This window comes from Leclercia sp. 29361 (assembly GCF_011290365.1).
Classification (GTDB): Bacteria; Pseudomonadota; Gammaproteobacteria; order Enterobacterales; family Enterobacteriaceae; genus Enterobacter; species Enterobacter tamurae.
This window is the reverse complement of sequence record NZ_CP049786.1, coordinates 3,091,772-3,149,442: the sequence shown is the minus strand read 5'-3', so window position 1 is coordinate 3,149,442 and position 57,671 is coordinate 3,091,772. Positions and strand designations below refer to the sequence as shown.

Genomic DNA, 57,671 nt, shown 5'->3' with positions numbered 1-57,671 from the left:
CGCCGCCAGCGGCTTTTCACCTTTTTCGATATAGCGGGAGATGTTCTCGATCACCACGATGGCGTCATCCACCACGAAGCCGGTGGCGATAGTCAGAGCCATCAGGGTCAGGTTGTTAATCGAGAAGTCGAGGAACACCATCACCGCGAAGGTGCCCACCAGCGACAGTGGCACCGCCACGGCGGGAATAATGGTCGCCGGAACGTTGCGCAGGAACAGGTAGATGATCATTACCACCAGCGCAATCGCCAGCATCAGCTCAAACTGGGTGTCGCTGACCGAGGCGCGGATGTTGGTGGTGCGGTCCGACAGCACCTTGACGCTGACGGATTTCGGCAGGCTGTCGATAAGCGTTGGCAGCATGGCGCGGATGCTGTCGGCGGTATCGATGATATTCGCCCCCGGCTGGCGCTGGACGTTCATCACGATCGCCTGCTGCTTGTTGGCCCACGCCCCGAGCCAGCTGTTTTCTGCCCCTTGCTCAACGGTGGCGACATCCCCTAAGCGGATCGCGGCCCCGTTCTGGTACGCGACAATCAGCTGACGATACTCATCCGCGGACTGCATCTGATCGTTGGCGGAGAGCGTCACCGCCCGGGTCGGGCCATCGAGGGAGCCTTTCGCCGAGTTGACGTTGGCGTTGCTGATGGCGGTGCGGATCGTTTCGCTGGTCAGGCCGAGAGAGGCGATCGCCTGGGCGTTCAGCTTCACGCGAACCGCCGGGCGCTGGCCGCCGGAGAGGGTCACCAGCCCGACGCCGGAGACCTGGGAGATCTTCTGCGCCACCCGGGTTTCCACCATGTCTTCGACCTGGGTCATCGGCATGGCGGAGGAGGTGACGGCGAGGGTCATGATCGGCGGATCCGCCGGATTGACCTTGCTGTAGACCGGCGGGTTAGGCAGGTCGGAGGGCAGCAGGTTGGTGGCGGCGTTGATCGCGGCCTGCACCTCCTGCTCGGCAACGTCCAGCGACAGGCTGAGCTGGAACTGTAACGTCACCACTGACGCGCCGCCGGAACTCTGGGAGGACATCTGCTTCAGGCCCGACATCTGGCCAAACTGGCGCTCCAGCGGGGCGGTAATGGCCGAGGTCACTACGTCCGGGCTGGCGCCAGGATAAAGCGTCACCACCTGAATGGTGGGGTAATCCACTTCCGGCAGGGCAGAGACCGGCAGGAAGCGGTAGCCGATGATCCCCGCCAGCAGGATCGCCACCATCAGCAGCGTAGTGGCAACAGGGCGCAGGATAAACAGACGTGACGGCCCGCCTGTGGCGCTCGGGGGCATCACCTGCATCAGGCGTTCTCTCCCTGTTTTTTATGGTCGCGTTTAGCAGGTGCGGCAGGGGTGTCGCTGTGGGCTTCCACCACTTCCACTTTTGCCCCTTCGGTCAGACGGTCGATGCCGTCGGTCACCACGCGGTCGCCTGCCGACAGCCCGGCGGCAATCACCACGCTCTGGCTGTCCTGAATGCCCGGTTTCACCAGGTGTTTGCTGACTTTGTTGTCGCTGTTCAGCACCCAGACGAAGTTGCCTTCATTGCCCATCTGCAGCGCCGCGGTGGGGATCACCACCGCATTCTCTTCGGTGGCCACCAGCATCCGGGCGTTAACAAACTGGTTTGGGAACAGGGCGTCGTCCTGATTGTTGAAGCGTGCTTTCAGCTTGATGGTGCCGGTGGTGGTGTCGATCTGGTTGTCGAGGCTCAGCAGGGTGCCGTCGCTCAGCTTCTGCTTGTTGGCGCGATCCCAGGCTTCCACGGTTAAGCTCTGCCCGGCTTTTTGCGCCTGGATCACGGTAGCGATATCGCTCTCCGGCAGGGTAAACACCAGGTCGATAGGGTGTGTCTGAGTGAGCACCACGATCCCGGTGGTATCGCCGCTGGAGATCTGGTTACCGATATCCACCTGTTTTAAACCCACGCGCCCGTCGATAGGGGCGGTGATGCGGCTCCAGTCGAGCTGGAGCTGCGCGCTGGCCACGGCGGCTTGATCCGCTTTGATGGTGCCGAGGCTTTCGCTCACCAGCGCCTGCTGGGCATCAAGCTCCTGGCGGGAGACGAGGTTGGTTTTCACCAGCTGTTGATAGCGGGCCAGATCGCGGCGGGCATTGGCGAGGGTGGCGGTGTCTTTCGCCAGCTGTCCCTGGGCCTGAGCCAGCGCAACCTTGAACTGGCTGGGATCGACTTCCGCCAGCAGATCGCCCGCTTTCACCTGCTGCCCTTCCTGGAAGTGGAGGGCGATCAGCTGTCCGTCAACGCGGCTGCGCACGGTAACGGTGTTGGCAGCGGTGATGGTGCCGAGCCCGGAGAGATAGCGCGGCACGGATTTACTGACCGCGGTCGCGGCCTGCACCGGCGCCAGAGGGCCGCTGCGCATCCCGTGGCGTCCACCGCCTGCCGGGCGCTGCGCCTGGCTTGACGCACCAGCAGGGGCCGAAGAGTGTTGATGCCAGTACCACGCGGCGGCAAGGGCCACCACAATGATGCCAGCGGCGATTACCCAGCGGGATTTATTGCGGCCTTTCATCGTTATACGTACTCATCCTGAAACTGTGCGGAAAATAATACTAGTTTAGTGAGGCAATGGAGCAGAAAAATGGAGGAAATATGGAAGACTGTCTGGAATTGTCTGGATTAGGGGCGACATTGCCGGGTGGCGGCTGCGCCTTACCCGGCCTACGGTTCGAGGGTTTTGCCGTTGTAGGCCGGGCAAGCGCAGCGCCGCCCGGCATTTCCACCTTAGCTGAAAACGACCTGCGCCCAACGGGCCAGACCGGCGGTGACGGAGCCAAAATCATCGCCCCCGGCAATCGGGATACCCGGCAACTGCTGCGCCAGCGCTTTTTTGATCAGCGGTGAACGGGCGCTACCGCCGGTGAGATAGATCACGTCCGGCTTTTCGTTGCCGTTATCCAGCGCCAGCTGCACCTGTTCCAGAATGCGCTGTAACGGTTGCGCCAGCGCCGCTTCCAGCCCCTGCTGGCTGATGGCTGTCGCCAGCTCATCGCTGATGAACGGCAGCGTTACGTCGTGCTCTGCGGCCTCCGAGAGCGCAATTTTGCTCTCTTCCGCGCTGCGCACGACGCGATAGCTCAGACGCTGACGCCACACTTTATGCAGCAGCGCCACTTTGTCGCCGTCCTGGGCGTCGCGCACCAGATCGTTAAGAAAACGTCCATTGGCGACGCTGTAGAAATCACTCTGGGCAGGCACATCGTTGATCGCCACGGCGTTCCACCACGGCAGGATCGGCAGGGCGGTGCCTTTTTCGGTCTGGCCGCCCATACCGAGCAGCGGCATCAGGCTCCGGAAGGCGAGGGCGATATCCAGGTCGTTACCGCCGATACGGCAGCCGCTGTGTCCCAGCAGGCTGGTTTCGCGATCCCGGCGCTGTTGCCATTGTGGGCCCATCAGCAGCAGCGAGCAGTCGGTGGTCCCGCCGCCGATATCGACGACCAGCACCCGTTTTTCACCGCTCAGGGTCGCTTCAAAATCGAGACCAGCAGCAACCGGCTCGTACTGGAACACCACGTCGCGGAACCCGGCACGCTGGGCGGCACGCTCGAGGATCCCCTGCGCCTGCTGGTTAGCCTCATCACCCCCCAGCCCCTGGAAGTTGATCGGACGGCCAATCACCGCCTGGGTGATCTCCTCCGTCAGCTGGGACTGCGCCTGCTGGCGAATATGCAGCATCATGGCGCAGACCAGATCTTCAAACAGCGCCACCTGCTGCGGCTTCAGGCCGCTGGCACCGAGGAAGGATTTCGGTGACTTAACGAAGTACACCTCCTCCGGGTCCTCAATATAGTGACCCAGCGACGACAGACCAAACTGCACGCTACCCGGGGTGACATCGATATCTTCGTCGCGGTTAAAGTTGACCGCGCGGCGCAGCAGCGCCTGCGTTTCCGTGCCGGTGGCCGGAACCTGGTGATGGCGGTACAGCCACTCACTCACCGCCTCGCGGGTCGGTGCGCAGAGCATCGACGGCAGCAGCGTGCTGTTATTTTCCATTTTCAGCAGCTGCGGCTGCCCGTTTTGCATTACTGCTACAGAGCAGTTGGCGGTGCCATAGTCAAATCCGATAAACACGTCAGCGTCCCCATGCCATTGAGAAGGGGCGAGACTTTAGCGAAATGTCAGGCTGGCGACAACAGGAATATGAAAGCAAGGCGCAACCCGCCATCTCCGTTTATGCTGAGACAGGACAACAAAAGGAGCGACGATGTTTACCCTCACCTGGCAGCCGCCCTATGACTGGCAATGGATGTTGAAATTTCTTGGCGATCGTGCGGTCGCCGGGATTGAAACCGTGACCGCCACCGACTACACCCGCAGCTTTGCCTGCCGGGGCTATCGGGGGCTGATCGAGGTTACGCCGCAGCCGCAGGCGGGCACGCTGGAGGTGGTGCTCAGCGACGGGCTGTTGCCGATTGCCGATCTCTGTCTGGAACGCATCACCCGCCTGTTCGATCTGCACTGCGATCCGCAGCAGATCGCCGCTACCCTCGGCACCCTCGGGGCCGCACGCCCCGGCCTGCGCCTGCCGGGTTCGATGGATACCTGGGAGCAGGGGGGGCGCGCCATCCTCGGGCAGCTGGTCAGCGTGGCGATGGCGGCGAAGCTGACCGCGAAGCTGGTGGCGCTGACGGGCGACCTCCTGCCGGAAGCGCCTGGCTATCGCTGCTTCCCGGAACCTGCCGCGGTGGCAGGGGCCGATCCGCTGGCGCTGAAGGCGCTGGGGATGCCGCTGAAGCGCGCGGAAGCGCTGATCCATCTGGCGCAGTCGGTGGTAGCAGGGGATTTCCCGGCGGAGGCACCGGAGGATATCGCCAGCGCGATAAAAGCGCTGCAGACCCGGCCGGGGATTGGCCGCTGGACGGCGAACTACTTTGCCCTGCGCGGCTGGCAGGCAAAAGATGTCTTTCTGGCGGATGACTATCTGATTAAGCAGCGTTTTGCCGGGATGACCCCGGCGCAAATCCGCCGCTATGCCGAACGCTGGCAGCCGTGGCGCTCGTACGCCCTGCTGCACATCTGGTACACCGACGGCTGGACGCCGTCAGTTGATGCCGAAATAACTGGTATTTAGCAGCAGTTCCAGCGGCTGCGGCTCACCGATGGTGTTGCCGAAGATATAGTCGATACCAATGCCGGAGAGGGTGTCCATCATGATCGGCTGGTTGCTCGGCCCGGCAATGGTCTTGATGCCCAGACGCTGGGCATGGCCCTGAATAATGGTCACCAGCATCTCATCCATCAGATTACCGTGGACGTTAATCACCAGCTCCGGATCGAGGAGCAGGTAATCGGCCATTTGCGCGCTCAGGTGGTTGAACACCTCCATATCGCGACCAACATGGCTCAGGATAATGCGGCATCCGGCCTGGCGCAGTTTATCCAGATTGTTGCGGGAGTGCTCATCCTCCAGCGTCAGCACGCTGACGTGCACCACCAGATGCAGCAGACGCGGCTGCAGCGGACTGGCGCTCAGCATCTCCAGCAGCTCATCCACCAGCGTGGCGCTGGCAAGACCGGCCATCGACAGCGGCAGGGCGACCCCGGTGCCTTTGCTGGTCAGTGGCGTGGCGAAATTGCGGAAAAACTCCTGCAGGATCCGTCTGTCGAGGGCGTGAATTAACTCAGGCTCCGCCAGTCCGGCCCGGAAGGCTTGCTCTTCCAGCATCTCGCCGTCGTTGGTCCACAGACGCAGGGCCAGCATCCAGAAGGTGCTGCTCTCGGGAACCCGCGGTGAGGCGACGCTGCGGGCGATCATCAGCAGATGATTGTCTTTGATCATATGCCACTGCTCGTCGAGGGAGATGGTGCCCGGCGCGTTGTGCATCCGTTCCTGCTGCGGCTCATACACCGTCACCACGCCGCGACCGTTATTTTTCGAGGAGTAGCAGGCGATATCGGCCTGCGACATCACCTCAGAGGCCTGATTGTTGCGCTCGTCGATCTGGGTGATCCCGGCGCTGGCACCGATCCGGTGCAGGCGGCCCTCCCACATAAAGTGATACTCGTTGATGGCGTCAATGATGCGACCCGCTATGTAGCGCGCGCTTTCGGTATTGCAGTCCGGCAGCAGCAGGCCGAACTCATCCCCGCCGAGGCGCGCCAGCATGTCGGTGGAGCGCAGCATGCTGAGCATCAGCGACGACAGCTCCCGCAGCAGGGCATCCCCCGCCGCGTGGCCGGCCGTGTCGTTGACCGCCTTAAAGCGGTCCAGATCGATAAACACCAGCGCGTGACGCTGACGGGTCTCCTGCACGGTATGTAACATCCGCTTGAGATAGGATTCGAAGCTGACGCGGTTCGCCAGGTGGGTGAGGGCATCGTGCGAGGCGTTGTAGCTCAGCTCGCGCAGCATTTTGCGCGACTCGGTGACGTCCTGAATGACCAGCACCGAGCCGATATTCTGTCCGTCGAGGGTGCTGAGCGGGGTAATGCTGTAGTGGATATCGTAGCTGCCGCCGTTGCGGCTGTGCAGCACCACGTCCTGTTCGATGTCGGTCCGGGACATATCCCCGCTGTGAATGTTCTCCATCAGCGGGCCGTTATCCCCGAAGGTAATATGCAGCACCGAGAGGATCGGTTGCCCCAGCGCATCCTGCTGCAGCCAGCCGCTCATCTTCTCCGCCACCGGGTTCATAAAGGTGACATTCATATTCACGTCGGTACAGAGCACCGCTTCACCGATGGAGTCGAGGGTAATATGCAGACGCTCTTTTTCCTGGAACAGCGCCTCATTCAGCTCCTTGACCTCGGTCATGTCCATATTGATGCCGAGCAGACGTTCCACTTCACCCTGTTTATTCAGCACCCGGTTCGCCAGGGCGCGGATATGGCGAATACCGTCTTTCACCCGGATACGGAACTCCAGCTTGAACGGAATGCGTGCTGCCAGCGAATCGCGCACCACCTGTTCTGCCAGGGCGCGATCTTCCGGCAGCATGCACTCGTGCCACAGCTGCCAGGTGGGTTTTACGTGGGCCGGGACTTCGTACATCTCGAACATACGCTTGTCCCAGCTGATGACGTTAGGTTTGACGTCCCACTCCCAGATGCCGATCCCGCCCGCTTCGTTGGCCAGGGTAATACGCTCCATCAGGCGCTTATTGACCCATTCGGTATGCTTGAGATCGTTAATGTCTTCGATCTGGGCGATAAAGTAGAGCGGCGTGCCGTCGGCGTGACGCACCAGCGACACCGCCAGCAGCGCCCAGACCACCTCTCCATTACGGGTGTAGTAACGTTTCTCCAGCGAGTAGCTGTTGATTTCGCCCTTTAACAGCTGGTCCAACTGCTCCAGGTCGCTTTCCAGATCTTCCGGCCAGGTTAACTGCTGGAAGTTAAGGGCGCGCAGCTCTGACTGGCTGTAGCCGAGGAACTGACACAGGGCTTTATTGGCCTGCAGCCACTGGCCGTCGGTGCTGACCAGCGCCATGCCGATGACGGAATACTCCATCGCATTGCGGAAGCGCTCTTCGCTCTCGGTAATGTGCTTGCGCTCTGCGCGGAACGCGTACATCACCATGGTCATGACGTTGGCGGGCAGCAGCATCATCAGGAACGGCAGCCAGGGGGCGTTGATCATCACGCTGGCATTTTGCGTCACCAGCGAGGTGGGATTTTTGGCGATCATTAACGACACCATCATCACCGTGACGAGGAAGACCAGGAAGGCTTCCAGGCGCGGGAGACGCACGGCGCTCCACATCAGCAGAACAATAATGGCCGTAAACGGCCACGGCAGAAACTGCAGGGCGATCCAGCTCAGGATCAGCGTTACCACCATGGTCAGCAGCGTTTCGAACAGCAGGCGCGGATTGCGGTGACGCAGAAGATAGTGCGGTTTGAACAGCAGGCCTAACGGCACCAGCGCCAGCGAGCCGATGGACTCCGACAGCACCCAGACCAGAAAACTGCGCACGGGCTCGTCGTTTGGCACCAGCAGATAAATCAGCACTCCGCCCAGCAGGGGAGGGATCACGGCGCTCCCGATGGCCAGACGGATCCAGTCTCCGAGGTTCTGCAGAGGATTGTAGCTGGGGAGCAGTTTACGCAGCAGCAGGGCCCCGACGAAGGCCTCTGCGATGTTGATGCCGGCGAACCACAGGTTGAGCGACTCCCAGGAGAAGATCAGCCCGGAGGCACAGATGTTACCGAGGGTGCAGGCGAGGGCGATCCCGGGCCACATCTTCCCGGCGTGACGATAAAACGCCACCATCATAATGGCGGTCGGGAACCATAAAGGTGCCAGAAATGTTCCGAAACGTGTTAGTTCAAGCGAGAAAAGAGTGAAGATGAAGGTAACCAGACCAAGACTGACAAGCCGTAGTAAAGGATGTGGCGTAGTTACCAAAACGCGCTGGTATTTTTTATTCATTACCGCTTTATCCGAAGACGCCATGCCGCCAGGAGCCAACTCCGGACGAATTCATTTCTAATTTGAATCATGCTAGTACAAACAATTTACAATTAATATGGTAGGCGCTCATAATTTGACATCACAGAGTTATTAAATACTTATCCTGCAAAGATTTCATCCTGGGTGCTGAAAAAGTGAGCGGGAAAATTTATGGCAGGGACGATCCGCCTGGACTTTGAACCCGTCTCGCATAACATTTCTATTCGACTGGTATCAGGCCCGTGAAATCCCTATAATTGCCGCGTTTGACGCTCAGGCGTCGTCCTTCCTTACATCCAGGTTACTCAATTTATGACTGATAAGTCTCATCAGTGCGTCATTATAGGCATCGCCGGCGCATCGGCTTCAGGTAAAAGTCTCATTGCCAGTACGCTTTACCGTGAATTACGTGAACAGGTCGGTGATGAGCACATCGGTGTCATTCCAGAAGACAGCTACTACAAAGATCAAAGCCATCTGTCGATGGAAGAGCGTGTTAAGACCAACTATGACCATCCCAGCGCGATGGATCACAGCCTGTTATTCCAGCACCTTCAGGCCCTGAAGAACGGCACCGCCATTGAGCTGCCGGTGTATAGCTATGTTGAACACACCCGTCTGCAGGAAACCGTTCGCATTGCCCCGAAAAAGGTCATCATCCTCGAAGGGATCCTGCTGCTGACCGACGCCCGTCTGCGCGAGTCGATGAACTTCTCGATTTTTGTCGATACCCCGCTGGATATCTGCCTGATGCGCCGCATCAAACGTGACGTGAACGAACGCGGCCGCTCCATGGATTCGGTCATGGCGCAGTACCAGAAAACGGTACGCCCAATGTTCCTGCAGTTCATTGAGCCTTCCAAACAGTATGCCGATATCATCGTGCCGCGCGGGGGTAAAAACCGCATTGCCATTGATATTCTGAAAGCGAAAATCAGCCAGTTTTTTGAATAACACGCGCGAATTGTGTACCGTTCAAAGATAATCGGGTTCGCCCTCCGGCTTTGTTGGCCAGAGGGCGCGATGCACCAAAGGAGAAAGTGGCATGCGTCTTTGTGACCGAGATATTGAAGCCTGGCTGGACGAAGGCCGTCTGACCATCACCCCGCGCCCGCCGGTCGAGCGGATTAACGGCGTCACCGTCGATGTGCGTCTGGGGAATAAGTTTCGTACCTTCAGCGGTCATACCGCGCCCTTTATCGACCTGAGCGGGCCGAAAGATGAAGTCAGCGCGGCACTTGATCGGGTGATGAGCGATGAAATCGTGCTGGCCGATGGCGATGCGTTTTACCTGCACCCGGGTGAACTGGCGCTGGCGGTCACCTTTGAGTCGATCACCCTGCCGGCAGATCTGGTGGGCTGGCTCGACGGGCGCTCCTCTCTGGCGCGTCTGGGGCTGATGGTGCACGTCACCGCGCACCGTATCGATCCCGGCTGGTCCGGGCGGATCGTGCTGGAATTCTTCAACGCGGGTAAACTGCCGCTGGCGCTGCGCCCGGGCATGATGATCGGCGCGTTGAGCTTTGAGCCGTTAACCGGTCCGGCGGCCCGTCCGTATAACGCCCGCCAGGATGCAAAATATCGCGACCAGCAGGGTGCGGTCGCCAGTCGTATTGATAAAGACTGAGCTTAAATCCGGTCCATTGAGGAAGCCATGAGAAGAGTTCTGACAACGCTGATGATTTTGCTGGTGGTGCTGGTTGCTGGCCTGTCAGCGTTGGTTCTGCTGGTCAACCCCAATGACTTCCGCGCCTACATGGTGCGTCAGGTCGAGGTCCGCAGCGGGTATGCGTTGAAGCTGGAGGGGCCGCTGCGCTGGCACGTCTGGCCACAGCTGAGCATCCTCTCCGGGCGCATGTCCCTTACCGCGCCGGGAGCGTCGGTGCCGCTGGTGGCTGCCGACAATATGCGCCTCGACGTGGCGTTGATGCCGCTGTTTTCGCATCAGCTGCAGGTCAATGAGGTGATGCTCAAAGGGGCGGTGATCCAGCTGACCCCGCAGTCTGAGGCGGTGCGTAACGCCGATGCGCCGGTGGCCCCGCGTGAGAACACCCTCCCGGATAAAGCGGAAGATGCCGGCTGGTCATTCGATATTGGCCGCCTGAAGGTGGCGGACAGCCTGCTGGTGTTCCAGCACGAAGGTGCCGAGCAGGTCACGGTGCGCAATATCAACCTGCAGATGGAGCAGGATGAACACCACAAAGGCAAGATCGACTTCAGCGGCCGCATTAACCGCAATCAGCGCGATTTGAAGCTTTCCCTCGCCGCCAATGTGAACGCCTCTGACTATCCGCACCTGCTGAGCGCTGAGATCCAGCAGCTGAGCTGGCAACTGACCGGCGTGGATCTGCCTGCACAGGGCATCAGCGGCCAGGGTACTTTGCAGGCGCAGTGGCGTGAAGAGCAGAAGCAGCTTGAACTCAATCAACTCAATTTACAGGCCAATGACAGCGCGATGACCGGCCAGGCCAGCGTGATCCTTGGCAGCGAACCGCAATGGAACATGAACCTGCAGTTCGACAATCTTAATCTGGAAAACCTGCTCCCGGCCCAGGCCGCCGCGGCCGCCGACGGCGAGGCGGTGCAGCAGGGGCAAACGCAGGCCAAACCTCAGCGCCCGGTGATCTCCTCCAACCTGGAGCAGCCCGATTACAACGGCCTGCGCGGCTTTAGCGCCGATATCCTGCTGAAAGCCAACAGCGTGCACTGGCGGGGTATGGACTTCAGCCAGGTCAGCAGCCAGATGACCAACAAGAACGGCCTTCTGACCATTGCTGAGCTGAGCGGTAAAATGGGAGAAGGGCATATCTCTTTACCCGGCACGCTCGACGTGCGTAAAGCGGTCGCCCGGTCCTCTTTCCAGCCGCGTCTGGATAATATTGAGATCGGCACCATTCTGAAGGCCTTTAACTACCCGATTTCGCTCACCGGTAGCCTGACCATGGCCGGTGATTTTTCGGGCAGCAAGATTGACGCCGACGCCTTCCGTCACCACTGGCAGGGCCAGGCCCATCTGGAAATGCAGAACACCCGCATGGAAGGGCTTAACTTCCAGCAGCTGGTGCAGCAGGCGGTGGAGCGTAGCAGCAACGTGAAGGTAAAAGAGAACGTCGATAACGCGACCCGTCTGGACAGCTTTGTCACCGACCTGAGCCTCAACGAAGGGCAGGTGACGCTGAATGGTATGCAGGGTGAATCGCCCATGCTGACGCTCGAAGGTAACGGGAGTCTGGATCTGATCAAAGAGACGGCCGACACCCGCTTCAAAATCCGCGTGCTGGAGGGTTGGCTGGGTGAAAGCAGGCTAATCGATTTCCTGAAAACCACGCCGATCCCGCTGAACGTCTACGGCAACTGGCAGGCGCTCAACTACAGCCTGCAGGTGGATCAGCTGCTGCGTAAACATCTTCAGGATGAGGCGAAACGTCGTCTTAGTGGTTGGGCGGAGAAGAACAAAGATTCGCAGAACGGCAAAGATGTGAAGAAGTTACTGGATAAGCTTCAGTAAGCGCTTTTTCCCCTCACCCTAACCCTCTCCCCAGAGGGGAGAGGGAACAGTCTGGTGCGGTCTTATAGACTGAACTCGATCGTGTTTTCTCCCTCTCCCCAGAGGGGAGAGGGAACAGTCTGGTGTGGTCTTATAGACTGAACTCGATCGTGTTTTCTCCCTCGCCCCTACGGGGACATCATGAACACTTGTTCGGGGACATGGTAGACACTTACAACTGAGGCATAAGAACCCGTTTATGGAGTCGCTTATGCCGTGGGATGCGAGAGATACCATGTCATTACGTACCGAGTTTGTATTGTTTGCCTCGCAGGACGGGGCGAACATCCGCGCGCTGTGCCGTCACTACGGCATCTCACCTGCCACCGGCTACAAGTGGCTTCGACGCTGGGCTGAGGACGGTTTATCCGGCCTTCAGGATCGTCCCCGCACGCCCCGTCATTCCCCGAACCGTTCATCAGACGACATTGCTGACCTGCTGCGCATGGCCCATGCCCGTCATGAACGCTGGGGCGCCCGCAAGATCAAGCGCTGGCTGGAAGACTAGGGGCACCGTATGCCCACCTTCAGCACCGTCCATAACCTGATGGCCCGCCACGGCCTGCTGCCGGGTGCGGCGCCGGGCGTTCCGGCCACAGGCCGGTTCGAACATGACGCCCCGAACCGGCTCTGGCAGATGGATTTCAAGGGCCACTTTCCCTTCGGCGGCGGGCGCTGCCATCCGCTCACCCTGCTGGATGACCACTCCCGTTTTTCCCTGTGCCTGATGCACTGCCCCGATGAACGGCGTGAGACCGTGCAGCAGCAGCTGGTCAGGGTGTTCGAACGCTACGGCCTGCCGGACCGGATGACGATGGACAACGGCGCCCCCTGGGGCGACACCACCGGCACCTGGACGGCGCTCGAACTGTGGCTGATGCGCCAGGGGATCCGGGTGGGCCACTCGCGGCCTTACCACCCGCAGACCCAGGGCAAGCTGGAGCGTTTTCACCGCAGCCTGAAGGCGGAAGTCCTGCAGGGTAAGTGGTTCGCGGACAGCAGCGAGCTGCAGCGCGCCTTCGACCACTGGCGGACGGTCTATAACCTCGAACGGCCCCATGATGCGCTGGATATGGCGGTTCCGGCCTCGCGCTACCAGCCGTCCGCGCGGCAGTACCGCAGCCACACCACACCGCCGGAATACGACGGGGGCGTGATGGTCAGGAAGGTGGATATCAGCGGGAAGCTGAGCGTGAAGGGTATCAGTCTGAGCGCAGGCAAGGCGTTCAGGGGCGAGCAGGTCGGGCTGAGGGAGATGCAGGAGGACGGTTGTTACGAGGTGTGGTGGTACAGCACGAAAGTGGGGGTGATCGACCTGAAGAAAAAGTCGATCACCATGGGTAAAGGATGTTAAAAAGTGTTCACCATGTCCCCGAACACCTGTCTACCATGTCCCCGGACCGTACACCCCGGAGGGGAGAGGGAACAGTCTGGTGCGGTCTTATAGACTGAACTCGATCGTGTTTTCTCCCTCGCCCCTATGGGGAGAGGGCGGGGTGAGGGGAACGCATCACAACTCGTAATCCACATCATCCTGCGTCATCAGCGGGATCAGCTGTACCTTCTGCACCCGGTGGTTTTCCACCTCCAGGGTTTTCAGCGCATAATCTCCCACCTGAACCTCTTCCCCCGGCTGCGGGATCCGTTGCAGATACTCCATCAACAGACCGGCAATGGTATGGTATTCGCGCTTATCGTCCAGCGGCAGCGGTACGTACTGCACCAGATCCTCCAGCGGCATATGGCCGTTGGCGGTCCAGCTGCCGTCAGCATTCTTCTGAATATCGTGCCGGGCGTCGATCTCCTCCACTTCGTTCGGCAGATTACCGGCGATGGTCTCCATCACGTCGCTGAGCGTCACGATCCCCTCTACAGAACCAAACTCATCCACCACGAAGGCGAAATGGGTCCGCGCGTTGCGGAACTGCTCCAGGGCCTGCAGCAGCGGCAGCACTTCCGGGAACACCAGCGGCTGGCGGATCAGCACCCGCAGGTTAAGCGGCTCGCCGCGCAGCTGCTGATTGAGCAGATCGATAACGTGCACCACGCCCAGCAGCTCCTCCTCCTGCTCCCCGCCGGTGACCACAATGCGGGTGTGCTGGTTTTTATCCAGCAGCGCACGAATGGTGCTCTCGGGCGTGTTCAGGTCGATATGTTCAATATCGTGGCGCGAAGTCATGATGCTGCTCACCGAGCGCTGGTTAAGATGCAGCACCCGCTCAATCATCCTGCGCTCCTGCGGGGCAAAGATCGGGCTGTTGTCATGGTCGGCCAGCAGCGAAGCCGTCTGCGCATCCAGCTCGGCATCCTCCTTTTTACCGCTCAGCAGGCGAATAACCGTGTCGGCGGTGCGCTGGCGCAGGGTCTGATTGGCAGAGAGGAAGCGGCGGCGGTTGAAGATGGCTAGCTGGTTCAGCGCCTCAATAATTACCGAGAAGCCAATCGCGGCGTACAGATAGCCTTTCGGAATGTGGAAGCCAAAACCGTCTGCCACCAGGCTAAAGCCGATCATCAGCAGGAAGCTCAGGCATAAAATTACAATCGTTGGGTGATCGTTGACGAAGCGGGTGAGCGCCTTGCTGGCCATTACCATCAGGGCAATGGCGATAATCACCGCGGCCATCATCACCCCAAGGTGATCGACCATCCCCACGGCGGTGATCATTGAATCCAGGGAGAAGACGGCGTCCAGCACCACGATTTGTGCCACCACAGCCCAGAATTTGGCCCCGCGCCGCTGGGTGGGGTTCTCGCTGTCCTTGCCTTCCAGCCTTTCGTTAAGCTCCATGGTGGCTTTGAAGATCAGGAAAAAGCCCCCAAAGAGCATGATCAGATCGCGGGCGCTAAAGCCAAATCCGTGGACGGTAAACAGCGGGCGGGTGAGCGTCACCAGCCAGGAGATAGAGGCCAACAGCAGCAGGCGCATCACCATCGCCATTAACAGGCCGGTGATGCGGGCGCGGTCGCGCTGAGCAGGGGGCAGTTTTTCGGCGAGAATAGCGATAAAGACCAGGTTATCGATACCGAGCACAAGTTCCAGCACCACCAGGGTGACCAGCCCGGCCCATATTGATGGATCTGCTATCCATTCCATAGTGTGAGTAATACCTTTTGTTATATGACAATTGTCACATTTCGATCATGGATACTGCACCTGAAAAATGCAATGCCAGCCGGGCATTTATCTGTACAGATTTTACTGAATCATGGTGGAAATAAACCCTGCGCTCTGTGGGTTAATATTGTGAATAGTCTGTATTATCGCAAAATAAGAAATATCGCAGGTCAAAGTGCTTCCTTCAATAAAGTCAATATCAAGCTATTCCTAAAAATGCAGAAGTGTGGCCGTTAATATTAATCTTAAAAGCCACGCCTTCGTTGATGTTTCCTTGCCTGCTATTCCGTTAGCTGCAACAATTCTTTCAGCATCAAATTGCGCTGTGTTTTGCTGCTATTTCTGTATCGGTTTAATGACATGAAAAACTTATATCGGGTTCGGAATTATCCGGCCTTTTATATTTTTCGTTATGCCGTGCCAAAGAGGGTGTTTACTCATAACGTACTGTTTAAACAGTAGATTGGTAACTGAAAGCCAAGGGCGGTAGCGTGCCTGAAAGCGTGTTAATCAGCCTCGATTATTCTGTCAATAGTCTGAATGCAAATAAGCCTCTTTTAGGACTGATGCCAGTTATATTTCACTTTTATTGACTGCATGCTAAAAGTAATACGCCTACGCGCTTATTTAAATGCACAGGATAATTACTCTTCCATAGTGATAAATAATCAATGATGAAATCCAAAATGAAATTGATGCCATTATTGGTGTCTGTGACCTTGATGAGTGGTTGTACGGTCTTTCCCGGCAGCAATATGTCAACATCGGGCAAGGATGTGATTAAACAGCAGGATGCTGATTTTGATATCAACCGCATGGTGAATGTTTATCCAATGACCCCGCAGCTGGTTGAACAATTACGCCCCCGCCCGGTTGTCGCACGGCCGAATGTCGACCTCGAGCAGGAGATCGCCAGCTACCAGTACCGCGTGGGGCCTGGAGATGTCATCAACGTTACCGTCTGGGATCACCCGGAGCTAACCACCCCGGCGGGGCAGTATCGTAGCTCCAGCGATGCCGGTAACTGGGTTCAGTCGGATGGCACCATGTTCTATCCCTATGTCGGCAAAATACGTGTTGCCGGCAAAACGCTCTCCCAGATTCGTAGTGATATTACCGGCCGTTTAGCGCAGTACATCGCCGATCCGCAGGTGGACGTTAATATCGCCGCATTCCGTTCACAGAAAGTCTATGTCTCCGGCCAGGTGAATAAATCTGGCCAGCAGCCGATCACCAACGTGCCGCTGACGGTGCTCGACGCCATCAACGCCGCGGGCGGGCTCACCGATGGCGCCGACTGGCGCAATGCGGTGCTGACCCATAAAGGTAAAGAGGAGCGTATCTCCCTGCAGGCGCTGATGCAGAACGGCGACCTGAGCCAGAACCGTCTGCTCTATCCAAGTGACATCCTGTTTGTGCCGCGCAATGACGACCTGAAAGTGTTCGTGATGGGCGAAGTGAAGAAACAGAGCACCCTCAAGATGGACTTCAGCGGTATGACCCTGACCGAAGCGCTGGGCAACGCGGAAGGGCTGGATATGAGCACCTCCGACGCCAGCGGCATCTTCGTGATCCGTCCGATCACCGGAAATGGTGGGAAGGGCAAGATTGCCAACGTCTACCAGCTGGATATGTCTGATGCGACCTCGCTGGTGATGGCAACCGGGTTCCGCCTCCAGCCATATGACGTGGTCTACGTCACCACCGCGCCGATTACGCGCTGGAACCGTGTGATGAACCAGCTGATGCCGACCATCAACAATATCCATACCATGACCGACACGGTACATCAGTACCACAACTGGTGATAACGATGTTTAACAAAATTCTGGTGGTTTGTGTGGGGAACATCTGCCGTTCCCCCACCGCTGAGCGGCTTTTAAAACAGTACCAGCCACAGCTGACCGTCGCGTCAGCCGGGCTGGGCGCGCTGGTCGGCAAAGGGGCCGATGAGCGCGCAAGTCAGGTCGCGGCAGAGCATCAGCTTTCGCTCGACGGGCATTGCGCCCGTCAGGTGACAGCCAGCCTGTGCCGGGACTACGACCTGATCCTCGCTATGGAAAAACGCCACATCCACGCCCTGTGCGATATCGCACCGGAGATGCGCGGCAAGGTGATGCTCTTTGGTCACTGGGACAATGAGCGTGAGATCCCCGATCCGTATCGCAAAAGCCATGAAGCGTTTGAGGCGGTTTACACCTTACTCGACCAGTCTGCCCGCCAGTGGGCACAGGCACTGAACGTTCAGCAGGGATAATAATGACAGCAAACGTAAAACCTTCTTCCTCCCCGAGTGCGGGCGGTGATGAGATTGATATTGGTCGCCTGATCGGCACCGTGGTCGAGGCGCGCTGGTGGGTGATAGGCATCACCGCGGTATTTGCCGTTGCGGCGGTGATTTACACCCTCTTCGCCACGCCGATCTACAGCGCCGATGCGCTGGTACAAATCGAGCAGAACAGCGGCAGCTCGCTGGTGCAGGACATTGGTTCAGCGCTGGCGAATAAGCCGCCCGCCTCGCAGGCGGAAATTGAGCTGATCCAGTCCCGCCTGGTATTGGGTAAAACCGTGGACGATCTGGATCTCGACATCGGCGTCAGCAAAAACACCTTCCCGGTGTTTGGCGCGGGCTGGGACCGGTTGATGGGCCGTCAGAACGACACCGTCAAAGTCACCACCTTTACCCTGCCTGCCGGGGGAGCAAGTCAGGTCTTCACCCTCGAGGTGCTGGGCAAAGATCAGTATGAACTCACCAGCGACGCCGGGTTTAGCGCCCGCGGCAAGGTGGGGGAGATACTGACTAAAGACGGCGTGAGCATGATGGTTAGCGCCATTCATGCCCAGAGCGGCAGCGAGTTCACCGTCAGCAAATTCTCGATGCTGGGAATGATCAATAACCTGCAGGGCAACCTGACGGTCACCGAAACCGGGAAAGATACCGGGGTGCTGAGTCTGACCTTTACCGGGGAAGACAAAGACAAAATCCGCGACATTCTCAACAGCATCACCCGCAACTACCAGGCGCAGAACGTAAAGCGCAAGTCGGAAGAGGCGTCAAAAAGTCTCGACTTCCTTGCCAAACAGCTCCCGGAAGTGCGCGGTCATCTGGATGAAGCCGAGAACAAGCTCAACGCCTTCCGCCAGGATAAAGATTCCGTTGACCTGCCGCTGGAAGCGAAGTCGGTGCTGGATTCGATGGTCAACATCGACGCCCAGCTCAACGAGCTGACCTTTAAAGAGGCGGAAATTTCCAAGCTCTACACCAAACGTCACCCTGCCTACCGCACGCTGCTGGAGAAACGCCAGACCCTGGAAGAGGAAAAAGCGAAGCTCAATGGCCGCGTCACCGCGATGCCAAAAACCCAGCAGGAGATCCTGCGTCTGACCCGCGACGTGGAGTCCGGTCAGCAGGTCTATATGCAGCTACTGAACAAACAGCAGGAGCTGAAGATCACCGAAGCGAGCACCGTGGGCGACGTGCGAATTGTCGATCCGGCCATCACCCAGCCCGGCGTGCTGAAGCCGAAGAAGGCGCTGATTATTCTCGGCAGCATTATTCTCGGCCTGATGCTCTCCATCGTTGGCGTGCTGCTGCGCTCCCTGTTTAACCGTGGGATCGAAAGCCCGCAGGTGCTGGAAGAGCACGGTATCAACGTCTACGCCAGCATCCCGCTCTCCGAGTGGCAGAAGTCCCGTGACAGCGTCAAAACCACTAACGGGGTTAAACGCTACAAACAGAGCCAGCTGCTGGCAGTCGGTAACCCAACGGATCTGGCCATCGAAGCCATTCGTAGCCTGCGCACCAGCCTGCACTTCGCCATGATGCAGGCCAGCAACAACGTGCTGATGCTCTCCGGGGTCAGCCCGTCCATCGGGAAAACCTTCGTCTGCGCCAACCTCGCGGCGGTGGTCAGCCAGACCAACAAGCGCGTGCTGCTGATCGACTGCGATATGCGTAAGGGCTACACCCACGAACTGCTGGGCACCAATAACGTTAACGGTCTGTCGGAGATCCTGCTCGGCAAGGGCGATATCACCCAGTGCGCGAAACCGACCTCCGTGCCTAACTTCGACCTGGTCTCCCGCGGGCAGGTGCCGCCGAACCCGTCGGAACTGCTGATGAGCGAGCGCTTCACCCAACTGGTGAAGTGGGCCAGCGAGAATTATGACCTGGTAATCATCGATACCCCACCAATCCTGGCGGTCACCGATGCGGCAATCGTGGGTCGCCACGCGGGCACCACGCTGATGGTGGCACGTTATGCGGTTAACACCCTGAAAGAGGTCGAAACCAGCCTCAGCCGCTTCGAGCAGAACGGCATTCCGGTGAAAGGGGTGATCCTCAACTCCATCTTCCGCCGTGCCGCTGGTTATCAGGATTACGGGTATTACGAGTACGAATATAAGTCGGACAGCAAGTAATGAGCCATTCGGGGAATACCATGACAACACGCCCTTTGATTTCTATCTATATGCCGACATGGAACCGTCAGCAGCTGGCGATCCGTGCGATAAAGTCGGTATTGCGCCAGGATTACGACCACTGGGAGCTGATCATCGTCGATGATTGCTCCTCCTCCTGGGAACAGCTGCAGCAGTTTGTCACTGACCTGAACGATCCGCGGGTGGTCTACACCCACAACGCCATCAACTCCGGTGCCTGCGCGGTACGCAATCAGGCGATCCTGCAGGCCAACGGTCAGTACCTGACCGGTATTGATGACGACGATGAGTGGACGCCGAACCGGCTCTCGACCTTCCTGGCTCATCAGCATCATCTGGTGACCCATGCGTTCCTGTATGCCAACGACTATGTCTGCGAGGGGGAGGTTTACTCCCAACCCGCCAGTCTGCCGCTGTACCCGAAATCACCTTACTCGCGCCGCCTGTTCTACAAGCGCAACATCATCGGCAATCAGGTCTTTACCTGGGCATGGCGCTTCAAGGAGTGCCTGTTCGATACCGAACTGAAGGCCGCCCAGGACTACGACATCTTCCTGCGGATGGTGGTGGAGTATGGCGAGCCGTGGAAGGTGGACGAGGCGACGCAGATCCTGCACATCAACCATGGCGAGATGCAGATCACCTCCTCACCGAAAAAGTTCTCAGGCTACTTCCACTTCTACCGCAAGCATCGGGACAAGTTCGATCGCGCCAGCCGCAAGTATCAGCTGTTTACCCTGTATCAGATCCGCAATAAGCGCATGAACTGGCGCACGCTGCTGACGCTGATCTCGGTGCGCAACGGTAAGCGTCTGGCTGACGGACTGCGGGGGAAATAATGGTGCTGGAAGATTGTCGCGCAAACAGCTGGAGCCTGCGCCCCTGCTGCATGGTGCTGGCCTACCGGGTGGCCCATTTCTGCTCCGTCTGGCGCAAAAAGAACGTCCTCAATAACCTGTGGGCGGCCCCGGTGCTGGTGCTGTACCGCATCATCACCGAGTGCTTCTTCGGCTATGAAATCCAGGCCGCGGCCACCATCGGACGGCGCTTTACCATTCACCACGGCTATGCCGTGGTGATCAATAAATTCGTGGTTGCCGGGGATGATTTTACCATCCGCCACGGCGTGACCCTTGGCAACCGCGGTCCGGACAGCCTTGCCTGCCCGGTGATTGGCAATAACGTTGAGCTGGGCGCCAACGTGGTGATGATTGGTGATATCACCGTAGGCAATAACGTCACCATCGGAGCCGGGAGCGTAGTGCTCGACAGCATCCCGGACAACGCGCTGGTGGTGGGCGAGAAGGCCCGGGTGAAGGTGATCAAATGAATATTCTGCAATTTAACGTGCGTCTCGCCGAGGGCGGGGCGGCAGGGGTGGCGCTGGATCTGCACCAGCGCGCGCTGCAAAAAGGGCTTCAGTCGCGCTTTATCTACGGCTACGGCAAGGGCGGCAAGAAGAGCGTCAGCCACGACCGCTATCCGCAGGTGGTGAAACATACCCCGCGTCTGACCTCGGTGGCGAATATTGCCCTGTTCCGTCTCTTTAACCGCGATCTGTTCGGCAACCTTAACAGCCTGTATCGCACCGTGACCCGCACCGCGGGCCCGGTAGTGCTGCATTTTCACGTCCTGCACAGCTACTGGCTGAAGCTGGAGGAGGTCGTGGCCTTCTGCGAGAAAGTGCAGGCGCACAAACCCGATACCACGTTCGTCTGGACCCTGCACGATCACTGGAGCGTCACCGGCCGCTGCGCCTTTACCGACGGCTGCGAAGGCTGGAAAGAGAATTGCCAGAAGTGCCCGACGCTCGGCAACTATCCTCCGGTGAAGGTGGATCGCGCTCATCAGCTGGTGGCCGGTAAACGTCAGCTGTTCCGCGACATGCTGGCGCTCGGCTGCCAGTTCATCTCCCCCAGCCAGCACGTGGCCGATGCGTTTAACTGCCTGTACGGGGCAGGGCGCTGCCGAATCATCAACAACGGCATCGACGTGGCCACTGAAGAGATTCTGGCCGAGCTGACCCCGGTCGCCGTGACGCCGGGCAAACCGAAAATCGCGGTAGTGGCCCACGACCTGCGCTACGACGGCAAAACCAACCAGCAGCTGGTGCGCCAGATCATGGCCCTCGGGGACAAAATCGAACTGCACACCTTCGGGAAGTTTTCGCCCTTTGACGGTGCCAACGTGATCAATCACGGCTTCGAAACCGACAAGCGCAAGCTGATGAGCGCCCTGAACGGCATGGATGCGCTGGTGTTCAGCTCCCGGGTGGATAACTACCCGCTGATCCTGTGCGAAGCGCTCTCCATCGGCGTGCCGGTGATCGCTACCCACAGCGACGCGGCGCGGGAAGTGCTGGAGAAATCAGGGGGGAAAACCTTCACGGAAAACGAGGTACTGCCGCTGGTGCAGCTGTCGAAAGCGGAGATCGCTCAGGCCGTTTTTGGCACTGACCTGGAATCGTTCCGCACCCGCAGCCGTCAGGCCTACAGTGGACAACAGATGCTGGAGGAGTATGTCTCGTTCTATCAGAATCTGTAGCTATCTGCTGCTGCCGCTGGTCTACCTGCTGGTCAACGTCAAAATTGCCCAGCTGGGTGAGAGCTTCCCCATCACCATCGTGACCTTCTTACCGCTGCTGCTGTTGCTGTTTGTCGACAAGATCAGCGTGAAAAAGCTGATGATTGCCCTGGGGTTGGGGGTGGGGCTGACGGCCTTTAACTACATCTTTGGTCAGTCGCTGGACGCCAGCAAATATGTCACCTCCACGATGCTGTTCGTCTATATCGTGATCATTATCGGGATGGTGTGGAGTATTCGCTTTAAAACCATCTCGCCGCACAATTATCGGAAGATCCTCAGGTTCTTTTATCTGGTCATCGGCATCATTGTGACGATAGCGGCGCTGGAGATGGCGCAAATTATTTTGACAGGCGGCAGTAGCCTGATGGAAATAATTTCGAAATATCTTATTTACAGTAATAGCTATGTACTGAATTTCATTAAATTTGGCGGCAAGCGTACGACGGCACTCTATTTCGAACCGGCATTCTTTGCTCTGGCGTTAATCTCAATTTGGCTCAGCATCAAACAGTTTGGTATCAAAACGCCCAAGAGCGATGCTATGATTCTTGCAGGAATAGTCCTGTCAGGATCGTTCTCCGGGGTAATGACCTTTATCCTGTTTTACCTTCTTGAGTGGGCGTTTCAGTATCTGAATAAAGAGGCGATCAAGAAAAAGTTACCTTTAGCGATCATTTCATTGTCGGTGTTCCTTGTCGGGGTGGTATTTGCCTTCCCGTATATTTCCGAACGCCTGGGTGATTTGGGGACCGAAGGATCGTCATCTTATTATCGTATTATCGGTCCGCTGGTGATGGTGGGTTACTCTTTAACCCATATTGATGGCGTAGTCAGATTCGGCTCACTTTACGAATATGTCGCATCATTCGGAATCTTTAACGGTGCGGACGTCGGAAAAACCATAGACAATGGCCTGTATCTGCTGATTATTTATTTTTCGTGGTTCGCAGTGTTATTAACGGCGTGGTATCTGTTCAAAGTTTTCAAAATGACGATCAGCGCTTTCGGTGATAATCAGAATTTTCGCGTACAGCTTTATCTTTTTACGCCGGTGTCGCTGTTTTTTACCGGGTCAATATTTAGCCCGGAATACGCATTCTTAATTGTTTGCCCGTTTATTTTGCGCAAGGCGCTTAATATTACGCATTCATAACGAGGTGGTTTATGTTACTCAGCGTTATTACTGTTGCCTTCCGTAATCTTGACGGCGTGGTAAAAACCTGGCGTTCGCTGCGCAACCTGGCCCGCGATCCCAGCCTCAGTTTTGAATGGATTGTGGTGGATGGCGGTTCCAACGACGGCACGGCAGAATTTCTCGAAAAACTGAACGGTGAGTTCAACTTACGTTACGTCAGCGAGAAAGACCGCGGTATCTACGATGCCATGAATAAAGGCATCGACATGGCGCAGGGTCGCTACGCGATCTTCCTCAACTCTGGCGACATTTTTCATGACGATGTGGCGCAGTTTGTACGCCAGCTCGGCGACGTGCAGGGTAACGCCATGATCCTCGGCGATGCGTTACTCGATTTTGGTGACGGAAATAAAGTGCGCCGGGCGGCGAAACCGGGCTGGTATATTTACCACAGCCTGCCGGCCAGCCATCAGGCGATTTTCTTTCCCGTCAGCGGATTAAAAACGTACCCGTACGATCTGCAGTACCGCGTCTCGTCGGATTACGCCCTGACCGCCAGAATGTATAAAGCCGGTTATCCGTTTAAACGTCTCCCGGGGCTGGTATCTGAATTCTCGATGGGCGGCGTGTCAACCTCGAATAATCTTGAATTATGCCAGGATGCCAAAAAAGTGCAGCGCGAAATATTGCGCATGCCGGGTGTGCTCGCGGAATTGTCTTATTTATTGCGTCTAAAAACGACCGGTAAAACAAAAGCCTTATATAACAAAGCCTGAATATAAGGAAACACGATGCAGGAATTAAGTGGCTTCTCTGTGCCAAAAGGATTTCGTGGCGCAGGCGGTATTAAGGTGCAGTTATGGTGGGCAGTTCAGGCGACGTTATTTGCCTGGTCGCCGCAAATAATGTACCGCTGGCGCGCCTTTTTATTACGTCTGTTTGGCGCAAAAATCGGAAAAAACGTAGTGATTCGCCCGTCGGTAAAAATTACTTACCCGTGGAAATTAACCTTAGGGGATAACGCCTGGGTGGGTGACGAGGCGGTGTTATATACGCTGGGTGATATTTCGATTGGCGCCAATTCGGTGGTGTCGCAGAAGTGTTATCTCTGCACCGGCAGTCACGATTATATGAGTCAACATTTTGATATTAATGCGCAGCCCATCACCCTGGGTGAGAAATGCTGGCTGGCGACCGATGTCTTTGTCGCGCCCGGTGTTTCCATTGGCGATGGCACCGTTGTTGGTGCGCGCAGCAGTGTTTTTAAATCGCTTCCGGCAAATAAGCTTTGCCGTGGCAATCCCGCAGTGGTGATACGCGAACGCGTTGAAACTGAATAACTTCTGATAAGTCTGGAGAAAATAAACATGTCTAAAGTCGCTCTCATCACCGGCGTTACCGGACAGGATGGTTCTTATCTGGCGGAACTCCTGCTGGAAAAAGGCTACGAAGTGCACGGAATCAAACGTCGTGCCTCCTCGTTTAACACCGAGCGCGTGGATCATATCTACCAGGATCCACATGCAGCAAACCCGAAATTCCACCTGCACTACGGTGACCTGACCGACAGCTCCAACCTGACCCGTATTCTGCAGGAAGTGCAGCCGGATGAGGTTTACAACCTGGGCGCGATGAGCCACGTAGCGGTCTCCTTCGAATCCCCGGAATACACCGCCGACGTGGATGCCATGGGTACCCTGCGTCTGCTGGAAGCCATTCGCTTCCTCGGTCTGGAGAAGAAGACCCGTTTCTATCAGGCGTCTACCTCCGAGCTGTATGGCCTGGTGCAGGAGATCCCGCAGAAAGAGACCACGCCGTTCTACCCGCGCTCTCCGTATGCTGTGGCTAAAATGTACGCCTACTGGATCACCGTGAACTACCGCGAGTCCTACGGCATCTACGCCTGTAACGGTATTCTGTTCAACCACGAATCCCCGCGCCGCGGCGAAACCTTCGTGACCCGTAAAATCACCCGCGCCATCGCCAACATTGCTCAGGGTCTGGAATCCTGCCTGCACCTCGGCAACATGGACTCCCTGCGTGACTGGGGCCACGCCAAAGACTATGTGAAAATGCAGTGGATGATGCTGCAGCAGGAAAAACCAGAAGACTTCGTCATCGCCACCGGCGTGCAGTACTCCGTGCGTCAGTTCGTTGAGATGGCGGCAGCCCAGCTGGGTATCAAACTGCGCTTCGAAGGTACCGGCGTGGAAGAGAAGGGTATCGTGGTCTCCGTGACCGGCCATGACGCACCGGGCGTGAAGCCGGGCGATGTGATTGTCCAGGTTGACCCGCGCTACTTCCGTCCTGCTGAGGTGGAAACCCTGCTCGGCGACCCAAGCAAAGCGCACGAAAAACTGGGCTGGAAGCCGGAAATCACCCTCCAGGAGATGGTGTCAGAGATGGTTGCCCACGATCTTGAAGCGGCGAAGAAACACTCCCTGCTCAAGTCCCATGGCTACGAGGTTGCCATCGCGCTGGAGTCCTGAGTATGAGCAAACAACGAATTTTTGTTGCCGGTCATCGCGGAATGGTGGGTTCCGCGATTGTTCGCCAGCTGGAACAGCGCGGTAACGTCGAACTGGTCGTTCGCAACCGTGATGAACTGAATCTGCTCGATGCGGGCGCGGTACAGGCATTTTTTGCCGAGCAGCGCATCGACCAGGTCTATCTGGCGGCGGCAAAAGTGGGCGGCATTGTCGCCAACAACACTTATCCGGCAGATTTCATCTACGAAAACATGATGATTGAGAGCAACATCATTCACGCTGCGCATCTGCATAACGTGAACAAGCTGCTGTTCCTCGGCTCATCCTGTATCTACCCGAAGATGGCCAAACAGCCCATCGCCGAGAGCGAGCTGCTGCAGGGCACGCTGGAAGCGACCAACGAGCCCTACGCCATCGCCAAGATTGCCGGGATCAAGCTGTGCGAATCCTATAACCGCCAGTACGGTCGCGACTATCGCTCGGTGATGCCGACCAACCTGTACGGCCCGAACGATAACTTCCACCCGAGCAACTCGCACGTGATCCCGGCGCTGCTGCGTCGTTTTCACGAGGCGACCGTCAGCAACGCACCGGAAGTGGTGGTGTGGGGCAGCGGTACGCCGATGCGCGAGTTCCTGCATGTGGATGACATGGCCGCCGCCAGCATTCACGTGATGGAGCTGGCACGCGAGGTGTGGCAGGAGAACACCGAGCCGATGCTGTCGCACATCAACGTTGGCACCGGGGTGGACTGCACTATCCGTGAGCTGGCTGAGACTATCGCTCAGGTGGTGGGATACAAGGGCCGCGTGGCCTTCGATGCCAGCAAACCCGACGGCACGCCGCGCAAGCTGCTGGATGTGACCCGTCTGCATCAGCTGGGCTGGTTCCACGAGGTGACGCTGGCGCAGGGGCTGGCCAGTACTTACCAGTGGTTCCTGGAAAACCAGCAGCGGTTCCGGGGGTAGATATGTTTTTAAGTCAGGAAGATTTTGCCACTGTGGTGCGTTCCACTCCGCTTATCTCCATCGATCTGGTGGTGGAGAACGAGCGGGGCGAGTTCCTGCTCGGGCAACGCACCAACCGTCCGGCGCAGGGCTACTGGTTCGTGCCGGGTGGGCGGGTGCAGAAAGACGAGACGCTGGAAAATGCCTTTGCCCGTCTGACACAGGCGGAGCTGGGGCTGCGCCTGCCGATGACGGCGGGGCAGTTCTACGGGGTCTGGCAGCACTTCTATGACGACAACTTTTCCGGCACCGGTTTCACCACCCACTACGTGGTGCTGGGCTATCGCCTGAAGGTGAATCAGGCAGACCTGCGTCTGCCTGATTCTCAGCACGATGATTATCGTTGGCTGACGCCTGAACAGCTTCTGGCCAGCGATAACGTGCATGACAACAGCCGGGCCTACTTCCTGGAACAGTCAGGGGTGCCGGGTTTATGAAAATTTTGGTGTACGGCATTAACTACTCCCCGGAGCTCACCGGTATCGGCAAATACACCGGCGAGATGGTGGAGTGGATGGCCAGCCAGGGGCACGAGGTGCGGGTCATTACGGCCCCGCCTTATTACCCTGAGTGGCAGGTGGGCGAAAATTATTCAAACTGGCGCTATCGTCGCGAAGAGGGGGCTGCCACCGTCTGGCGCTGCCCGCTGTATGTGCCGAAACAGCCATCGACTTTAAAGCGTTTGATTCATCTGGGCAGCTTTGCCCTGAGCAGTTTCTTCCCGCTGATGGCGCAACGTCGCTGGAAGCCGGATCGCATTATTGGCGTGGTGCCGACCCTGTTTTGCACCCCAGGCATGCGCCTGCTGGGCAAGCTCTCCGGGGCCCGCACCCTGCTGCACATTCAGGATTATGAAGTGGACGCCATGCTCGGCCTGGGTATGGCGGGCAAAGGCAAGGGCGGCAAAGTCGCGAAACTGGCCAGCGCCTTTGAGCGCAGCGGCCTGCACAACGTGGATTATGTCTCGACCATCTCCCGCTCGATGATGAACAAAGCGCAGGAGAAGGGCGTGGCGGCGGAGAAGGTGATCTTCTTCCCTAACTGGTCGGAAGTGGCGCGTTTTCGCGACGTCACATCTGACGACGCAGCAGCGCTGCGCGCGCAGCTGGGTCTGGCTGAGGCGCAAAAGATTGTTCTCTATTCCGGCAATATCGGTGAGAAGCAGGGGCTGGAGAGCGTCATCGACGCTGCCGCCGCGCTCAGCGATAAGCCCTTGCAGTTTGTGATTGTCGGCCAGGGGGGCGGTAAAGCGCGGCTTGAAAAGCTGGCCCGCGAGCGCGGCCTGCATAACATTCAGTTCTTCCCGCTGCAGTCTTACGACGCCTTACCGGCGCTGCTGAAGATGGCCGACTGCCATCTGGTGATACAGAAGCGCGGCGCGGCGGATGCGGTCCTGCCCTCCAAGCTGACCAATATTCTGGCGGTGGGCGGCAACGCGGTGATCACTGCCGAAGCCCACACCGAACTGGGCCAGCTGTGTGACAACCTGCCGGGGATCGCCGTCTGCGTGGAGCCCGAGTCGGTACCCGCCCTGGTAGAGGGGATCGAACAGGCGCTGAACATGCCCAAAGAGAACAGGGTAGCCCGTGACTATGCCGAACGCACGCTCGAGAAAGAGAACGTGCTGAGCCAGTTTATTGCAGATATTCGGGGATAAATCATGAGTAAAAATACGTTGTACCCGGTGGTAATGGCAGGTGGCTCTGGCAGCCGGTTGTGGCCGCTCTCCCGCGTGCTCTATCCAAAACAGTTCCTCTGCCTGAAAGGGGAACTCACCATGCTGCAGACTACGGTCAACCGCCTGAACGGCGTGATGTGTGAAAGTCCGGTGGTGATCTGTAACGAACAGCACCGCTTTATCGTCGCCGAGCAGCTGCGTCAGCTGAACAAGCTGACCGAAAATATCATTCTGGAACCTGCCGGACGTAACACCGCCCCGGCCATCGCCCTGGCGGCGCTGGCCGCCCAGCGCAGCAGCCCGGATTGCGATCCGCTGATGCTGGTGCTGGCCGCGGATCACGTGATCCAGCAGGAAGAGGCGTTCCGCGAGGCCGTGCGTTCAGCTATTCCTTATGCCGAAAGCGGCAAGCTGGTCACCTTCGGCATCGTGCCGGATATGCCGGAAACCGGCTATGGCTACATTCGCCGTGGCAACGTGACGCCGGGTGAGGGGGACAACCTCGCCTTTGACGTGGCGCAGTTTGTCGAAAAACCGAATCTGGAAACCGCCCAAGCCTATGTCGCCAGCGGCGAGTATTACTGGAACAGCGGCATGTTCCTGTTCCGCGCCGGACGTTATCTGGAAGAGCTGCGGAAGTACCGCCCGGATATTCTGGAAGCCTGCGAAAAAGCGATGGCTACCGTTGACCCGGATCTGGACTTTATCCGCGTTGATGAAGCCGCGTTCCTCGCCTGCCCGGAAGAATCGGTGGACTACGCGGTGATGGAACAGACGGCTGATGCGGTGGTGGTGCCGATGGATGCAGGCTGGAGCGATGTAGGCTCCTGGTCCTCGCTGTGGGAAATCAGCAACCAGACGCCGGAAGGCAACGTTCATCACGGGGATGTGATCAGCCATAAAACGGAAAACAGCTACGTCTACGCTGAATCCGGGCTGGTGACTACCGTCGGGGTGAAAGACCTGGTGGTGGTCCAGACCAAAGACGCGGTGCTGATTGCCGATCGCAACGCGGTGCAGGACGTCAAAAAAGTGGTCGAGCAGATCAAAGCCGATGGCCGCCATGAGCACCATATTCACCGCGAAGTGTACCGTCCGTGGGGCAAATATGACTCCATCGACGAGGGCGATCGCTATCAGGTTAAACGCATCACCGTGAAACCGGGCGAGGGGCTGTCGGTGCAGATGCACCATCATCGCGCCGAGCACTGGGTGGTGGTGGCGGGAACCGCCAAAGTGACCATTAACGATGTGGTGACGCTGCTGGGTGAAAACGAATCCATTTACATCCCGCTGGGGGCGACCCACTGCCTGGAAAACCCGGGGAAAATCCCACTCGATCTGATTGAAGTGCGCTCCGGCTCGTATCTGGAAGAGGACGACATCGTTCGCTTCGAGGATCGCTACGGGCGGGTTTAACCCCTGAGCGTGGCTTGCCGGATGCGCGTTGCTTATCCGGCCTACGAATGACGCAAAACAAAAAATTAAATTGGCCCTGTCCGGGTCGGGCCAACTGTTGCCTGAATAAGGGGTAATGATGCAAAAATTAACCTGTTTTAAAGCCTACGATATTCGCGGCAAGCTCGGTGAAGAGCTGAATGAAGACATTGCGTGGCGCATTGGCCGCGCCTACGGCGAATACTTAAAGCCAAAGACCATTGTGCTGGGCGGTGACGTGCGTCTGACCAGCGAAGCCCTGAAACTGGCCCTGGCGAAAGGGCTGCAGGATGCGGGCGTTGACGTGCTGGATATCGGTTTGTCCGGCACCGAAGAGATCTACTTTGCCACCTTCCACCTGGGCGTTGACGGCGGGATCGAAGTCACCGCCAGCCATAACCCGATGGACTACAACGGCATGAAGCTGGTGCGCGAGGGGGCTCGTCCGATCAGCGGCGATACCGGCCTGCGCGACGTCCAGCGTCTGGCGGAAGCCAATGATTTCCCGCCGGTGAACGAGGCGAAACGCGGCAGCTATAAAAAGAGTGATCTGCGTGAGGCCTATATCGATCACCTGCTGGGCTACATCAACCTGGCGAACCTCAAGCCGCTGAAGCTGGTGATCAACTCCGGCAACGGCGCGGCAGGCCCGGTGGTGGACGCTCTGGAAGCCCGCTTTAAAGCGCTTAACGTGCCGGTGACCTTCGTTAAAGTCCACAACACCCCGGACGGCACCTTCCCGAACGGTATTCCAAACCCGCTGCTGCCGGAGTGCCGGGCCGATACCCGCAACGCGGTGATTGAGCACGGCGCGGACATGGGCATCGCCTTTGACGGCGACTTCGACCGCTGCTTCCTGTTCGATGAAAAAGGGCAGTTTATCGAGGGCTACTACATTGTCGGCCTGCTGGCTGAAGCCTTCCTCGAGAAAAACCCCGGCTCGCGCATTATTCACGACCCGCGTCTCTCCTGGAACACGGTGGATGTCGTGGCTGCGGCGGGCGGCACCCCGGTGATGTCGAAAACCGGCCATGCCTTTATCAAAGAGCGGATGCGGGAAGAGGATGCGATCTACGGCGGAGAGATGAGCGCTCATCACTACTTCCGTGATTTTGCCTACTGCGACAGCGGGATGATCCCGTGGCTGCTGGTCACTGAACTGCTGTGCCTGAAGGGCCAGACGCTGGGTGAACTGGTGCGCGATCGCATGGCGGCCTTCCCGGCGAGCGGGGAGATCAACAGCACGCTCGCGGCCCCGGCCGAGGCGATTGCCCGCGTGGAGAACCACTTCGCTCTGCACGCGCTGGAGATCGACCGCACCGACGGGATCAGCATGACCTTCCCCCAGTGGCGCTTCAATTTACGCTCGTCGAACACCGAGCCGGTGGTGCGCCTGAATGTGGAATCCCGCGCCGATGCGGCGCTGATGGCGGCGCGAACGCAGGACATTATGGCGCTGTTGAATCAGTAATCCTTGCCCCTCTCCCGACGGGGGAGGGGCCCCTGAAACAGGAACAACGATGACAAATCTAAAAAAGCGCGAGCGAGCCAAAACGAATGCATCGTTAATCTCTATGGTGCAGCGTTTTTCTGATATCACCATCATGTTCGGTGGCTTGTGGATGGTGTGTAAACTCAGCGGGCTGCCCTTCCTCTACATGCATCTGCTGATGGCGCTGATCGCGCTGGTAGTCTTCCAGATGATCGGCGGCATGACTGACTTCTACCGCTCATGGCGTGGCGTCAAGATCGCCACCGAGCTGCTGCTGCTGTTGCAGAACTGGACCTTAAGCCTGGTGTTCAGCTTCGGGCTGGTGGCCTTCAACAACGACTTTGATAATCGCTTTGCTACCTATTTTGCCTGGTACCTGCTCACCAGCGTGGGGATGGTGGTCTGCCGATCGCTGATCCGCTACGGCGCAGGCTGGCTGCGTAACCGCGGCTACAACACCCGTCGGGTGGCGGTGGCCGGGAGTATGCCCGCCGGACTGGCGCTGCTGGACGGTTTTCGTAAAGAGCCGTGGCTGGGGTTTGATGTGGTCGGGGTTTATCATGACGCACAGCCCGGTGGCGTATCGGCTGACTGGGCCGGGAACTACTCCCAGCTGGTTGACGATGCCAAAGCCGGCAAGATCCACAACGTCTATATCGCCATGCCGATGAGCGATGAGGCCAGAATCAAAACCCTGATGCGCAAACTGGCGGACACTACCTGCTCGGTGATCCTGATCCCCGATGTGTTTACCTTTAACATCCTCCATTCCCGCATTGAAGAGGTAAACGGCGTGCCGGTGGTGCCGCTGTATGACACGCCGCTCTCCGGCCTCAACCGGGTGCTGAAGCGCGTGGAGGATATCGTCCTCTCATCCCTGATCCTGCTGCTGATCTCCCCGGTGCTCTGTGCCATTGCGCTGGCGGTGAAGCTCACATCTAAAGGGCCGGTGATCTTCCGCCAGACCCGCTACGGTATGGACGGTAAGCCGATTATGGTGTGGAAATTCCGCTCCATGAAGGTGATGGAGAACGACGAGGTAGTGACCCAGGCGACGCAAAACGATCCGCGCGTCACCCGCGTCGGTAACTTCCTGCGTCGTACCTCCCTCGACGAACTGCCGCAGTTTATTAATGTGTTAACCGGGGGCATGTCGATTGTCGGCCCGCGTCCACACGCCGTGGCCCATAACGAGCAGTATCGCGCCCTGATTGAAGGCTACATGCTGCGCCACAAAGTGAAACCGGGCATCACCGGCTGGGCGCAGATCAATGGCTGGCGCGGCGAAACCGACACCCTGGAGAAGATGGAAAAACGCATTGAGTTCGACCTGGAGTACATCCGCGAGTGGAGTCTCTGGTTCGATATCAAAATCGTGTTTCTCACCGTCTTCAAGGGCTTTGTGAACAAAGCGGCGTATTAAGATGAGCTTACGTGAAAAAACCCTCAGCGGGGCAAAGTGGTCGGCTATCGCCACGGTGATCATCATCGGCCTCGGGCTGGTGCAGATGACGGTGCTGGCGCGCATTATCGATAACCACCAGTTTGGCCTGCTGACCGTCTCGCTGGTGATTATCGCTCTCGCCGATACGCTGTCGGACTTCGGCATCGCCAACTCGATTATTCAGCGCAAGGAGATCAGCCATCTGGAGCTGACCACCCTTTACTGGCTGAACGTCGGACTCGGGATTGTGGTGTGCGTGGCGCTGTTTTTGCTGAGCGATGCCATCGCTGGCGCACTGAACAACCCGGAGCTGGCTCCGCTGATGCGCGCCTTGTCGTTTGCGTTTGTGGTGATCCCGCACGGGCAGCAGTTCCGCGCGCTGATGCAAAAGGAGCTGGAGTTCAGCAAAATCGGCATGATTGAAACCAGCGCCGTGCTGGCCGGGTTTACCTTTACCGTGGTCAGCGCCCACTTCTGGCCGCTGGCAATGACCGCCATCCTTGGTTATCTGGTCAACTCTGCTGTACGTACACTGCTGTTCGGCTTCTTTGGTCGCAAGATTTACCGCCCTGGCTTCCACTTCTCGCTCAAATCGGTGTCATCCAACCTGCGCTTCGGCGCCTGGCTGACCGCCGACAGCATCATCAACTACGTGAACACCAACCTCTCGACGCTGGTGCTGGCACGCATCCTCGGCGCCAGCGTGGCGGGGGGCTATAACCTGGCGTACAACGTGGCGGTGGTACCGCCGATGAAGCTCAACCCGATCATCACCCGCGTGCTGTTCCCGGCCTTTGCCAAAATTCAGGACGACACTGAAAAGCTGCGGATCAACTTCTACAAGCTGCTGTCGGTGGTGGGGATCATTAACTTCCCGACCCTGCTGGGGCTGATGGTGGTCTCCGGCAATATGGTGCCGCTGGTGTTCGGCGAAAAGTGGATTAGCATTGTGCCGATCCTGCAGCTGCTGTGCGTGGTGGGCCTGCTGCGCTCGGTCGGTAACCCGATTGGTTCCCTGCTGATGGCCAAAGCCCGCGTTGATATCAGCTTCAAATTCAACGTCTTCAAGACATTCCTGTTTATTCCGGCGATCGTCATCGGCGGCCATCTGGCCGGCGCGATGGGGGTGACGCTGGGCTTCCTGCTGGTGCAAATCATTAACACCGTGCTGAGCTACTTCGTGATGATTAAGCCGGTACTGGGCTCCAGCTATCGCCAGTACATCCTGAGCCTGTGGCTGCCGTTTTACCTGTCACTGCCGACGCTGGCGGTGAGCTATGGCTTAGGGCTAGCCCTTAACGGCCATCTCCCGCTGGCGGCGCTGCTGGCGGTGCAGGTCGCTGCCGGTGCGCTGGCCTTCGCGGTGATGATTGTGCTGTCGCGTAATGCGCTGGTGGTGGAGATCAAACGTCAGTTCTGCCGCAACGAAAAGATTAAAACGCTGCTTCGCGCAGGCTAATTTTAAGAGGTCATTATGAAATTACTGATTCTGGGCAACCATACCTGTGGTAACCGTGGTGACAGCGCCATTCTGCGCGGCCTGCTGGATGCCATTTACGCTCTGTCGCCGGAGACTGAAGTCGATGTGATGAGCCGCTACCCGGTGAGCTCCTCCTGGCTGCTGAACCGCCCGGTGATGGGCGATCCGCTCTACAGTCAGATGAAACAGCACAACAACGCTGCCGGCGTAATGGGTCGGGTGAAAAAGGTGCTGCGCCGCCGCTATCAGCACCAGGTGCTGCTCTCCCGCGTGACCGACACCGGCAAGCTGCGCAACATCGCCATCGCCCAGGGCTTTACCGATTTTGTTCGTCTGCTCTCCGGCTACGACGCCATCATTCAGGTGGGCGGCTCTTTCTTCGTTGACCTCTACGGCGTGCCGCAGTTCGAGCATGCGCTCTGTACCTTTATGGCGAAAAAGCCGCTGTTTATGGTCGGCCACAGCGTCGGGCCGTTCCAGGATCCGCAGTTCAACCAGCTGGCAAACTATGTGTTTGGCCACTGCGATGCCCTGATCCTGCGTGAGTCGGTGAGTCTGAATCTGATGCAGCGCAGTGAGATTGATACCACCAAAGTAGAGCAGGGGGTGGACACCGCCTGGCTGGTGGATCATCAGGAGGCGAACTTTACCCCCAGCTATGCGGTGCAGCACTGGCTGAACGTGGTGGGGCAGCAAAAAACCGTCGCCATCACCCTGCGCGAACTGGCTCCGTTCGACAAACGACTGGGCACCACTCAGGCAGCCTACGAAAAGGCCTTTGCCGAGGTGGTGAACCGGGTGCTGGATAGCGGCTATCAGGTGCTGGCGCTCTCCACCTGTACAGGGATCGACAGCTACAACAAAGATGACCGCATGGTGGCGCTGAATCTGCGCCAGCACGTCAGCGATCCGTCGCGCTACCACGTGGTGATGGACGAACTTAACGACCTGGAAATGGGCAAACTGCTCGGCGCCTGCGATCTGACCGTGGGTACCCGTCTCCATTCGGCAATCATCTCCATGAACTTTGGCACCCCGGCCATTGCCATCAACTACGAACACAAGTCTGCCGGGATCATGCAGCAGCTGGGGATGCCGGAGATGGCGGTGGATATTCGCCATCTGCTGGATGGCTCTCTGGGGGCGATGGTGGGCGACACCCTCGGCCAGCTGCCGGCCATCAACGAACGCCTGGCGGTGGCGGTGAAAGCCGAACGTGAGAACGGCATCAGGATGGTGAAATCGGTGCTGGATCGGGTCGGGGAGGGCAAATGAAGGTTGGTTTCTTCTTACTGAAATTCCCGCTGTCGTCCGAAACTTTTGTGCTTAACCAGATCACTGCGTTTATTGATATGGGTTATGACGTGGAGATTGTCGCCCTGCAGAAGGGCGACACACAAAATACCCACGCCGCCTGGACCCAATATGACCTGGCCAGCAAAACCCGCTGGCTGCAGGATGAGCCGCAGGGCAAGCTGGCGAAATTGAGTTACCGCGCCCGCCAGACCCTGCGGGGGCTGCATCGCCCGGGCACCTGGAAAGCGCTGAACGTCTCCCGCTATGGCGCCGAGTCGCGCAATCTGATCCTCTCCGCCATCTGCGGCCAGACGGCACAACCCTGGCGTGCGGATGTGTTTATCGCCCACTTCGGCCCGGCCGGGGTGACGGCGGCCAAGCTGCGAGAGCTGGGCGTTATCGAGGGCAAAATCGCCACCGTCTTTCACGGGATCGATATCTCCAGCCGCGACGTGCTGAACCATTACACCCCGGAATATCAACGCCTGTTTCAGCGCGGCGATATGATGCTGCCGATCAGCGAACTCTGGGCCGGACGGCTCAAAAGTATGGGCTGCCCGCCCGAGAAAATCACCGTCTCACGCATGGGTGTGGATATGCAGCGCTTCACCCAACGTCCGGTTAAAGCCCCGGGAAGCCCGCTGGAAATTATCTCGGTGGCGCGCCTGACCGAGAAAAAAGGGCTGCATGTGGCGATCGAGGCCTGCCGCCAGCTTAAAGAGCGTGGGGTGGCGTTTCGCTATCGCATCCTCGGTATTGGCCCCTGGGAACGCCGCCTGCGTACCCTGATCGAACAATATGGGCTGGAGAATTGTGTCGAGATGCCCGGGTTCAAGCCCAGCCATGAAGTCAAAGCCATGCTCGATGCTGCGGATGTGTTCTTACTTCCGTCAGTCACCGGCGCGGATGGCGACATGGAAGGCATCCCGGTGGCGCTGATGGAGGCGATGGCGGTGGGGATCCCGGTGGTCTCCACGGTGCACAGCGGCATTCCAGAACTGATCGAGCCTGGCCACTCCGGCTGGCTGGTGGAAGAGAACAACCCGGCGGCACTGGCCGGGCAGCTGGAGAGCTTTGCTTCACTTGACGATCGGGCGCTCTCGCCGGTGCTGCACAACGCGCGCCGGAAAGTAGAGACCGATTTCAATCAACACCTGATTAACCGGCAGTTAGCCACTCTGCTTCAGACGCTTTAAAAAGGGAGGCGATATGCCGAAAGAGATGACGCGACGCGCGTTTGTCACCACCTGTTCCGTCCTGGCTGCCGCACCGCTGATCGGCGTGCGGGCCGCCACCACCAGCAGCACGGTAGACATCAGCCGCTACAACCATCGTGACTGGATCGCGGCGTTCAAAAAGGCCTTTACCGACGGCGATACCGTGGTGGTGCCCGCAGGGCTGACCTGCGACAACATCAACACCGCCATTTTTATCCCCGAAGGTAAAACCCTGCGTATACGCGGCGCGCTGACCGGTAACGGGCGCGGACGGCTGGTACTGCAGGATGGGAGTAAAGTGATTGGCGAAGGGGAGGGGCGTAGCGAAAATATCACCCTAGACGTCCGCGGCTCCGACTGCGTGATCCAGGGGCTGGCGATGAGCGGTTATGGCCCGGTGACCCAGATTTACATCGGCGGCAAAAAGCCGCGGGTAATGCGCAACCTGCTGATCGACAACCTGCGGGTGACGAAAGCCAACTATGCGATCCTGCGTCAGGGATTCCACAACCAGATAGATGGCGCCAAAATCACCAACTGCCACTTCAGCTATCTGCAGGGCGATGCCATTGAGTGGAACGTGGCGATCAACGACCAGAACATCCTGATCTCTGACCACGTTATCGACCATATCGACTGCACCAACGGCAAGATTAACTGGGGGATCGGCATCGGGCTGGCCGGCAGCACCTACGACAATGCCTACCCGGAAGACCAGGCGGTGAAGAACTTTGTCGTCGCCAATATCACCGGCAGCAACTGCCGCCAGTTAGTGCATGTCGAGAATGGTAAACACTTTATTATCCGTAATGTTAAAGCCCGAAATATCACCCCGGACTTTAGCAAGAAAGCGGGGATTGATAACGCCACGGTAGCAATATATGGCTGCGATAATTTTGTCATCGATAACGTAGAAATGATCGACAGCGCAGGCATGTTAATTGGTTACGGGGTGATCAAAGGCAACTATTTGTCGATCCCGCAGAATTTTCGCCTCAACAATATTCATCTCGACAACCAGAAGCTTGCGCGTAAATTGCGCGGAATACAGATCTCTTCCGGCAATGCCACCTCGTTCGTGGCGATCACCAATCTCGAGATGAAGCGCGCTACGCTGGAGCTGCATAATAAACCGCAGCATCTTTTTATGCGTAATATCAACGTGATGCAGGATGCCACTGTCGGGCCCGCACTGAAGCTGAATTTCGACCTGCGCAAGGATGTGCGTGGGAAATTTATGGCCCGGGAAGAGACGCTACTCTCCCTGGCGAACATTAACGCGGTTAATGAGAAAGGCCAAAGTTCGGTGGATATCGACCGCATCGATCAGCACACGATTAATACGGAACGGCTGAATTTTAATCTGCCGAAGCGCTAAATATTAACCAGACACCATTTTGCGAAGATTCCTGGAATTTAAGCGCGCGGATTCGGACTGCATCCACTGGTATTCGTCTGGCAGCGGCGTAACATCTACGCCTGATTTGTAGCAAATCGTGCTGGCGAAACCAGGCTAAAGAGCTATAATTCGGCAACCATTTTAAGGTGGAAGAAATATGATTAATTTGAAAGCGGTTATTCCGGTAGCCGGTCTGGGCATGCATATGCTCCCGGCCACAAAAGCCATTCCTAAAGAGATGCTGCCGATCGTTGACAAGCCGATGATTCAGTACATCGTCGACGAGATTGTTGCTGCAGGGATCAAAGAAATCGTTCTGGTAACCCATTCTTCGAAGAATGCGGTGGAAAACCATTTCGACACCTCCTACGAACTTGAAGCCCTTCTGGAGCAGCGCGTTAAGCGTCAGCTGCTGGCGGAAGTGCAGTCCATCTGCCCGCCAGGTGTGACCATTATGAACGTTCGCCAGGCGCAACCGCTTGGGCTCGGTCACTCTATTCTGTGCGCGCGTCCTGTGGTCGGCGATAACCCATTTGTGGTTGTTCTGCCGGACATCATTCTGGATAACGCCTCTGCCGATCCGCTGCGCTACAACCTTGCCGCTATGGTTGCCCGTTTCAACGAAACCGGTCGCAGCCAGGTGCTGGCGAAGCGCATGAAGGGCGATCTGTCCGAATACTCGGTTATTCAGACCAAAGAGCCGCTGGATTCAGAAGGTCAGGTCAGCCGTATCGTTCAGTTTATTGAGAAACCGGATCAGCCGCAGACGCTCGACTCCGATCTGATGGCTGTCGGTCGCTATGTACTCAACGCTGAAATCTGGGCTGAGCTGGAGCGTACCGAGCCAGGCGCCTGGGATCGTATTCAGCTGACGGATGCTATCGCGGAACTGGCGAATAAGCAGTCTGTGGACGCCATGCTGATGACCGGTGACAGCTACGACTGCGGTAAGAAGATGGGATACATGCAAGCCTTTGTTCAGTATGGCCTTCGTAACCTGAAAGAAGGGCAGAAGTTCCGGGAAAGCATGAAGAAACTATTAACCAACGATTAACGATTGGTTGGTCGTTGACTAAACGGCAGTGGATCATTCCAGGCTTTCATAGGCCATGAGAATGACACTGCCGTTTTCTTTTTAAATATTTTCTTAAATTTCAGTCAGTTAATTGCTGCTTTTTTGTCTTGTTAGCCTGTTTTTTTCCCTTGTTTCTGCTGGCATTTAAGACGACAATTATTAATTGACTTGAACGCTGATCTGGCGCCATTTTGCCGGGGTCAGGCGACAACATATCTCTATTATGAACCACGTTCAGTGCACTGGTAGCTGTTAAGCCAGGGGCGGTAGCGTGTCTGAACTATTCAATCTACGGAAAATAACGCGTGAAAATTCTTGTTACTGGCGGTGCTGGTTTTATCGGCTCTGCGGTTGTCCGACATATTATTCAAAACACTCAGGATGAAGTCGTTAATGTCGATAAATTGACCTATGCAGGTAACCTGGAATCTCTGGCTGACGTGAGCGCCAGCCCGCGTTACGCATTTGAGCATGCTGATATTTGCGATAAAGCAGCGATGGACCGCATTTTTGCCGAGCACAAACCTGATGCGGTGATGCATCTGGCGGCGGAAAGCCATGTTGACCGTTCCATTACCGGTCCGGCTGCCTTTATCGAGACCAATATCGTCGGCACCTACGTCCTGCTTGAAGCGGCCCGTGCGTACTGGTCAACGCTTGGCGAAGAGGCGAAGAAAGCATTCCGTTTCCACCACATCTCCACCGATGAAGTGTATGGCGATCTGCCTCACCCGGATGAACACCCAGCGTCTACTGAGCTGCCGTTGTTTACCGAGACGACGGCCTATGCGCCAAGCAGTCCGTATTCAGCCTCGAAGGCCTCCAGCGATCACCTCGTACGCGCCTGGTTGCGTACCTACGGGTTCCCGACCATCGTGACCAACTGCTCGAACAACTACGGTCCTTACCACTTCCCGGAAAAACTGATCCCGCTGGTGATCCTGAATGCGCTGGACGGTAAAGCGCTGCCGATTTACGGTAAAGGCGATCAGATCCGCGACTGGCTGTATGTTGAAGATCACGCCCGTGCGCTCTATACCGTGGTAACTCAGGGTCAGCCAGGCGAGACCTACAACATCGGCGGCCACAACGAGAAACAAAACCTCGATGTGGTTCATACCATCTGCGATCTGCTTGATGAAATTGTGCCGAAAGAGGGTTCATATCGCGATCAAATTACCTACGTAACTGACCGCCCGGGCCATGACCGTCGTTATGCCATCGATGCCGATAAGATTAGCCAGACGTTAGGCTGGAAGCCGCAGGAAACTTTCGAGAGCGGGATCCGCAAAACGGTGGAGTGGTATCTGGCCAACACCCAGTGGGTGGAGAACGTGAAAAGCGGTAACTATCAATCCTGGATTGAACAGAACTACGGGGAACGTCAGTAATGAATATCCTTTTGTTCGGCAAAACAGGGCAGGTGGGTTGGGAGCTGCAGCGTTCGCTCGCCCCGCTAGGTAACCTGATTGCCGTCGATGTTCACTCTACCGAGTATTGCGGTGATTTCAGTAATCCTGAAGGTATTGCTGAAACCGTGCGCCGCATTAAGCCGGATGTCATCGTCAATGCGGCGGCCCATACCGCCGTAGATAAAGCCGAGTCTGAGCCCGAATTCGCGCAGTTGCTGAACGCCACAAGCGTGGAAGCCATTGCCAAAGAGGCTGAAAAAATCGGTGCCTGGGTTGTGCACTATTCTACTGATTACGTTTTCCCGGGTGATGGTGAAAATGCGTGGCGAGAAACGGATGCCACTGCACCTTTGAATGTGTATGGCGAAACCAAACTCGCCGGTGAAAAAGCTCTTCAGGAAAATTGTGCACGCCACTTAATTTTCCGCACCAGCTGGGTTTATGCGGGCAAAGGGAATAACTTTGCCAAAACCATGCTGCGTTTTGCCAAAGAACGCGCGGAGATGTCGGTCATCAACGATCAGTTTGGTGCACCAACAGGCGCTGAACTGTTGGCAGACTGCACGGCGCATGCGATTCGTGTGGCTATGAAACAACCTGAAGTCGCAGGGCTCTATCACCTGGTTGCAGGTGGCGTGACCACCTGGCACGACTACGCCGCGCTGGTATTTGACGAAGCGCGTAAGGCTGGCATTGAACTGGCGATTACTAAGCTCAACGCGGTACCTACCAGTGCTTATCCTACCCCTGCACTTCGCCCAAATAACTCCCGTCTGAACACGGAAAAATTCCAGCAAAACTTTGATCTGGTATTACCTCAATGGGATATCGGCGTAAAACGTATGCTGGCTGAGCTGTTTACGACTACTGCGGTCTGACCTTAAATTTAATGCCCGTTTACGGGCATTTTGCACATATAGAGATGATGAAATGAAAACGCGTAAAGGGATTATTTTAGCCGGTGGCTCAGGAACTCGTCTGTACCCGGTCACTATGGCTGTCAGCAAACAACTGCTGCCGATCTATGACAAGCCGATGATTTACTACCCGCTGTCCACGCTTATGCTGGCGGGTATTCGCGACATTCTGATTATAAGTACTCCTCAGGATACGCCACGCTTTGAGCAATTGCTGGGTGATGGCAGTCAGTGGGGCCTGAACCTGCAGTATAAAGTCCAGCCGAGTCCGGACGGTCTGGCACAGGCCTTTATCCTGGGCGAAGAGTTCATTGGTGAGGACGATTGTGCGCTGGTGTTGGGTGACAACATCTTCTATGGCCATGATCTGCCGAAGTTGATGGACTCCGCGGTAAGTAAAGAAAGCGGTGCTACCGTCTTTGCTTATCACGTCAACGATCCTGAGCGCTATGGTGTCGTTGAGTTTGATAAAGACGGTATTGCTGTCAGCCTCGAAGAAAAACCGGTTGAACCAAAAAGTAATTACGCCGTTACGGGGCTCTATTTCTATGACAACAGCGTTGTTGAGATGGCGAAAAGCCTTAAGCCGTCTCCGCGTGGTGAACTGGAAATTACAGACATCAACCGTATTTATATGGAGCAGGGTCGCCTCTCCGTTGCCATGATGGGACGCGGTTTCGCCTGGTTGGATACCGGTACACATCAGAGCCTGATTGAAGCAAGTAACTTTATTGCGACGATTGAAGAGCGTCAGGGGCTGAAGGTGGCTTGTCCGGAAGAGATTGCGTATCGCAAAGGGTTTATTGATGCAGAGCAGGTATTAAAATTAGCAACCGTATTATCCAAGAATGCATATGGTAAATATCTTTTAGGCTTGGTCAAATAGTATTTATTTTTAGTGCGTAATTTTTAAAGTTTGAATTTTGGAGTAAACGTGAGAAATTACATTAGCGTAATATCACATGGACATGCTGAATTAATAAAAGAAATTAACGCACTTCCATATTTGGCGAAAGAAAACATTGTCGTATTAAAATGTAATAATCCGGAAGATTATCCGGCACTTTCGTCGTACTGTGAAATGCATGGGATTCATTTATTGGCTGAAAGTTTTAGCCTGGGATTTGGAGAAAACAATAATTATGTTTTCAACCATTGCAGAAATAAACTGAATCTGCAGGATGATGACTATTTTATTGTCATGAATCCTGATGTAAAAATTGGAGATGCTGACTTCACAAGACTCCAAAATCATCTGATCAAGGATAATGCTAATTTAGTAGCAATAAATCTTTTCAAAGATGACGAGAGAACAATTTCAGACGATTCGATAAGGAAATTTCCAAATTTAATTCATTTCTTTAATTCATTTGTTTTTAAGAAAAATACCACCAAATATAATAAGCTTTCGATAAAAGAACCACAATGTGTAGATTGGGCAGCGGGGTCATTCCTTGTATTTAAAGCTAGCCATTATGCTGCGCTTAAGGGTTTTGATAAAAGATATTTTATGTATTGTGAAGATATTGATATCTGCTACCGGTCATACAAAATAAATTCACCAGTGATCTATTACCCTGATGTCACCGCTGTTCATTTAGCAAAACATGCAAACAGAGCTATCATTTCTAAACATTTTTATTGGCATTTAAAAAGTGTAATAACTTTTATGGTGAAAAGATATTTTTAACATATTGTGAATTATAACTAAATTAAAGATACTTTGTTTGTATTTGCAGAAACAAATTTTGATTGTCTTAAGTGAATCGCCTGGATAATATATAATTATCTAAAAGCGGCTGCGCAGCATAACAATGTAGTCATATAAGAGTATTAATTGATTAGCTATGAACAATAATAAAGTAATTGCCATTATTATCTTATTCAAGCCTGAATATGATGTTCTAAATTTATTACTCGATAGCGTTGTTGAGCAAGTCGAAAAAATCCTGATCATCGATAATACACCTGACCCACAAGTCAAAGAAATAGAAAAGCTCATTATTAAATTCGGTCAGAGAACGCAATACGTTCCTCTATTTGATAATGTCGGTATTGCAGCCGCACAAAATGTCGGCATAAAAATGGCGAAAGACAGTAATGCTTCTCACGTCTTACTCCTGGATCAGGATAGTATCTTACCTGAGAAAATGGTTGAAGGACTACTCTCAGAAGAGGCTGGTTTACTGTCTAAGGGTGTGTCAGTAGCAGCAATAGGGCCATCATATATTGATCAGAAAACGAATGAGTCAGTTTCTGCGGTAGAAGCATCATTCCTCAGAACCAAACGAAAAAGTCATAGTGGTACAAATGAGCCACTGCATAGTGATTACATTATCGCCTCAGGTTCTCTCATCAGGGTAGATGTTCTCAATAAATATGGTCTAATGAGAGAAGAATTATTTATCGATTGGGTAGATATTGAGTGGGGAGAAAGATGTCGCGTGAATAATTGTTATTCCTTCGTTTCTCAAAATGTCATTATGAAACATAGCATTGGTGATGAGCATGCGAATATACTTGGAAAAACAATCTATTTGCACTCAGATTTCAGGAATTATTTTATTGTAAGAAATGCAGTGTACCTGTCCAAGGATAAGGGCCTTCGTCTGAAATTACGTTTCTCAATGCTGTTTAAGGTCCCTTATTATATTATACTCTTCTCTCTGTTATCTAAGAGTAAGTTTTATTCCATGAAATTATTAAGCAGAGCAGCATTAGATGGGATGCGAAATAATATGGGTAAAGGCTATTTCAAATGACGGCATATTATTTAACTTATCTGTTAAGTTTGATCTCCACAAAAGCGATAACTTTCTTTAATAGCCGTGATAAAAATTTCGGGTTTTTTCTGTGGGCAACGTTTCTGTTATTACTTTCGCTTTTTGCCTCACTTCGTGGTGAGGGAGTAGATCGCGATTATTTAAATTATATTAGTTGGTTTGAACTCATAAATAATGAGTTTTGGGTTGCGGTTGAACAAAAGAAAGACATTGGCTTTGTTCTGTTATACAAGTCTTTGGCTTTTATAACAGAGCAACCATGGTTTTTTTTCTTTGTGGCAGGTTTTATTGCATTAGCTGTCAAAGCTAAGTTCGCTTCAAAACTGCAATTTGGGAATTTTGCCGCATTAATATTTATTCTTATTATATCGCGGTTTTATTTAGTTCATGAACTTACACAAGTACGCGCTGGTTTGGCGATTGCAATTGCATCATACGCGGCAATGACTCTGCTTAATGGCGAAAGATTCAAATCGCTGTTTTTCTTTGTTATTGCAATATCTATACATGTTTCAGTGATTATCATTCCTCTATTCCTATTGGTACGTAACAACTGGCCTGCTTTAAATAAACGTTTTATGCTACTTCTTATTCCTGTATTGGGTATTTTTTCAGGAGGAGTATCAAGCCTTTTATTAATGTTTATTGATTCGCAGAGAATCATGGTTTATATAGATACTGACGAAGCAGGTGCAATCTCACTACTGTCATTTTATTATTTAACCAGAATGGCTGTCTTCTATTTTATTGTCTTAAAGTTGTATCAACATACAAATAACATCCAAAAACTTGTATTGTTTTTCTCTTCGACAAGCCTTTTCTTTAATGCTGCATTTGCATGGAATAGCGTTCTTTCATTAAGAATGGTTGAGGTGTTGGGATTATTTGATATGGCTATGTTTGTAATGCCTTTGCTTTTTATGAAAAATAATAGTGTATGGTTATATAAAACAATGCTAATAGGTTTTTCCTTTGTCATGTTTTTCTCAACAACTAAAATAATACAGCCATATCATACTGTTCTGGAGTGGTGGTAACGAATGCTTGATGATGTAGAAATAAAAAGGGTCATTAGGAACTCTGGCTACATGCTCATTACGCAGGGAATTACATATATTTCCCCGCTATTAATTTTGGGCTTTTTAATAAAAAATCTCGGGATTGATGGATTTGGAAAATATGCAGTCTGCCTTGCTGTTGCAGCATATATACAAGTTGTAATAGATTACGGGTTTTCATTTACCTCAAGCCGTGCGATATCTCAGAACAGAGATAATAAAAATTTAGTCTCTAATGTGTTTTGGATGACAATCAGTATTAAAATTTTGCTAGCTGTTGTCATATTTCCTTTTTATTATTTCATAGTTAGCTATTTGGTTAATGATGATGTATTAAAAGAAGCATTGATTTTTGCCTATCTTCTCGTTCTCGGTAACTCTTTTTTACCAATTTGGTACTACCAGGGAAAAGAAAATCTTAAACCAATTGCTTTTTTAAATTTAATATCTCGCGCATTTTCATGCGCCCTCGTTTTGTTATTTGTCAAAAACAAAAATGATATCAACATTGCATTAATTTGTCAGTCTGTTCCTTCTTTGGTATGTGCACTGATTGCAATACTTATCCCGGTTTATAAGCAAGAAGTGCAAAATACAATACCAAAGATAAGTTTTGTGAAAGAAGAATTAGCTGCTGGCTGGAGCATGTTTACCGCAACCCTATATTCCGTGATACTAAGTAATAGTGCTGTATTCCTTTTAGGAATTATGACTAATCCTGTCATTGTAGGTGCCTATGCTACGATTGAAAGAGTTATTAAGGCATTTACATCATTATTTGCTCCTTTAACTCAGTCAGTTTATCCTTATAATTGTAATAAATTTAAAGAATCCATATCTTCTGGTTTGAATTCTGTTAATAAAACAGCCAAGCCAATTATGGTACTTGCTGCGCTGGGAAGTTTATTTATAATTATAGCAATGCTTTTTTATCATTTTTATTGGGTGGAAAATAAGATTGCAGGATTTTTGCAAATTGCAACTCTTCTGACTCTTTGGATGTTTTTTAGTGTATTAAATAATATTCTTGGTATTCAAACGTTAAGTGCTGCAGGCCACAGCCGGAGCTATAGCAATAGTTTTAAATGCGTAGCTATTTTTACATTAATATTAATGATTGTACTTATAAATTATTGGCAAAATGTTGGCGCTGCAGTATCGATGTTCATTGGTGAATTAAGTTTAACTATTTTACTGATAAGTAAAGTTAACAAATTAGTTAGTCTACATAAAGTTGAGTGATAATATGTCTAAGAAAATTCTTTTAGTGTTTGGTACACGTCCAGAAGCAATTAAAATGATACCGCTTATAAAGAAGATTCAAAATGATGTCCGTTTTGACTATAAAGTTTGTGTAACTGCTCAACATCGCGAAATGCTTGACCAGGTGCTTTCAATTTTTTCCATTACGCCAGATTACGATTTGAACTTAATGAAACGTGGTCAGCAACTGGTTGATTTGACAGCATCAATGATAATCAGTTTTTCCGAGGTATTACAAAACTACAAGCCTGATTATGTCCTTGTCCATGGCGATACCTCGACTACTTTAGCATGTACAATTGCTTCATATTATAATCAAATTAAAGTTGGACATGTGGAAGCTGGCCTCAGAACTGGCAATCTACTTTCGCCGTGGCCTGAGGAAGGTAACAGAAAAGTTGCTGGTGCTTTAGCTTCAATACACTTTGCGCCTACAGAAACCTCACGATCAAATTTACTCAAAGAGAATGTCCCGGATGACAGCATTTTTGTTACCGGGAATACTGTAGTTGATACTTTATTTTTGGCCAAAGAACTTATTAAAGCGGACCTTGGTTTTCAACAGGGAATCCATTCTAAATATAATTTCTTGCAGAATGATAAACGTTTGGTGCTCATCACGGGGCATCGTCGTGAAAGTTTTGGAAAGGGGTTTGAAAATATTTGTGAGGGAATCAAGGATGTCGCAAGACAGTTTCCTGATACCAATTTTGTTTATCCGGTTCACCTCAATCCACAAGTGCAAGAACCCGTTAATAGATTACTCAGTTCGGAGCCAAATATTTTCCTGATTCAACCGCTCGATTATCTTCCTTTTGTATACTTTATGGATCGCTCTTACTTTATTTTGACTGATTCTGGCGGTGTTCAGGAAGAAGCCCCATCACTCGGCAAGCCTGTGCTTGTAATGAGGGATACAACCGAACGTCCTGAGGCTGTAGAAGCGGGAACAGTTAGATTGGTTGGTACGAGTCGTGAAGCAATATTCAGCGGTATGAAAAAACTTCTGGATGATGCTGTTTTCTACAGCGAAATGTCACACGCCCACAATCCTTACGGTGATGGCAATGCCGCAGAACGCATCTTAGATGCTCTTGCAAACGCACACTAATTTTATATTTGCTCTGACACAATGGATTATTTATGATTCTCTTTATTGCTGATTATCCTACCGAAATAAATATACGAGATGGGATGATGCAGCGGATTGCTGCAATAGATGGTTTAGTAAGTGATGTTGAGCGAGTTTATATGAATGTTTCCTTTAAACGAAACATGCGTAGGACATCAGTAACCATCGGTAATTGCCGGGTAGAGAATATCAATTTCTTTGTTCATTTTAAGTTAATTACTGAAGAAATTAAAAGAGCCAGATTTATTTATTGCCACTCTGTCATTAATCTATTTAAAGTATTTCCAGTAATGGATTTTTCAAAGTTAATCCTTGATGTGCATGGTGTTGTACCTGAAGAACATAAATTTATGGGTAAGTCACTTTACTATCATTTATTTAATGTTGTTGAGCGTCGAGCTATTAAGTATGCACATAAAATAATTCATGTTACAAAGGCGATGGAGAATCACTTTCAAAATAAATATAATTTTGAGAATATAGCTGAACGCTCTTTGGTTTTTCCAATATTTGAATCACTTGCGGTGACGAAAAATATCGAAAAATGGAGCGAGAGCGAATTTGATTGCGTATATGCCGGAGGAACCCAAGCCTGGCAAAATATTGATATGATGATGGGGCTAATCAATAATAAAGAGAAGGATGGGAAGGAACGGTATAATGTTTTTCTTCCTGAACTACAAGTTCCCATGTTCAAGAAAAAATTTTCGGCAGTCATTGATAATGCAGGCATTAAAGTAGGTAGTCTTTCAAAAGAACAAGTCATTAATGTCCTTATGGAAAGCCATCTTGGTTTTATTCTGCGAGATGAAATTCTGGTGAACAGGGTTGCCTGCCCAACCAAATTAATAGAGTATCTGGAATGTGGGGTTATCCCTATTATTCATCATGAAAACATTGGTGATTTTTCTGTTTTAGGATATCAGTATCTCACTAAAGATGAATTCCTTGCTGGATTGTATACTGGCGAGGATTTAAAGATAAAAGCTGATATTAATTATGGCGTCATGCAAAAATATAAGGAAATGACGCATGTAGCACGAAGTGAAATAATCAAAATCTTACATGCATAAATATTTTCAATGCACTTTGCTGGCATGCGGAGTTTACCGTAACAACCAGGTTGGATTGTTTCTCTGCTCTGATATTTATAAATTTTTTAACCGCTTAATAAATCATACATTCCGAAATGTTAGTATGAAATTTATTAAGTTTAGTGTGTTTAGTAATTACTACTATTCATTCTGATGTTAACTGGGTTAACATCTGAGATACACTTTAAACCGTGCATGCTTTGCGCGGTGACCACACCTGACAGGAGTAAGTAATGTCCAAACAACAGATCGGCGTCGTCGGTATGGCAGTGATGGGGCGCAACCTGGCGCTGAACATCGAAAGTCGTGGTTATACCGTCTCCGTTTTCAACCGCTCCCGTGATAAAACCGAAGAAGTGATTGCCGAGAATCCAGGCAAAAAACTCGTTCCTTTCTATACGGTGCAGGAGTTTGTTGAATCTCTGGAAACGCCTCGTCGTATCCTGTTAATGGTGAAAGCAGGTGCTGGCACCGATGCAGCCATCGACTCGCTGAAACCGTACCTGGAAAAAGGCGACATCATCATCGATGGCGGTAACACCTTTTTCCACGATACCATTCGTCGTAACCGTGAACTGTCAGCTGAAGGCTTCAACTTCATCGGTACCGGTGTATCCGGCGGTGAAGAGGGCGCGCTGAAGGGCCCATCCATCATGCCTGGCGGTCAGAAAGACGCTTATGAGCTGGTCGCGCCAATCCTGACCAAAATCGCTGCGGTTGCTGAAGACGGTGAACCGTGCGTAACCTATATCGGTCCGGACGGTGCAGGTCACTATGTGAAGATGGTTCACAACGGTATCGAATACGGTGATATGCAGCTGATTGCCGAAGCCTATTCTCTGCTGAAAGGTGGCCTGAACCTCTCTAACGAAGAACTGGCGCAAACCTTCACCGACTGGAACAACGGCGAGCTGAGCAGCTACCTGATCGACATCACCAAGGATATCTTCACGAAGAAAGATGAAGAGGGTAAATACCTGGTTGATGTGATTCTGGATGAAGCGGCGAACAAAGGTACCGGTAAATGGACCAGCCAGAGTTCACTCGATCTGGGCGAGCCACTGTCTCTGATCACCGAATCGGTCTTCGCACGTTATATCTCCTCTCTGAAAGAGCAGCGTGTTGCAGCATCTAAAGTGCTGACCGGTCCACAGGCGAAGCTGGCAGGCGATAAAGCTGAATTTATCGAGAAAGTCCGTCGCGCACTGTACCTGGGTAAAATCGTCTCTTACGCGCAGGGCTTCTCTCAGCTGCGTGCCGCGTCTGATGAGAACAACTGGGATCTGAACTACGGCGAAATCGCGAAGATTTTCCGTGCCGGTTGCATCATCCGTGCTCAGTTCCTGCAGAAAATTACCGATGCGTACGCTGAAAATGCGAACATCGCTAACCTGCTGCTGGCACCATACTTCAAGCAGATTGCTGATGATTACCAGCAGGCGCTGCGTGACGTTGTGGCTTACGCAGTACAGAACGGTATTCCGGTGCCAACCTTCTCTGCTGCAGTCGCGTATTACGACAGCTATCGTGCTGCCGTTCTGCCTGCCAACCTGATTCAGGCGCAGCGCGACTACTTCGGTGCGCATACCTATAAGCGTACCGATAAAGAAGGTGTGTTCCACACCGAGTGGCTGGATTAATCTGATTTAACTCAGACACGTAGCGAGACCCGGTGAATGTCACCGGGTTTTTTTTATCCGTAATATCCCCGTGTTACCTCACCTGGTTCATCCGACAGGCTATACTGCAGCATAAATCACTATAATTGTCCCTTCCTGCAGCCAGCCATTCGCCTTGACATCAACTCGGCATACGCGGTAAAAACCCAAAAAGTTGCTTATTGCGGTGGGGCGGTTGTCGCTCCCGACACTTAACTTAAAGACGTTAATCCAATGAAAATAACAATCTCCGGAACAGGTTATGTGGGTCTCTCAAACGGGATCCTGATTGCACAGCACCATGAAGTGGTGGCCCTGGATATCGTGCAGGCCAAAGTGGATATGCTGAACCAGAAGATCTCGCCCATTGTGGATAAAGAGATTCAGGATTATCTGACTAATAAGCCGCTGAATTTCCGCGCCACTACGGACAAAGTTGACGCCTACAGCGGTGCGGATTTTGTGATCATCGCGACGCCAACTGACTATGATCCAAAAACCAACTATTTCAACACCTCAAGCGTGGAAGCGGTGATCAAGGATGTGACGGCGATTAACCCGAACGCCGTGATGATCATCAAATCGACCATTCCTGTTGGCTTCACCCAATCGATTAAAGAAGAGCTGGGTATCGATAATGTCATTTTCTCACCAGAGTTTCTGCGTGAGGGCAGGGCATTGTACGATAACCTGCACCCGTCACGTATCGTCATTGGGGAGCGCTCGGAGCGTGCGGAACGTTTTGCTGCTCTGCTGCAGGAAGGTGCCATTAAAAAGGACATCAATGTCCTGTTCACCGATGCGACGGAAGCTGAAGCTATTAAACTCTTCGCCAATACCTATCTGGCGATGCGAGTTGCCTACTTCAACGAGCTGGACAGCTACGCAGAGAGCTTGGGGCTGAACACCCGTCAGATCATCGAAGGCGTCTGCCTCGACCCGCGTATCGGCAACCACTATAACAACCCTTCCTTCGGGTACGGTGGCTACTGTCTGCCAAAAGATACCAAGCAGCTGCTGGCTAACTACCAGTCCGTACCGAACAACTTAATTTCTGCGATTGTGGATGCCAACCGCACGCGTAAGGACTTCATCTCCGACTCCATTTTGGCGCGTCAGCCGAAAGTGGTGGGGGTATACCGTCTGATCATGAAGAGCGGGTCGGATAACTTCCGCGCCTCCTCCATTCAGGGGATTATGAAGCGTATTAAGGCGAAGGGCGTTCAGGTCATCATTTATGAACCGGTGATGAAAGAAGATGAATTCTTCCATTCACGTGTGGTTCGCGACCTGGATGCCTTTAAGAAAGAAGCGGACGTGATCATCTCTAACCGGATGGCGGAAGAACTGTCTGACGTAGCGGATAAGGTCTATACCCGCGATCTGTTTGGCAGCGACTGATTTATCGATACCAAAAAAGCCCGGCATCATCGCCGGGCTTTTTTTTAAACCTTATAAAACTCGCGATACCAGTCCACGAAGTTCTTCACGCCCTCTTTAACCGAGGTCTGCGGTTTAAAGCCAATCACCTCATATAGCGCGGTGGTATCTGCGCTGGTCTCCAGCACATCACCCGGCTGAATCGGCATCATGTTTTTATCCGCTTCAATGCCTAACGCTTCTTCCAGCGCCGTGATGTAGTCCATCAGTTCGACAGGTGAGCTATTACCGATGTTATAGACTCGGTAAGGCGCAGAACTGGTTGCCGGGGAGCCAGACTCAACCGTCCAGTTACTGTCCGCTTGTGGAATAACATCCTGCAGACGAATAATAGCTTCAGCAATATCATCGATATAGGTGAAGTCGCGCTTCATCTTACCGAAGTTATAGACATCGATACTTTTGCCTTCGACCATAGCTTTGGTGAACTTAAACAGCGCCATATCGGGACGCCCCCACGGGCCGTAGACGGTAAAGAAGCGCAGGCCGGTCGTCGGCAGACCGTACAGATGGGAGTAAGTGTGCGACATCAGCTCGTTGGCTTTTTTGGTCGCGGCATACAGCGAAACCGGGTGATCCACGGAATCGTCAGTTGAGAACGGCATCTTACGGTTCAGACCGTAAACGGAACTGGAAGAGGCATACAGCAGGTGCTGCACCTTATTGTGACGGCAGCCTTCCAGAACGTTCAGATGACCCACCAGGTTGGCTTCGGCGTAAGCATGCGGATTGTCCAGCGAGTAGCGTACACCCGCCTGGGCGGCAAGATGGATCACACGGTCGAATTTTTCAGCGGCAAAGAGAGCTGTCATGCCCTCACGGTCGGCCAGGTCAAGCTTATGGAAGCTAAAGCTCGCGGAGGTCAGCCGATCAAGACGCGCCTGCTTCAGGTTCACATCGTAATAGTCATTGAGGTTGTCGATACCCACAACCTGATGCCCGGCATTCAGAAGCCGCTTGCTGACATGAGCGCCGATAAAGCCTGCTGCGCCAGTGACCAGAAATTTCATAACTGTCCTCATCTGTTACTTATCATGCCCGGTGCGTTAAATACCGGATTTAGGGTATGATAACGCGATGCGCAGGGTTACCAAACATCATATTTTCGATATGCCTCATCGGATTCCTATAGAAAATCCGTCAACAATCGATAAACTATATCTGAAACTTTATTATTTGCGCTTTTTGGCCTTGTAAGGATTATATGACGCAGAACAACAATAACGTGGTCACGCGGAGCTGTGACCCTGAGCAGGTTGATTTGATTGATCTTGTAATACAGCTGTGGCGTGGGAAATGGCTTATAGCTGCATTTGTCGTTATCGCTATTGCTATTGCCGGAGCATATCTTGTCTATGCCAAAGAGAAGTGGACTTCTACAGCGATCATTACCCAACCTGATGCGGCTCAAATTGGTAGTTATAGCAACGCGCTTAATATTCTTTTTGGTGGTGGGGCACCGAAACTAAATGATATTCAGGAAGGTGTGATTACTCGCTATAATGCCTCTTTCTCTGCGCTGACTCAGGCTCTTGAAAACCAGGCTGTTCCGGAAAAGCTGACAATCGAACCCGTTGTGAAAGGCCAGCCTTTACCTTTGAGTATTAGCTACGTAAGCGGTTCGGCTGAGGCGGCGCAAAAGCAGGTAGCGCAATATATTCAGCAGGTTGATGAGCAGATCCAAAAAGAGCTTGAAGTTGACCTCAATGACAACATCAAGCAGCAGGTCGTGACCTTAACGGATGTATTGGGTAACCAGGAGACCATCGCACAGGAGCAGAAAGATCTGCGAATCAGACAGATTACGGAAGCACTAAAGTACGCTGAGGCGGCTAATATCACCACCCCAAAAATCCAGCAGACTCAGGATGTTACTCAGGAAACAATGTTCCTGTTAGGTACAGAAGCGCTGCAATCCATGATTGCGCATGAATCTTCCCGTCCACTGACGCTATCTGACAGTTACTACCAGAACAAACAGAAGCTGCTGGATATCCAAAAGCTGAAAATCGATCCGACAACTATCCATGCCTATCGCTATGTGATGAAACCAAACTTGCCGATTCGCCGTGATAGTCCGAAACGTTCAATCGTTATGATCATTGCGGTACTGCTGGGTGGAATCATCGGCTCTGGTGTTGTATTAGGTCGTAATGCCATGCGCAACTACCAGGCCAGAGCCTAAACACATCCGCAAGCTGTAAAAAAAACCGGGTTTCCCCGGTTTTTTTATTTGTGTCGCTGACGCAGATTCTCAATCACCGTTGTTAAATCGAGATCCTGATCCTGCAGCAGCACCAGCAGGTGATACATCAGGTCAGAAGCTTCATTAGTCAGCTCGGCCCGGTCGTTCACAGTAGCGGCCAGGGCTGTCTCTACGCCTTCTTCTCCCACTTTCTGCGCGATACGCTTAGTGCCGCTGGCATACAGTTTCGCCGTATAAGAACTCTCAGGATCCGCGGTTTTGCGTTCAGCCAGCAGTTGTTCCAGCTGGTACAGGAACAGCCACTGGTGGCTGGCATCGCCAAAACAGCTGCTGTTGCCAAGGTGGCAGGTCGGCCCGATGGGATTAACCAGTACCAGCAGGGTATCGTTATCACAGTCAGGCGTGATGCTGACCACATTCAGAAAATGGCCGGAGGTTTCGCCCTTGGTCCACAGACGCTGTTTGGTGCGCGAGAAAAAGGTTACTTTACCGCTGTCGATGGTCTTCGCCAGGGCGTCCTGATTCATATAACCCAGCATCAGCACTTCACCAGACACCGCGTGCTGCACCACCACCGGCATCAGGCCGTCGGTTTTTTCCCAGTCCAGCTGCGCGCGTTGTTGCTCTGTTAACATACCCTGATCTCCACGCCCTGATTCGCCAGGAACGTTTTTAACTCACCAATATTAATGATCTGTTTGTGGAACACCGAGGCCGCCAGCGCGCCGTCAACATCGGCATCGCGGAAGGCTTCGAGGAAGTGTTCCATGGTGCCTGCGCCGCCCGAGGCGATCAGCGGCACGTGGCATACTTCGCGCACTTTCTTCAGTTGTTCGAGGTCATAGCCGTTACGCACGCCGTCCTGATTCATCATGTTCAGCACAATCTCACCCGCGCCGCGCTTCTGCACTTCCTGAACCCAGTCCAGCGTCTCCCATTGGGTGACGCGGGTCCGGCTCTCATCGCCGGTGTACTGGTTGACGTGGTATTTGCGGGTGGCGTCGTCAAACCAGGTATCAATTCCGACCACGATACACTGCACGCCAAAGCGGTCGGCCAGGCGGGTGATGAGTTCAGGATCGGCCAGGGCAGGGGAGTTAATGGAAATTTTATCCGCGCCGAAGGTGAGGATCTTTGCCGCGTCGTCTGCCGATTTAATCCCGCCCGCCACGCAGAATGGGATATCAATCACTTCCGCCACGCGCGCGACCCAGCTTTTATCCACCACGCGACCATCGCTGGAGGCGGTGATATCGTAAAAGACCAGCTCATCGGCACCTTCTTCCGCATAGCGTTTTGCCAGAGGAACGATATCGCCGATGATCTCGTGATTGCGGAACTGCACGCCTTTCACGACCTGACCATCACGCACGTCGAGACAAGGAATTATCCGTTTTGCCAGCATTGAATCGCCTCCTTAACCGTAAATTTTTCTTCCAGCAGGGCGCGCCCAACGATGACCCCACGTACACCAGTCCCGCGCAGGGCGGCAATATCATTCAAATCACCAATGCCGCCGGATGACTGAAACGCCACCTGCGGATAACGGGCGCAGACCTCTTCGTACAGCGACACGTTGGACCCGGCCAGCGTGCCGTCGCGGGAGATATCCGTGCACAAAACATGCTTCAGACCCACCGGCAGATAGCGATCCACCAGCTCCTCCAGCGTCACGCCGGAGTTCTCCTGCCAGCCGCTGACCGCCACCTGTTTATTACCCTGGTCGTCAATACGCACGTCCAGCGCCAGCACCAGCGCGTCGGCGCCAAAGCGTTTGAACCAGCCTTGTACCATCTCGGGATCTTTTACTGCGGTAGAACCTACCACCACGCGCGCCACACCCGCTTCCAGCAGAGCCGCTACATCTTCTTCGGTGCGCACGCCGCCGCCAACCTGGACCGGGACGTTAACGCCCGCCACCAGTTTTTTCAGCAGCGGGATCTGGCGTTTGGCGGGATCTTTCGCGCCGGTCAGGTCAACCAGGTGCAGCACTTCCGCTCCCTGGGCGGCATAGTCCTGCAGGCGCGGCAGCGGATCGTTACCGTAGTCGCGCTGCTGGCCGTAATCGCCCTGGTGTAGACGGACAACCGTGCCGTCAATTAAATCTAAAGCGGGAATAATCATCACATCTCCAGGAAGTTTTTCAGCAACTGCGCGCCAGCGGCTCCGGAACGCTCCGGGTGGAACTGCACGCCGTAGAAATTATCTTTCTGCACGGCCGCGGTGAAGGCTTCACCATAGTGGCACTGGGCGATGGTATTGGCGTTTACCGGCATCGCGTAGCTGTGAACAAAATAGAAATACGCCCCGTCCTCGATACCGCGGAACAGTCGGTCACCCGCTTTCGGATAGACCCGGTTCCAGCCCATGTGCGGTAGCGGCAGACCGTGGTCGGTCATTTTCGGCACATCCTCGTCGATGATACCCAGCAGATCCACGCCGTTAGACTCTTCACTCCGGCGGCCGAGCAGCTGCATCCCCAGACAAATACCCAGCACCGGCTGGGTACAGGCTTTAATCAGATCAACCAGCTCACGCTGGTTGATCTGATCCATCGCCGACTGCGCCGTACCGACGCCCGGTAAAAAGAGTTTGCTCGCGTGCAGCACCACATCCGGATCGCGGCTGACCAGCGGATCGTAGCCGTGACGCATAATCGCAGATTTCACCGAGTTGAGGTTGGCGCAGCCGGTATCAAGGATCACCACGTTCATTACAGCACTCCTTTCGACGACGGCAGGGTATCGCCTTCCACGCGAATGGCCTGGCGCAGGGTGCGGCCAAAGGCCTTGAACAGGCTTTCCACGCGGTGGTGATCGTTCTTACCTTTGGTTTTCAGGTGCAGCGTCAGGCCCATGGTGTAGGAGAGGGAGCGGAAAAAGTGCTCAACCATCTCGGTGCTCAGGTCGCCCACGCGCTGGTAGGTAAAGTCGGCTTTATATTCCAGGTGCGGGCGGCCGGAGATATCCAGCGCACAGCGGGCCAGGCACTCGTCCATCGGCAGCACAAAGCCAAAACGGCTGATGCCGCGCTTATCGCCCAGCGCCAGCTTCAACGCCTCGCCCAGCGCCAGGCCGGTATCTTCGACGGTGTGGTGATCGTCAATGTAGAGGTCACCTTTAACGCCGATCTCCATGCGGAAACCGCCATGGGTGGCGATCTGATCCAGCATATGATCGAAGAAGCCCACGCCGGTGTGGATCTTGCTGCTACCTTCACGATCCAGCCACACTTTCACGTCGATCTGCGTCTCTTTGGTGTTGCGCTCCACGTGGGCGTAGCGGTCACGTTTGGTCAGCTGCTCGTCAATCATCGCCCAGTTCAGGGTCTTACGCTGATAGCGCAGGCCCGTGATGCCCATGTTGGCTGCCAGCTCGATGTCCGTGGCGCGATCGCCGATCACGTAGCTATTCGTTTTATCCAGCGCCGTATCGGCCAGATACTGCTCAACCAG

48 protein-coding genes and 1 pseudogene (2 of these 49 running past the window's edge) are annotated in these 57,671 nt (G+C 54.1%); 38 read left to right on the top strand and 11 right to left on the bottom strand.

Features of this window, described 5'->3' with window-relative positions; genetic code table 11:
• The 3 genes from G7090_RS15125 to yegD all read right to left on the bottom strand — a co-directional run.
• Nucleotides 1–1,296: the start of an MdtB/MuxB family multidrug efflux RND transporter permease subunit gene (locus G7090_RS15125; protein WP_166182951.1), read on the bottom strand. It extends 1,830 nt beyond the left edge of the window; the window shows 1,296 of its 3,126 coding nt (coding positions 1–1,296); it begins with the start codon at nt 1,294–1,296; the stop codon falls past the left edge of the window.
• On the bottom strand, nt 1,296–2,528 hold the full coding sequence (locus tag G7090_RS15120) for an MdtA/MuxA family multidrug efflux RND transporter periplasmic adaptor subunit (RefSeq protein WP_166182950.1): 1,233 nt from the start codon (nt 2,526–2,528) through the stop codon (nt 1,296–1,298). Before G7090_RS15120 ends, G7090_RS15125 begins: the two co-directional genes overlap by 1 nt.
• Nucleotides 2,529–2,740: 212 nt before the next feature.
• Complete coding sequence (gene yegD / locus G7090_RS15115) at nt 2,741–4,093, bottom strand: molecular chaperone (RefSeq protein WP_106993510.1); 1,353 nt, start codon at nt 4,091–4,093, stop codon at nt 2,741–2,743.
• Nucleotides 4,094–4,226: 133 nt separating this feature from the next.
• On the opposite strand from yegD, the gene alkA reads away from it, so the two are divergent.
• Nucleotides 4,227–5,093, top strand: a complete 867-nt coding sequence (gene alkA / locus G7090_RS15110; protein ID WP_166182949.1) for a DNA-3-methyladenine glycosylase 2 — start codon at nt 4,227–4,229, stop codon at nt 5,091–5,093.
• Here the strand turns inward: alkA and G7090_RS15105 are convergent.
• The gene (locus tag G7090_RS15105; RefSeq protein ID WP_166182948.1) at nt 5,064–8,393 is read right to left on the bottom strand and encodes a diguanylate cyclase; all 3,330 of its coding nucleotides are present in this window, start codon (nt 8,391–8,393) and stop codon (nt 5,064–5,066) included. The genes alkA and G7090_RS15105 overlap by 30 nt on opposite strands.
• Nucleotides 8,394–8,726: 333 nt before the next feature.
• On the opposite strand from G7090_RS15105, the gene udk reads away from it, so the two are divergent.
• The 4 genes and pseudogenes from udk to G7090_RS15085 all read left to right on the top strand — a co-directional run bounded on the left by udk (nt 8,727) and on the right by G7090_RS15085 (nt 13,315).
• Nucleotides 8,727–9,368: a uridine kinase gene (udk, locus tag G7090_RS15100; protein ID WP_032612454.1), complete on the top strand. Its 642-nt coding sequence runs from the start codon at nt 8,727–8,729 to the stop codon at nt 9,366–9,368.
• A 91-nt stretch (nt 9,369–9,459) separates the two neighbouring features.
• Nucleotides 9,460–10,041 (top strand): dCTP deaminase, encoded by a 582-nt coding sequence (gene dcd / locus G7090_RS15095; RefSeq protein ID WP_106993508.1) that lies wholly within the window; start codon nt 9,460–9,462, stop codon nt 10,039–10,041.
• A 27-nt stretch (nt 10,042–10,068) separates the two neighbouring features.
• Nucleotides 10,069–11,922, top strand: coding sequence for an outer membrane assembly protein AsmA (asmA, locus tag G7090_RS15090; protein WP_166182947.1), 1,854 nt, complete (start codon nt 10,069–10,071; stop codon nt 11,920–11,922).
• Nucleotides 11,923–12,160: 238 nt separating this feature from the next.
• A pseudogene (locus G7090_RS15085) lies at nt 12,161–13,315 on the top strand (IS481 family transposase).
• A gap of 156 nt (nt 13,316–13,471) precedes the next feature.
• On the opposite strand, the gene G7090_RS15080 reads toward G7090_RS15085, so the two are convergent.
• Nucleotides 13,472–15,055: a TerC family protein gene (locus tag G7090_RS15080; protein WP_166182946.1), complete on the bottom strand. Its 1,584-nt coding sequence runs from the start codon at nt 15,053–15,055 to the stop codon at nt 13,472–13,474.
• Nucleotides 15,056–15,747: 692 nt separating this feature from the next.
• Here G7090_RS15080 and G7090_RS15075 point away from each other — a divergent pair.
• The 32 genes from G7090_RS15075 to ugd all read left to right on the top strand — a co-directional run bounded on the left by G7090_RS15075 (nt 15,748) and on the right by ugd (nt 51,972).
• The gene (locus G7090_RS15075) at nt 15,748–16,884 is read left to right on the top strand and encodes a polysaccharide export protein (protein ID WP_166182945.1); all 1,137 of its coding nucleotides are present in this window, start codon (nt 15,748–15,750) and stop codon (nt 16,882–16,884) included.
• Nucleotides 16,885–16,889: 5 nt separating this feature from the next.
• Nucleotides 16,890–17,333: a low molecular weight protein-tyrosine-phosphatase Wzb gene (gene wzb, locus G7090_RS15070; RefSeq protein WP_106993504.1), complete on the top strand. Its 444-nt coding sequence runs from the start codon at nt 16,890–16,892 to the stop codon at nt 17,331–17,333.
• 2 nt (nt 17,334–17,335) lie between these two features.
• Entirely contained in the window at nt 17,336–19,498 is a 2,163-nt protein-coding gene (gene wzc / locus G7090_RS15065; RefSeq protein WP_166182944.1) for a tyrosine-protein kinase Wzc, read from the top strand.
• Between the two features lie 20 nt (nt 19,499–19,518).
• Nucleotides 19,519–20,358, top strand: a complete 840-nt coding sequence (gene wcaA / locus G7090_RS15060; RefSeq protein ID WP_106993567.1) for a colanic acid biosynthesis glycosyltransferase WcaA — start codon at nt 19,519–19,521, stop codon at nt 20,356–20,358.
• Nucleotides 20,359–20,360: 2 nt separating this feature from the next.
• On the top strand, nt 20,361–20,849 hold the full coding sequence (wcaB, locus tag G7090_RS15055) for a colanic acid biosynthesis acetyltransferase WcaB (RefSeq protein ID WP_103792230.1): 489 nt from the start codon (nt 20,361–20,363) through the stop codon (nt 20,847–20,849).
• Nucleotides 20,846–22,063 (top strand): colanic acid biosynthesis glycosyltransferase WcaC, encoded by a 1,218-nt coding sequence (gene wcaC / locus G7090_RS15050; RefSeq protein WP_166182943.1) that lies wholly within the window; start codon nt 20,846–20,848, stop codon nt 22,061–22,063. The genes wcaB and wcaC overlap by 4 nt, the downstream gene beginning before the upstream one ends.
• Nucleotides 22,038–23,258, top strand: a complete 1,221-nt coding sequence (gene wcaD / locus G7090_RS15045) for a colanic acid polymerase WcaD (RefSeq protein ID WP_166185382.1) — start codon at nt 22,038–22,040, stop codon at nt 23,256–23,258. Before wcaC ends, wcaD begins: the two co-directional genes overlap by 26 nt.
• Before the next feature lie 11 nt (nt 23,259–23,269).
• Nucleotides 23,270–24,016, top strand: a complete 747-nt coding sequence (gene wcaE, locus G7090_RS15040; protein ID WP_106993500.1) for a colanic acid biosynthesis glycosyltransferase WcaE — start codon at nt 23,270–23,272, stop codon at nt 24,014–24,016.
• Between the two features lie 15 nt (nt 24,017–24,031).
• Nucleotides 24,032–24,580 carry a colanic acid biosynthesis acetyltransferase WcaF gene (wcaF, locus tag G7090_RS15035; protein ID WP_166182942.1) on the top strand — a complete coding sequence of 183 codons (549 nt, stop codon included), beginning with the start codon at nt 24,032–24,034 and terminating at the stop codon, nt 24,578–24,580.
• 27 nt (nt 24,581–24,607) lie between these two features.
• Entirely contained in the window at nt 24,608–25,729 is a 1,122-nt protein-coding gene (gene gmd, locus G7090_RS15030; protein WP_106993498.1) for a GDP-mannose 4,6-dehydratase, read from the top strand.
• 2 nt (nt 25,730–25,731) lie between these two features.
• Nucleotides 25,732–26,697, top strand: coding sequence for a GDP-L-fucose synthase (locus tag G7090_RS15025; protein WP_166182941.1), 966 nt, complete (start codon nt 25,732–25,734; stop codon nt 26,695–26,697).
• A 2-nt stretch (nt 26,698–26,699) separates the two neighbouring features.
• Nucleotides 26,700–27,173, top strand: coding sequence for a GDP-mannose mannosyl hydrolase (locus tag G7090_RS15020; RefSeq protein WP_166182940.1), 474 nt, complete (start codon nt 26,700–26,702; stop codon nt 27,171–27,173).
• Nucleotides 27,170–28,393 carry a colanic acid biosynthesis fucosyltransferase WcaI gene (gene wcaI, locus G7090_RS15015; protein ID WP_106993495.1) on the top strand — a complete coding sequence of 408 codons (1,224 nt, stop codon included), beginning with the start codon at nt 27,170–27,172 and terminating at the stop codon, nt 28,391–28,393. Before G7090_RS15020 ends, wcaI begins: the two co-directional genes overlap by 4 nt.
• A 3-nt stretch (nt 28,394–28,396) precedes the next feature.
• Nucleotides 28,397–29,833: a mannose-1-phosphate guanyltransferase gene (gene cpsB, locus G7090_RS15010; protein WP_166182939.1), complete on the top strand. Its 1,437-nt coding sequence runs from the start codon at nt 28,397–28,399 to the stop codon at nt 29,831–29,833.
• Nucleotides 29,834–29,951: 118 nt separating this feature from the next.
• Complete coding sequence (cpsG, locus tag G7090_RS15005; RefSeq protein ID WP_166185379.1) at nt 29,952–31,322, top strand: colanic acid biosynthesis phosphomannomutase CpsG; 1,371 nt, start codon at nt 29,952–29,954, stop codon at nt 31,320–31,322.
• 49 nt (nt 31,323–31,371) lie between these two features.
• Nucleotides 31,372–32,766, top strand: a complete 1,395-nt coding sequence (wcaJ, locus tag G7090_RS15000; RefSeq protein ID WP_106993492.1) for an undecaprenyl-phosphate glucose phosphotransferase — start codon at nt 31,372–31,374, stop codon at nt 32,764–32,766.
• Nucleotide 32,767: 1 nt separating this feature from the next.
• Complete coding sequence (wzxC, locus tag G7090_RS14995) at nt 32,768–34,246, top strand: colanic acid undecaprenyl disphosphate flippase WzxC (protein WP_166182938.1); 1,479 nt, start codon at nt 32,768–32,770, stop codon at nt 34,244–34,246.
• A gap of 15 nt (nt 34,247–34,261) precedes the next feature.
• Entirely contained in the window at nt 34,262–35,542 is a 1,281-nt protein-coding gene (gene wcaK, locus G7090_RS14990) for a colanic acid biosynthesis pyruvyl transferase WcaK (protein WP_156264201.1), read from the top strand.
• Nucleotides 35,539–36,759, top strand: coding sequence for a colanic acid biosynthesis glycosyltransferase WcaL (wcaL, locus tag G7090_RS14985; RefSeq protein ID WP_166182937.1), 1,221 nt, complete (start codon nt 35,539–35,541; stop codon nt 36,757–36,759). Before wcaK ends, wcaL begins: the two co-directional genes overlap by 4 nt.
• Nucleotides 36,760–36,772: 13 nt before the next feature.
• Nucleotides 36,773–38,158, top strand: a complete 1,386-nt coding sequence (gene wcaM / locus G7090_RS14980) for a colanic acid biosynthesis protein WcaM (protein WP_166182936.1) — start codon at nt 36,773–36,775, stop codon at nt 38,156–38,158.
• Between the two features lie 178 nt (nt 38,159–38,336).
• The gene (gene galF, locus G7090_RS14975) at nt 38,337–39,233 is read left to right on the top strand and encodes a GalU regulator GalF (protein ID WP_106993487.1); all 897 of its coding nucleotides are present in this window, start codon (nt 38,337–38,339) and stop codon (nt 39,231–39,233) included.
• 326 nt (nt 39,234–39,559) lie between these two features.
• Entirely contained in the window at nt 39,560–40,645 is a 1,086-nt protein-coding gene (gene rfbB, locus G7090_RS14970; protein WP_166182935.1) for a dTDP-glucose 4,6-dehydratase, read from the top strand.
• Nucleotides 40,645–41,544: a dTDP-4-dehydrorhamnose reductase gene (rfbD, locus tag G7090_RS14965; protein ID WP_166182934.1), complete on the top strand. Its 900-nt coding sequence runs from the start codon at nt 40,645–40,647 to the stop codon at nt 41,542–41,544. Before rfbB ends, rfbD begins: the two co-directional genes overlap by 1 nt.
• A gap of 52 nt (nt 41,545–41,596) precedes the next feature.
• The gene (gene rfbA / locus G7090_RS14960) at nt 41,597–42,469 is read left to right on the top strand and encodes a glucose-1-phosphate thymidylyltransferase RfbA (RefSeq protein WP_166182933.1); all 873 of its coding nucleotides are present in this window, start codon (nt 41,597–41,599) and stop codon (nt 42,467–42,469) included.
• 48 nt (nt 42,470–42,517) lie between these two features.
• Entirely contained in the window at nt 42,518–43,273 is a 756-nt protein-coding gene (locus tag G7090_RS14955) for a glycosyltransferase family 2 protein (RefSeq protein ID WP_166182932.1), read from the top strand.
• Nucleotides 43,274–43,430: 157 nt separating this feature from the next.
• Nucleotides 43,431–44,345, top strand: a complete 915-nt coding sequence (locus G7090_RS14950; protein ID WP_166182931.1) for a glycosyltransferase family 2 protein — start codon at nt 43,431–43,433, stop codon at nt 44,343–44,345.
• Nucleotides 44,342–45,403 carry an EpsG family protein gene (locus tag G7090_RS14945; RefSeq protein ID WP_166182930.1) on the top strand — a complete coding sequence of 354 codons (1,062 nt, stop codon included), beginning with the start codon at nt 44,342–44,344 and terminating at the stop codon, nt 45,401–45,403. Before G7090_RS14950 ends, G7090_RS14945 begins: the two co-directional genes overlap by 4 nt.
• A 3-nt stretch (nt 45,404–45,406) precedes the next feature.
• A complete protein-coding gene (locus G7090_RS14940; RefSeq protein WP_166182929.1) occupies nt 45,407–46,666 on the top strand; it encodes an oligosaccharide flippase family protein in 1,260 nt (419 codons plus the stop codon).
• Nucleotides 46,667–46,670: 4 nt separating this feature from the next.
• Complete coding sequence (wecB, locus tag G7090_RS14935) at nt 46,671–47,798, top strand: non-hydrolyzing UDP-N-acetylglucosamine 2-epimerase (protein ID WP_166182928.1); 1,128 nt, start codon at nt 46,671–46,673, stop codon at nt 47,796–47,798.
• Nucleotides 47,799–47,830: 32 nt separating this feature from the next.
• A complete protein-coding gene (locus G7090_RS14930) occupies nt 47,831–48,892 on the top strand; it encodes a glycosyltransferase family 4 protein (protein WP_166182927.1) in 1,062 nt (353 codons plus the stop codon).
• Between the two features lie 254 nt (nt 48,893–49,146).
• On the top strand, nt 49,147–50,553 hold the full coding sequence (gene gndA, locus G7090_RS14925) for an NADP-dependent phosphogluconate dehydrogenase (protein WP_166182926.1): 1,407 nt from the start codon (nt 49,147–49,149) through the stop codon (nt 50,551–50,553).
• A gap of 252 nt (nt 50,554–50,805) precedes the next feature.
• Complete coding sequence (gene ugd / locus G7090_RS14920) at nt 50,806–51,972, top strand: UDP-glucose 6-dehydrogenase (protein ID WP_106993475.1); 1,167 nt, start codon at nt 50,806–50,808, stop codon at nt 51,970–51,972.
• A 44-nt stretch (nt 51,973–52,016) separates the two neighbouring features.
• Here ugd and G7090_RS14915 read toward each other — a convergent pair whose 3' ends face one another.
• On the bottom strand, nt 52,017–53,021 hold the full coding sequence (locus G7090_RS14915) for an NAD-dependent epimerase (RefSeq protein ID WP_166182925.1): 1,005 nt from the start codon (nt 53,019–53,021) through the stop codon (nt 52,017–52,019).
• Between the two features lie 194 nt (nt 53,022–53,215).
• Between G7090_RS14915 and wzzB the strand changes: the two genes are divergently transcribed.
• The gene (gene wzzB / locus G7090_RS14910; protein WP_166182924.1) at nt 53,216–54,196 is read left to right on the top strand and encodes an LPS O-antigen chain length determinant protein WzzB; all 981 of its coding nucleotides are present in this window, start codon (nt 53,216–53,218) and stop codon (nt 54,194–54,196) included.
• Nucleotides 54,197–54,240: 44 nt separating this feature from the next.
• Here the strand turns inward: wzzB and hisIE are convergent, their stop codons facing one another.
• The 5 genes in view from hisIE to hisB are tightly spaced (each overlapping or abutting the next) and all read right to left on the bottom strand, a layout consistent with a single transcriptional unit that may run on beyond the window.
• On the bottom strand, nt 54,241–54,852 hold the full coding sequence (gene hisIE, locus G7090_RS14905; RefSeq protein ID WP_166182923.1) for a bifunctional phosphoribosyl-AMP cyclohydrolase/phosphoribosyl-ATP diphosphatase HisIE: 612 nt from the start codon (nt 54,850–54,852) through the stop codon (nt 54,241–54,243).
• A complete protein-coding gene (gene hisF, locus G7090_RS14900; protein ID WP_166182922.1) occupies nt 54,846–55,622 on the bottom strand; it encodes an imidazole glycerol phosphate synthase subunit HisF in 777 nt (258 codons plus the stop codon). The genes hisIE and hisF overlap by 7 nt, the downstream gene beginning before the upstream one ends.
• The gene (hisA, locus tag G7090_RS14895) at nt 55,604–56,341 is read right to left on the bottom strand and encodes a 1-(5-phosphoribosyl)-5-[(5-phosphoribosylamino)methylideneamino]imidazole-4-carboxamide isomerase (RefSeq protein WP_166182921.1); all 738 of its coding nucleotides are present in this window, start codon (nt 56,339–56,341) and stop codon (nt 55,604–55,606) included. The genes hisF and hisA overlap by 19 nt, the downstream gene beginning before the upstream one ends.
• A complete protein-coding gene (hisH, locus tag G7090_RS14890; RefSeq protein ID WP_106993469.1) occupies nt 56,341–56,931 on the bottom strand; it encodes an imidazole glycerol phosphate synthase subunit HisH in 591 nt (196 codons plus the stop codon). The genes hisA and hisH overlap by 1 nt, the downstream gene beginning before the upstream one ends.
• On the bottom strand, nt 56,931–57,671 hold the 3' portion of the coding sequence (hisB, locus tag G7090_RS14885) for a bifunctional histidinol-phosphatase/imidazoleglycerol-phosphate dehydratase HisB (protein WP_166182920.1). It continues 327 nt past the right edge of the window; 741 of the gene's 1,068 nt are visible here — the last part of the coding sequence; its start codon lies beyond the right edge, outside the window; the stop codon is at nt 56,931–56,933. The genes hisH and hisB overlap by 1 nt, the downstream gene beginning before the upstream one ends.

Bases quoted from the DNA above. Each gene is read 5' to 3' on its own strand.
- G7090_RS15120 (WP_166182950.1), bottom strand. From the start codon at position 2,528: ATGAAAGGCCGCAATAAATCCCGCTGGGTAATCGCCGCTGGCATCATT.
- alkA (WP_166182949.1), top strand. From the start codon at position 4,227: ATGTTTACCCTCACCTGGCAGCCGCCCTATGACTGGCAATGGATGTTG.
- G7090_RS15105 (WP_166182948.1), bottom strand. From the start codon at position 8,393: ATGAATAAAAAATACCAGCGCGTTTTGGTAACTACGCCACATCCTTTA.
- udk (WP_032612454.1), top strand. From the start codon at position 8,727: ATGACTGATAAGTCTCATCAGTGCGTCATTATAGGCATCGCCGGCGCA.
- dcd (WP_106993508.1), top strand. From the start codon at position 9,460: ATGCGTCTTTGTGACCGAGATATTGAAGCCTGGCTGGACGAAGGCCGT.
- asmA (WP_166182947.1), top strand. From the start codon at position 10,069: ATGAGAAGAGTTCTGACAACGCTGATGATTTTGCTGGTGGTGCTGGTT.
- G7090_RS15080 (WP_166182946.1), bottom strand. From the start codon at position 15,055: ATGGAATGGATAGCAGATCCATCAATATGGGCCGGGCTGGTCACCCTG.
- G7090_RS15075 (WP_166182945.1), top strand. From the start codon at position 15,748: ATGATGAAATCCAAAATGAAATTGATGCCATTATTGGTGTCTGTGACC.
- wzb (WP_106993504.1), top strand. From the start codon at position 16,890: ATGTTTAACAAAATTCTGGTGGTTTGTGTGGGGAACATCTGCCGTTCC.
- wzc (WP_166182944.1), top strand. From the start codon at position 17,336: ATGACAGCAAACGTAAAACCTTCTTCCTCCCCGAGTGCGGGCGGTGAT.
- wcaA (WP_106993567.1), top strand. From the start codon at position 19,519: ATGACAACACGCCCTTTGATTTCTATCTATATGCCGACATGGAACCGT.
- wcaC (WP_166182943.1), top strand. From the start codon at position 20,846: ATGAATATTCTGCAATTTAACGTGCGTCTCGCCGAGGGCGGGGCGGCA.
- wcaD (WP_166185382.1), top strand. From the start codon at position 22,038: ATGTCTCGTTCTATCAGAATCTGTAGCTATCTGCTGCTGCCGCTGGTC.
- wcaE (WP_106993500.1), top strand. From the start codon at position 23,270: ATGTTACTCAGCGTTATTACTGTTGCCTTCCGTAATCTTGACGGCGTG.
- wcaF (WP_166182942.1), top strand. From the start codon at position 24,032: ATGCAGGAATTAAGTGGCTTCTCTGTGCCAAAAGGATTTCGTGGCGCA.
- gmd (WP_106993498.1), top strand. From the start codon at position 24,608: ATGTCTAAAGTCGCTCTCATCACCGGCGTTACCGGACAGGATGGTTCT.
- G7090_RS15025 (WP_166182941.1), top strand. From the start codon at position 25,732: ATGAGCAAACAACGAATTTTTGTTGCCGGTCATCGCGGAATGGTGGGT.
- G7090_RS15020 (WP_166182940.1), top strand. From the start codon at position 26,700: ATGTTTTTAAGTCAGGAAGATTTTGCCACTGTGGTGCGTTCCACTCCG.
- wcaI (WP_106993495.1), top strand. From the start codon at position 27,170: ATGAAAATTTTGGTGTACGGCATTAACTACTCCCCGGAGCTCACCGGT.
- cpsB (WP_166182939.1), top strand. From the start codon at position 28,397: ATGAGTAAAAATACGTTGTACCCGGTGGTAATGGCAGGTGGCTCTGGC.
- cpsG (WP_166185379.1), top strand. From the start codon at position 29,952: ATGCAAAAATTAACCTGTTTTAAAGCCTACGATATTCGCGGCAAGCTC.
- wcaJ (WP_106993492.1), top strand. From the start codon at position 31,372: ATGACAAATCTAAAAAAGCGCGAGCGAGCCAAAACGAATGCATCGTTA.
- wzxC (WP_166182938.1), top strand. From the start codon at position 32,768: ATGAGCTTACGTGAAAAAACCCTCAGCGGGGCAAAGTGGTCGGCTATC.
- wcaK (WP_156264201.1), top strand. From the start codon at position 34,262: ATGAAATTACTGATTCTGGGCAACCATACCTGTGGTAACCGTGGTGAC.
- wcaL (WP_166182937.1), top strand. From the start codon at position 35,539: ATGAAGGTTGGTTTCTTCTTACTGAAATTCCCGCTGTCGTCCGAAACT.
- wcaM (WP_166182936.1), top strand. From the start codon at position 36,773: ATGCCGAAAGAGATGACGCGACGCGCGTTTGTCACCACCTGTTCCGTC.
- galF (WP_106993487.1), top strand. From the start codon at position 38,337: ATGATTAATTTGAAAGCGGTTATTCCGGTAGCCGGTCTGGGCATGCAT.
- rfbD (WP_166182934.1), top strand. From the start codon at position 40,645: ATGAATATCCTTTTGTTCGGCAAAACAGGGCAGGTGGGTTGGGAGCTG.
- rfbA (WP_166182933.1), top strand. From the start codon at position 41,597: ATGAAAACGCGTAAAGGGATTATTTTAGCCGGTGGCTCAGGAACTCGT.
- G7090_RS14950 (WP_166182931.1), top strand. From the start codon at position 43,431: ATGAACAATAATAAAGTAATTGCCATTATTATCTTATTCAAGCCTGAA.
- G7090_RS14945 (WP_166182930.1), top strand. From the start codon at position 44,342: ATGACGGCATATTATTTAACTTATCTGTTAAGTTTGATCTCCACAAAA.
- G7090_RS14940 (WP_166182929.1), top strand. From the start codon at position 45,407: ATGCTTGATGATGTAGAAATAAAAAGGGTCATTAGGAACTCTGGCTAC.
- wecB (WP_166182928.1), top strand. From the start codon at position 46,671: ATGTCTAAGAAAATTCTTTTAGTGTTTGGTACACGTCCAGAAGCAATT.
- G7090_RS14930 (WP_166182927.1), top strand. From the start codon at position 47,831: ATGATTCTCTTTATTGCTGATTATCCTACCGAAATAAATATACGAGAT.
- gndA (WP_166182926.1), top strand. From the start codon at position 49,147: ATGTCCAAACAACAGATCGGCGTCGTCGGTATGGCAGTGATGGGGCGC.
- ugd (WP_106993475.1), top strand. From the start codon at position 50,806: ATGAAAATAACAATCTCCGGAACAGGTTATGTGGGTCTCTCAAACGGG.
- G7090_RS14915 (WP_166182925.1), bottom strand. From the start codon at position 53,021: ATGAAATTTCTGGTCACTGGCGCAGCAGGCTTTATCGGCGCTCATGTC.
- wzzB (WP_166182924.1), top strand. From the start codon at position 53,216: ATGACGCAGAACAACAATAACGTGGTCACGCGGAGCTGTGACCCTGAG.
- hisIE (WP_166182923.1), bottom strand. From the start codon at position 54,852: ATGTTAACAGAGCAACAACGCGCGCAGCTGGACTGGGAAAAAACCGAC.
- hisF (WP_166182922.1), bottom strand. From the start codon at position 55,622: ATGCTGGCAAAACGGATAATTCCTTGTCTCGACGTGCGTGATGGTCAG.
- hisA (WP_166182921.1), bottom strand. From the start codon at position 56,341: ATGATTATTCCCGCTTTAGATTTAATTGACGGCACGGTTGTCCGTCTA.
- hisH (WP_106993469.1), bottom strand. From the start codon at position 56,931: ATGAACGTGGTGATCCTTGATACCGGCTGCGCCAACCTCAACTCGGTG.